This is a genomic window from Mesorhizobium sp. B3-1-7, assembly GCF_006439385.1.
Classification (GTDB): domain Bacteria; phylum Pseudomonadota; class Alphaproteobacteria; order Rhizobiales; family Rhizobiaceae; genus Mesorhizobium.
This window is the reverse complement of the sequence record NZ_VFTL01000007.1, coordinates 166,742-216,719: the sequence shown is the minus strand read 5'-3', so window position 1 is coordinate 216,719 and position 49,978 is coordinate 166,742. Positions and strand designations below refer to the sequence as shown.

General features: G+C 63.3%; 47 protein-coding genes (1 of these 47 only partly in view). 23 read left to right on the top strand and 24 right to left on the bottom strand.

All coding sequences use genetic code 11. The features are described from left to right. Positions 1-133 precede the first annotated feature (133 nt). The 7 genes from FJ417_RS08610 to mnmE form a co-directional block, all read right to left on the bottom strand. On the bottom strand, positions 134-922 hold the full coding sequence (locus tag FJ417_RS08610) for a DUF2182 domain-containing protein (protein WP_140783144.1): 789 nt from the start codon (positions 920-922) through the stop codon (positions 134-136). 31 nt (positions 923-953) lie between these two features. After that, the gene (locus FJ417_RS08605) at positions 954-1,580 is read right to left on the bottom strand and encodes a DUF1326 domain-containing protein (RefSeq protein WP_140659576.1); all 627 of its coding nucleotides are present in this window, start codon (positions 1,578-1,580) and stop codon (positions 954-956) included. Positions 1,581-2,388: 808 nt separating this feature from the next. Next, positions 2,389-3,282: a ParB/RepB/Spo0J family partition protein gene (locus tag FJ417_RS08600; protein WP_140783143.1), complete on the bottom strand. Its 894-nt coding sequence runs from the start codon at positions 3,280-3,282 to the stop codon at positions 2,389-2,391. A gap of 66 nt (positions 3,283-3,348) precedes the next feature. Next, positions 3,349-4,146 (bottom strand): ParA family protein, encoded by a 798-nt coding sequence (locus FJ417_RS08595; RefSeq protein ID WP_140783142.1) that lies wholly within the window; start codon positions 4,144-4,146, stop codon positions 3,349-3,351. Between the two features lie 17 nt (positions 4,147-4,163). Further along, positions 4,164-4,799: a 16S rRNA (guanine(527)-N(7))-methyltransferase RsmG gene (rsmG, locus tag FJ417_RS08590; RefSeq protein WP_140783141.1), complete on the bottom strand. Its 636-nt coding sequence runs from the start codon at positions 4,797-4,799 to the stop codon at positions 4,164-4,166. Next, positions 4,796-6,670 (bottom strand): tRNA uridine-5-carboxymethylaminomethyl(34) synthesis enzyme MnmG, encoded by a 1,875-nt coding sequence (gene mnmG, locus FJ417_RS08585; RefSeq protein ID WP_140783140.1) that lies wholly within the window; start codon positions 6,668-6,670, stop codon positions 4,796-4,798. Before mnmG ends, rsmG begins: the two co-directional genes overlap by 4 nt. A 162-nt stretch (positions 6,671-6,832) precedes the next feature. Continuing rightward, the gene (mnmE, locus tag FJ417_RS08580; RefSeq protein WP_140783139.1) at positions 6,833-8,140 is read right to left on the bottom strand and encodes a tRNA uridine-5-carboxymethylaminomethyl(34) synthesis GTPase MnmE; all 1,308 of its coding nucleotides are present in this window, start codon (positions 8,138-8,140) and stop codon (positions 6,833-6,835) included. Between the two features lie 110 nt (positions 8,141-8,250). Here mnmE and FJ417_RS08575 point away from each other — a divergent pair, with 110 nt between their 5' ends. Next, positions 8,251-10,287, top strand: a complete 2,037-nt coding sequence (locus FJ417_RS08575) for a thioredoxin domain-containing protein (protein ID WP_246687417.1) — start codon at positions 8,251-8,253, stop codon at positions 10,285-10,287. 209 nt (positions 10,288-10,496) lie between these two features. Here FJ417_RS08575 and rho read toward each other — a convergent pair whose 3' ends face one another. The 3 genes from rho to hemE form a co-directional block, all read right to left on the bottom strand. Next, a complete protein-coding gene (gene rho, locus FJ417_RS08570; RefSeq protein ID WP_140783138.1) occupies positions 10,497-11,762 on the bottom strand; it encodes a transcription termination factor Rho in 1,266 nt (421 codons plus the stop codon). 234 nt (positions 11,763-11,996) lie between these two features. Beyond that, positions 11,997-12,542 (bottom strand): protoporphyrinogen oxidase HemJ, encoded by a 546-nt coding sequence (gene hemJ / locus FJ417_RS08565; protein WP_140783137.1) that lies wholly within the window; start codon positions 12,540-12,542, stop codon positions 11,997-11,999. After that, entirely contained in the window at positions 12,539-13,567 is a 1,029-nt protein-coding gene (hemE, locus tag FJ417_RS08560) for a uroporphyrinogen decarboxylase (protein WP_140783136.1), read from the bottom strand. The genes hemJ and hemE overlap by 4 nt, the downstream gene beginning before the upstream one ends. A gap of 403 nt (positions 13,568-13,970) precedes the next feature. Between hemE and FJ417_RS08555 the strand changes: the two genes are divergently transcribed. The 5 genes from FJ417_RS08555 (at position 13,971) to dnaQ (ending at position 17,917) form a co-directional block, all read left to right on the top strand. After that, entirely contained in the window at positions 13,971-14,792 is an 822-nt protein-coding gene (locus FJ417_RS08555) for a pyruvate, water dikinase regulatory protein (RefSeq protein WP_140783135.1), read from the top strand. A 304-nt stretch (positions 14,793-15,096) separates the two neighbouring features. Further along, positions 15,097-15,696 carry a Maf-like protein gene (locus tag FJ417_RS08550; protein WP_140783134.1) on the top strand — a complete coding sequence of 200 codons (600 nt, stop codon included), beginning with the start codon at positions 15,097-15,099 and terminating at the stop codon, positions 15,694-15,696. Continuing rightward, complete coding sequence (locus tag FJ417_RS08545; RefSeq protein WP_140783133.1) at positions 15,689-16,522, top strand: shikimate dehydrogenase; 834 nt, start codon at positions 15,689-15,691, stop codon at positions 16,520-16,522. Before FJ417_RS08550 ends, FJ417_RS08545 begins: the two co-directional genes overlap by 8 nt. A gap of 5 nt (positions 16,523-16,527) precedes the next feature. Further along, positions 16,528-17,133, top strand: a complete 606-nt coding sequence (coaE, locus tag FJ417_RS08540; protein ID WP_140783159.1) for a dephospho-CoA kinase — start codon at positions 16,528-16,530, stop codon at positions 17,131-17,133. Next, positions 17,060-17,917 carry a DNA polymerase III subunit epsilon gene (gene dnaQ / locus FJ417_RS08535; protein WP_281405918.1) on the top strand — a complete coding sequence of 286 codons (858 nt, stop codon included), beginning with the start codon at positions 17,060-17,062 and terminating at the stop codon, positions 17,915-17,917. The genes coaE and dnaQ overlap by 74 nt, the downstream gene beginning before the upstream one ends. Before the next feature lie 307 nt (positions 17,918-18,224). Here the strand turns inward: dnaQ and secB are convergent, their stop codons facing one another. Together secB and FJ417_RS08525 are read right to left on the bottom strand one after the other, a co-directional pair. Next, positions 18,225-18,740 carry a protein-export chaperone SecB gene (gene secB, locus FJ417_RS08530; RefSeq protein WP_140783131.1) on the bottom strand — a complete coding sequence of 172 codons (516 nt, stop codon included), beginning with the start codon at positions 18,738-18,740 and terminating at the stop codon, positions 18,225-18,227. A 276-nt stretch (positions 18,741-19,016) separates the two neighbouring features. Then, a complete protein-coding gene (locus FJ417_RS08525; RefSeq protein ID WP_140783130.1) occupies positions 19,017-19,511 on the bottom strand; it encodes an FxsA family protein in 495 nt (164 codons plus the stop codon). Between the two features lie 201 nt (positions 19,512-19,712). Here FJ417_RS08525 and FJ417_RS08520 point away from each other — a divergent pair, with 201 nt between their 5' ends. From FJ417_RS08520 to FJ417_RS08505, 4 genes are read left to right on the top strand one after another with little or no spacing between them, the layout of a single operon-like run. Continuing rightward, positions 19,713-20,420 (top strand): Tim44/TimA family putative adaptor protein, encoded by a 708-nt coding sequence (locus FJ417_RS08520; RefSeq protein WP_140659563.1) that lies wholly within the window; start codon positions 19,713-19,715, stop codon positions 20,418-20,420. A 23-nt stretch (positions 20,421-20,443) separates the two neighbouring features. Beyond that, positions 20,444-21,550, top strand: coding sequence for a murein transglycosylase A (locus tag FJ417_RS08515; protein WP_140783129.1), 1,107 nt, complete (start codon positions 20,444-20,446; stop codon positions 21,548-21,550). Further along, a complete protein-coding gene (locus FJ417_RS08510; RefSeq protein ID WP_140783128.1) occupies positions 21,547-22,071 on the top strand; it encodes a Smr/MutS family protein in 525 nt (174 codons plus the stop codon). Before FJ417_RS08515 ends, FJ417_RS08510 begins: the two co-directional genes overlap by 4 nt. A gap of 10 nt (positions 22,072-22,081) precedes the next feature. Further along, complete coding sequence (locus FJ417_RS08505; protein WP_140707408.1) at positions 22,082-22,444, top strand: helix-turn-helix transcriptional regulator; 363 nt, start codon at positions 22,082-22,084, stop codon at positions 22,442-22,444. Between the two features lie 182 nt (positions 22,445-22,626). Here FJ417_RS08505 and FJ417_RS08500 read toward each other — a convergent pair whose 3' ends face one another. From FJ417_RS08500 to FJ417_RS08480, 5 genes are all read right to left on the bottom strand, one after another. Continuing rightward, positions 22,627-23,724 (bottom strand): transposase, encoded by a 1,098-nt coding sequence (locus FJ417_RS08500; protein ID WP_181183183.1) that lies wholly within the window; start codon positions 23,722-23,724, stop codon positions 22,627-22,629. A 161-nt stretch (positions 23,725-23,885) separates the two neighbouring features. Further along, the gene (gene msrA, locus FJ417_RS08495) at positions 23,886-24,626 is read right to left on the bottom strand and encodes a peptide-methionine (S)-S-oxide reductase MsrA (protein WP_140783126.1); all 741 of its coding nucleotides are present in this window, start codon (positions 24,624-24,626) and stop codon (positions 23,886-23,888) included. An 85-nt stretch (positions 24,627-24,711) separates the two neighbouring features. Continuing rightward, a complete protein-coding gene (locus FJ417_RS08490) occupies positions 24,712-25,491 on the bottom strand; it encodes an alpha/beta hydrolase (protein WP_140645991.1) in 780 nt (259 codons plus the stop codon). A gap of 159 nt (positions 25,492-25,650) precedes the next feature. Further along, complete coding sequence (locus tag FJ417_RS08485) at positions 25,651-25,926, bottom strand: hypothetical protein (RefSeq protein WP_140783158.1); 276 nt, start codon at positions 25,924-25,926, stop codon at positions 25,651-25,653. An 86-nt stretch (positions 25,927-26,012) separates the two neighbouring features. Next, on the bottom strand, positions 26,013-26,705 hold the full coding sequence (locus tag FJ417_RS08480) for a DUF1223 domain-containing protein (RefSeq protein ID WP_140783125.1): 693 nt from the start codon (positions 26,703-26,705) through the stop codon (positions 26,013-26,015). 400 nt (positions 26,706-27,105) lie between these two features. Here FJ417_RS08480 and lepA point away from each other — a divergent pair, with 400 nt between their 5' ends. Next, a complete protein-coding gene (gene lepA, locus FJ417_RS08470) occupies positions 27,106-28,911 on the top strand; it encodes a translation elongation factor 4 (RefSeq protein WP_140783124.1) in 1,806 nt (601 codons plus the stop codon). 14 nt (positions 28,912-28,925) lie between these two features. Here the strand turns inward: lepA and FJ417_RS08465 are convergent, their stop codons facing one another. Next, positions 28,926-30,002 (bottom strand): adenylate/guanylate cyclase domain-containing response regulator, encoded by a 1,077-nt coding sequence (locus tag FJ417_RS08465; RefSeq protein WP_140783123.1) that lies wholly within the window; start codon positions 30,000-30,002, stop codon positions 28,926-28,928. Positions 30,003-30,043: 41 nt separating this feature from the next. Then, entirely contained in the window at positions 30,044-31,813 is a 1,770-nt protein-coding gene (locus FJ417_RS08460; RefSeq protein ID WP_140783122.1) for an ATP-binding protein, read from the bottom strand. A gap of 277 nt (positions 31,814-32,090) precedes the next feature. Between FJ417_RS08460 and FJ417_RS33060 the strand changes: the two genes are divergently transcribed. The 8 genes from FJ417_RS33060 (at position 32,091) to FJ417_RS08420 (ending at position 40,502) form a co-directional block, all read left to right on the top strand. Then, positions 32,091-32,603, top strand: a complete 513-nt coding sequence (locus tag FJ417_RS33060) for a hypothetical protein (protein ID WP_181183182.1) — start codon at positions 32,091-32,093, stop codon at positions 32,601-32,603. Further along, positions 32,600-33,124 (top strand): hypothetical protein, encoded by a 525-nt coding sequence (locus FJ417_RS08450; protein ID WP_210240641.1) that lies wholly within the window; start codon positions 32,600-32,602, stop codon positions 33,122-33,124. The genes FJ417_RS33060 and FJ417_RS08450 overlap by 4 nt, the downstream gene beginning before the upstream one ends. 310 nt (positions 33,125-33,434) lie before the next feature. Then, positions 33,435-33,782 carry a hypothetical protein gene (locus tag FJ417_RS08445; RefSeq protein WP_140783120.1) on the top strand — a complete coding sequence of 116 codons (348 nt, stop codon included), beginning with the start codon at positions 33,435-33,437 and terminating at the stop codon, positions 33,780-33,782. 430 nt (positions 33,783-34,212) lie between these two features. Next, entirely contained in the window at positions 34,213-34,584 is a 372-nt protein-coding gene (locus FJ417_RS08440) for a hypothetical protein (protein ID WP_140660009.1), read from the top strand. A gap of 134 nt (positions 34,585-34,718) precedes the next feature. Continuing rightward, positions 34,719-35,345, top strand: coding sequence for a CDGSH iron-sulfur domain-containing protein (locus FJ417_RS08435; protein ID WP_140642044.1), 627 nt, complete (start codon positions 34,719-34,721; stop codon positions 35,343-35,345). A gap of 100 nt (positions 35,346-35,445) precedes the next feature. After that, complete coding sequence (locus FJ417_RS08430; protein ID WP_140642042.1) at positions 35,446-35,820, top strand: endonuclease domain-containing protein; 375 nt, start codon at positions 35,446-35,448, stop codon at positions 35,818-35,820. Between the two features lie 162 nt (positions 35,821-35,982). Then, positions 35,983-38,004 (top strand): hydantoinase/oxoprolinase family protein, encoded by a 2,022-nt coding sequence (locus FJ417_RS08425; RefSeq protein ID WP_140783119.1) that lies wholly within the window; start codon positions 35,983-35,985, stop codon positions 38,002-38,004. A gap of 317 nt (positions 38,005-38,321) precedes the next feature. Next, a complete protein-coding gene (locus FJ417_RS08420; protein ID WP_140783118.1) occupies positions 38,322-40,502 on the top strand; it encodes a malate synthase G in 2,181 nt (726 codons plus the stop codon). Positions 40,503-40,542: 40 nt separating this feature from the next. Here the strand turns inward: FJ417_RS08420 and FJ417_RS08415 are convergent, their stop codons facing one another. After that, the gene (locus tag FJ417_RS08415; protein WP_246687416.1) at positions 40,543-41,058 is read right to left on the bottom strand and encodes a GNAT family N-acetyltransferase; all 516 of its coding nucleotides are present in this window, start codon (positions 41,056-41,058) and stop codon (positions 40,543-40,545) included. 173 nt (positions 41,059-41,231) lie between these two features. Between FJ417_RS08415 and FJ417_RS08410 the strand changes: the two genes are divergently transcribed. From FJ417_RS08410 to FJ417_RS08400, 3 genes are all read left to right on the top strand, one after another. After that, positions 41,232-41,810 carry a DUF308 domain-containing protein gene (locus FJ417_RS08410; protein ID WP_140783155.1) on the top strand — a complete coding sequence of 193 codons (579 nt, stop codon included), beginning with the start codon at positions 41,232-41,234 and terminating at the stop codon, positions 41,808-41,810. A gap of 30 nt (positions 41,811-41,840) precedes the next feature. Beyond that, positions 41,841-42,428 (top strand): TetR/AcrR family transcriptional regulator, encoded by a 588-nt coding sequence (locus FJ417_RS08405; RefSeq protein WP_140783154.1) that lies wholly within the window; start codon positions 41,841-41,843, stop codon positions 42,426-42,428. A gap of 255 nt (positions 42,429-42,683) precedes the next feature. Continuing rightward, complete coding sequence (locus tag FJ417_RS08400; RefSeq protein WP_140642032.1) at positions 42,684-43,340, top strand: outer membrane protein; 657 nt, start codon at positions 42,684-42,686, stop codon at positions 43,338-43,340. 129 nt (positions 43,341-43,469) lie between these two features. On the opposite strand, the gene FJ417_RS08395 is transcribed toward FJ417_RS08400, so the two are convergent. The 3 genes from FJ417_RS08395 to FJ417_RS08385 all read right to left on the bottom strand — a co-directional run bounded on the left by FJ417_RS08395 (position 43,470) and on the right by FJ417_RS08385 (position 47,755). Next, a complete protein-coding gene (locus FJ417_RS08395) occupies positions 43,470-44,999 on the bottom strand; it encodes a YifB family Mg chelatase-like AAA ATPase (RefSeq protein WP_140783117.1) in 1,530 nt (509 codons plus the stop codon). Positions 45,000-45,166: 167 nt separating this feature from the next. Beyond that, complete coding sequence (locus tag FJ417_RS08390; protein WP_140783116.1) at positions 45,167-46,822, bottom strand: ABC transporter substrate-binding protein; 1,656 nt, start codon at positions 46,820-46,822, stop codon at positions 45,167-45,169. Then, positions 46,823-47,755, bottom strand: coding sequence for a nucleoside hydrolase (locus FJ417_RS08385; RefSeq protein ID WP_246687419.1), 933 nt, complete (start codon positions 47,753-47,755; stop codon positions 46,823-46,825). It lies immediately after the preceding gene. Positions 47,756-47,986: 231 nt separating this feature from the next. Between FJ417_RS08385 and FJ417_RS08380 the strand changes: the two genes are divergently transcribed. Further along, entirely contained in the window at positions 47,987-48,982 is a 996-nt protein-coding gene (locus FJ417_RS08380) for a LacI family DNA-binding transcriptional regulator (RefSeq protein ID WP_181175535.1), read from the top strand. Positions 48,983-49,140: 158 nt separating this feature from the next. Here FJ417_RS08380 and FJ417_RS08375 read toward each other — a convergent pair whose 3' ends face one another. Then, positions 49,141-49,978, bottom strand: partial view of a glycosyltransferase family 4 protein gene (locus FJ417_RS08375; RefSeq protein ID WP_140783114.1) — the 3' portion only. The gene runs 275 nt beyond the window's last position; only the last 838 of its 1,113 coding nucleotides appear in the window; the start codon falls outside the window, past its right edge; it ends in the stop codon at positions 49,141-49,143.

The following is a 49,978-nucleotide window of genomic DNA, read 5'->3' as shown; positions in this document are numbered from 1 at the left end:
GCTGGTGAATGTCCTGAACTGTCGCGGCGCTCAGGTGTCACGGCATGGATTCTAGGGTCTGCGCGCGTCGCTTCGCTTATTGCTTCGCCCTAGAATGACGAAGGATACGTCCTGCCCTGTCGTTGCTCAATTCTCAATTCATCATCATCGCGTCCATCGGCTGGAAGGTCGGCAGCGCCTGTGGAAAGACCAGCACCGCCGCGCCGTAAAGGAGCAGAGCGAGTCCCGACAGCTTGGCTATCCGCTCTCCTGACTGGAGGGTCTTTTCCGCAAAGATCAGCAAGGTGACCACGGCCATTGCGGCGACATTCATGATCCCGAGCGGAAAGAGGGCGAGAAACAGGAGCCAGCAGCAGCCAAGACAAAACGCCCCATGCTCGATGCCCATGCGTGCCGCGCCCCAACGACCGTCGCGCCATGAGGTCAGGATGAAACCGATGGGCGTGCGGCATTTGGCCAGGCAAAGATCCTTCAATGGGGAGAGCTGATAGGCACCCGCAACGATCAGCAGCACGCCGCCGATGCGCGCGGCCGTCGCGGCGGACATTCCCATCTGCCCGCCAAGCATCTCCGCGCCGGCCGCACCGGCAAAGGCGAGAACGCCAATCGCGCTCCAAACCAGCATGTAGCCGGCCACGAACACCCAGGTGGAGACGAAGGTTTCGCCGCGCCCCCGCTTGGCCGCTTGAACCTGGTGAAACGTCAGGATCATCGGGGCGGCCGTCGGAAACATCATGGCAATCATCATGACGATCCAGACGGCAAGAAAGAGCGGCGCTGTCATGCCCATGGTGGGCGAGTAGATTTCCATGCGCATGTCCGCGTCCATGCCGATCTGCTGTCGGATGAGCACAGTCCACGACGCCGCGGCGCTCGCAATCAGCAGCGCGAGAACGATGTTTCGCTGCAGTGTCAGCGTCATGGGCGAGCCCGTCCGGCCATGCGGTCAAGGACTATTGCTGGCCGGACCAATTGATCGGAGCGTAGTGCGCGTTTCGCCGCGAATTATCCCAACTCATGCCATGGTCGCTGAACGTATTGCCTTCCGCGCCCATCGCCAGGCCTAGCCAGTCTGGATTGACGGGATGGCCGGTGGCCGCCCACATCTCACCGTCCTCGCGCATTGTCGGCAACGGTTCGACCGCCAGTTGCATCACGCCGGCAACCTCCACCGACCGCTTCTTGCCGTCGACCTGGTATTTGATCGGCGCCTTCTTCGCTCCGAGATTGGTGCTGATCATCGGCGCGAAGGCAGCCATCGGCCCACCCGCGGCGCCGGTGAAGATGGCGCCTAGCGCCTCTGTTTGCCGGTCATCGGCCCGTTCGTCGATATAGGCCGCCGCCGTCCAATTGCCCTCCGCCATCGGACCTGGCGTGTGAGCAACCATCGCGACATTGAGCCCGTCCAGTCGAACGTCGCCGAAACTGCCCTTGTCGATATGAAAGACCAGGGCAACGTCGCAAACGCCTTTCGTCGGCTTCGACGTCAGCTGCGCCTGGGTGGACAGCAGACAGGGACATACGACATCGCAGCTGCAGTTCTCGAAGTAACTTCCAGACAATTGCCAACTGACCGCCATTTGCACCTCCCATTTGCGTCAGGCGCGTCGGGCATGTCGCTTTGGCGAGGCGGTGCCGTTTCACGAACACGATCGGAACGGCAGAGAGCCCTCATCGCGACTGATCGGCACGCCGGGGCATAATTTAAGTTCGAGCTAATGGAAGGTACGCCGTTGCCCCGGACTGTCAAGCGGCAGGCACTCGAGCGCTGGAACGTCGGGTCGCTCGGCCGCGTGCGGCTGCAGACAGCGGTGCTGCCGACGCGCAAACGGCAGACCTGTCCGATGCACTGGCGCGACAGGCTGTGTTTCGCGATTGTGCTGCAAAACGCTTGTGATTGGCGAAACCGACGCGCCGGCTGATCTCCCCTCGTGGGCCTTTATGGGGAGGTCCAGGAGGACAGAGGGGCGCGAAGGAACGCCGACCATCTCCGTCGTCATTCCAGGGCGGAGCAAGGAGCGGAGCGACGCGCGCAGACCCTGGAATCCATTCCGTGACGCTAAGGCATTGCAACGTTTACAGAATTTTGTACCGCTGAGCCCTTCGGCGTCGGTCACGGAATGGATCCTCGGGTCAAGCCCGAGGATGACGACGCGTGGGTTGCGGCTAGAGAAGCGCTGACACGCTGGCCGGACAGCGTCCCTCTTGTCCTGCCGGGCAACTCCCCCTCAAGTCGGAGATCTGCCGCCACCATCGCCTTCAATGATCGGCGCGCAACAAAAAAGGGCCGGCGCATCGCCCAAGCCCTGTTTATCACCGATATATCACGCATATCCAGCCTTAAGCCAAAATCTCAGGTTCCGGCAAATACCGTTACGCCGCAGCCGCCTACCGCTCGTCCTTCAGCCGCCGGCACAACTCGTCGAGCTGGTCCAGCGAGCGATAGTTGACCCTGAGCGTGCCGCCCTTGCCCTTGTGCTCGATGCTGACGATCATGCCGATCGTATCGGTCATCAGCTTCTCGAGCGCCAGCGTGTCGGGGTCCTTGTCCGACGCGCTTGCCGCGGGCTTGGTCTTGGCCGGTGTCGGGCCGGCGGGCGTCTGCGCCAGCGCTTCCGCCTGGCGCACCGAAAGCCCTTCCTTGACGATGCGCTTGGCGAGCCCGGCCGGGTCCTCCGCGGTCACCAGCGTGCGGGCATGACCGGCCGAGAGATCGCCGTCGACCAGCATGCTATGGATGACGGGGGGCAGCTTCAGAAGCCGTAGTGTGTTGGCGACATGGCTGCGGCTCTTGCCGATCACCTGGCCGAGATCGGCCTGGGTGTAGCCGTGCTCATCGATCAGCTGCTGATAGCCTTGCGCCTCCTCGACCGGATTGAGGTCGGCGCGCTGCACGTTCTCGATGATCGCCAGCTCCAGCGCGGTGCGGTCGTTGACGTCGCGCACGATCAGCGGGATCTCGGTCAGGCCGGCGCGCTGCGCCGCCCGCCAGCGCCGCTCGCCGGCGATGATCTCGTAGCGGCCGGGCTGCGAAGGCGAGGGGCGCGCCACCACCGGCTGCACCACACCATGCTCGCGGATCGATTGCGCGAGGTCGGTGAGCTCGGCATCGCCGAAATACCGGCGCGGGTTCTTCGGGTTCGGGCTGACGAATTCGATCGGCACCTTGCCGTCCGCCGCGACCGCCGCGCTTGGCTTTTCCGGCGCCGCCGGGCGGTCGATTTCGCCGATCAGCGCCGCGAGGCCACGGCCCAGTCTTTTTCTTGATTGGTCTTCGCTCATTGGTTTGTCCAGATCGTTTCGGAATCGAATTGGCTAATTAACCAAAGCTGCCGCCGCGCCTACGGCTCAGGCGGCGCGCAGCTTGCGCTCGCGGCGGATCACCTCGGAGGCGAGCTGCAGATAAGCCTGGCTGCCCGAGCATTTCAGGTCATAGAGGATCGCCGGCTTGCCATAGGACGGCGCTTCGGAAACGCGCACATTGCGCGGAATGATCGTCTCATAGACCTTGTCGCCCATATGGGTGCGCACATCCTGCACCACCTGGTTGGCGAGGTTGTTGCGCCCGTCATACATGGTGAGCACGATGCCCTGGATGGTGAGATCCGGGTTGATGCTGTTGCGCACCTGCTCGACCGTCTCCAGCAATTGGCTCAGACCTTCGAGCGCGAAGAACTCGCATTGCAGCGGCACGAGAACAGAATCGGCCGCGGCCATTGAATTCAAAGTCAAAAGATTGAGCGAGGGCGGGCAGTCGATCAGCACATAGCCGAACGGCGCCGCGCGCTCGGCGGCGGTGCGCAGCGCGTTGCGCAGCCTGAGCACACGGTCGGGCGCCGAGGCGATCTCCATCTCGATGCCGAGCAGGTCCAGCGTCGAGGGCACGATGGACAGACCCGGCACCGCCGTCGGCACGGCGGCTGCTTCCAGATCGAGCTCGCCCGTCAGCACGTCATAGGACGAGACGGTGCGGTCCTTGCGGTCGATGCCGAGGCCGGTGCTGGCATTGCCCTGCGGGTCAAGATCGACGATCAGCACGCGCTCGCCGATCGCGGCCAGCGCCGTGGCCAGGTTGATGGCCGTCGTCGTCTTGCCGACGCCGCCTTTCTGGTTGGCAACAGTGATGATACGCGGTGCTGTGCTCATGGGCCTATGCCAGTAATTCATTGCTGTTTCGCCGGGCGCAATTCGGTGATTTCAAGGATGACGCCGTGTGGGTCGGTCATGCTCGAATGTTCTACCAGATCGAAGCCCCAGCGGTGAGTGCTTTCTTCCACCTCAGATCGGTAATCCCGGCCTTTATGGAAGAGCGCGCGTGACCCTTTGGTCAGCCACGGCGCAGCCAGGTCGAGCAGATCCGGAAGGGCGGCCAGCGCTCTGGCGGTTACGATTTCCGGTGCGGAAACAAGCGCATAGCTGTCATCGATGCGCTTTGCCAGGACCCGTGCGGGCAAATTGAACTGACCGATGACCGATTGCAGAAACGAAGCCTTCTTGCGGTTGCTCTCGACCAGGTCGATCGACGCGCCGGCCCGCTCGGCCAGCAGAAAGCCGAGCACCAATCCCGGAAACCCGCCGCCCGAACCAAGGTCGACCCAGCGCGTGGCAGTGGGTGCGATTCGCGCGAGTTGGGCGCTATCCAGGATGTGGCGGCGCCAGACATCGTCGAGCGTCGACGGCGCCGCCAGATTGATGCTGCGGTTCCATTTCAGGAACAGCTCTTCGAAGGCCCGAAGGCGCTCGAATGTTTCACGTGAAACCGGACCCGCCGCCTTTTGCAGATCATCCCAAGCGCTCACGCCACGTCCCTTCGCGCGGCGGACTCGGCGTTGCGGACATGAGCCACGATGATGGCCAGCGCAGCGGGCGTCATGCCTTCCATCCGCTGAGCATCGGCGATCGAACGCGGCTGGCGGGTCTTCATCTTCTGCTTCAGCTCGTTTGAAAGTCCGGGAACATCGGAAAAGTCGATAGTCTCGGGGATGAGTCGCGATTCCTCATGCCTGATCTGCGCGACATCGGCGTGCTGCCGATCAAGGTAAACCGAATATTTCGCTTCCGTTTCGAGTCGCTCCGCCGTCTTGGCGTCAAGCGCGGCAAAGCGCGGCTCGACACGCGTCAGCCACGCCATGTCGACGCCCGGATGCGCCAAAAGCGCATAGGCCGAGCGGCGCACGCCGTCCTTGTTGATCTCCAGCCCATGCCGCGCCGCTTCGTTCGGCGTCAGCGTCACCGACTTTGCCAGCGCGCGGGCCTGATCGAGTTTCAGCGCGATCTCGCCGAACCGCTGCATCCGCGGCGAGGCCACGATCCCGAGCTTGTCGGCCAGCGGCGTCAGCCGCTCATCGGCATTGTCGGCGCGCAGCGACAGCCGGAACTCCGCCCGCGAGGTGAACATCCGGTAAGGCTCGGCGATGCCGCGGCTGCTCAGGTCGTCGACCATCACGCCGATATAGGCCTCGGTGCGGCTGAGCACGACCGGCTCGCTTGCCGAAGCCTTGCGCGCCGCGTTGATGCCGGCGAGCAGACCTTGCGCGCCGGCCTCTTCGTAACCCGTCGTGCCGTTGATCTGCCCGGCCAGGAACAGGCCGGCCAGGCGCTTCGTCTCCAGCGTCGTCTTCAGTTCGCGCGGATCGACATGGTCGTATTCGATGGCATAGCCCGGCTGCAGCATCGTCGCCTTTTCCAACCCGGGAATGGTCTTTAGGATGTCGAGCTGCACATCCTCCGGCAGCGAGGTCGAGATGCCGTTCGGGTAGACGGTGTCGTCGTCGAGGCCTTCCGGCTCGAGGAAGATCTGATGACCCTCGCGGTCGCCGAACTTGACGATCTTGTCCTCGATCGAGGGACAATAGCGCGGCCCGACGCCTTCGATCGAGCCGGAATACATCGCCGAGCGGCCGAGATTGGCCCGGATCAGGTCATGCGTCGCCGGCACGGTCCGTGTGATGCCGCAATGGATCTGCGGATTGACGATTGCGTCCGTCATCAGCGAGAACGGCACCGGATCCTCGTCCGCCGCCTGGCTTTCCAGCGACGCCCAATCGATGGTGCGGCCGTCGAGGCGAGGGGGCGTGCCGGTCTTCAGGCGCCCGAGCTTGAAGCCCGCACGCGCCATGGTGGCCGAAAGCCCATGGCTTGCCTGTTCGTTCATGCGGCCGGCGACGATCTTCCTCTCGCCGATATGGATCAGCCCGCGCAGGAACGTGCCGGTGGTCAGCACGACCGCGCCACAGGCCAAGCGCCGATCACCCGAAACCAGCACGGCCGCCACGTGCCCGTCTTCGATTGCGAGATCGAGAACCTCGCCCTCGACCACGTCGAGATTGGCCTGTTCGCCGATCGCGGCCTGCATGGCAAGTCGATAGAGCTTGCGGTCGGCCTGGGTGCGCGGACCGCGCACGGCCGGCCCCTTGCGGCGGTTGAGCAGGCGGAACTGGATGCCGGCGGCATCCGCGATGCGGCCCATCAGCCCGTCCATGGCGTCGATCTCGCGCACGAGATGGCCCTTGCCGAGGCCGCCGATCGCCGGATTGCAGGACATGACGCCGATCGTATCGAAGCGCAGCGTCACCAGCGCGGTCCTGGCGCCGGCGCGCGCGGCAGCGCTCGCCGCCTCGCAGCCGGCATGGCCGCCGCCCACCACCACCACATCATAGTGATCGGTCATTTTTCCAAGAATCCGCTTTCAGAGATTGCCCGACACATGTCCCCGTCATCACGCGCTGTCAAGGACGAAGGCCCGACTCGTTTCACGTGAAACACATATCCGAAGCCGGAATGTTTCACGTGAGTCATCGCCGCACGGGTCCCGCGTCGTGTTTCACGTGAATCATTTACCGATGCAGAACTGCGAAAAGATGACGTCGAGCAGATCCTCGACATCGACCGAGCCGATGATCCGGCCGAGCCGATCGGCCGCCAGCCGCAACTCCTCGGCCCGCAATTCCTGGCTGTGTCCGGCCAACGCCGCTCGCAAGAAGCCCGTCGTCTCCTTGAGCAGCTCGACATGCCGCAGCCTCGACGGGAGGACTTCACTCGCGTCCCCGGCTGCCTTGGCGGCACGGGCTCCGATCTCGTCGAGAAGAGCGCCGAGCCCTGTGCCGTCCCTGGAAGAGATCGCCAGATCATATGCGCCAGCGCCGGCACCGGCGATATCGGACTTCGTCCCGACACGCAGCAGTGGAGCCCCGCTCGCAACGTCGCCGACGGAAACAGGGTCAGCCATGTCCTCCAACAGCAGGATCAGGTCTGTCTCCCCGGCCCTGGCCCTGGCACGCTCGATGCCGATTGATTCGACCTTGCCCGCGGCGTCCCGCAGGCCGGCCGTGTCGACAATCCGCACCTTCAGCCCGTTGAGGTCCATGGCGACCTCGAGCAAATCGCGAGTCGTACCCGGTTCGTCGGTGACGATCGCTGCGTCGCGCCTGGCCAGCGCGTTGAACAGGCTGGACTTGCCGGCATTCGGCGCACCGAGGATCACAACCTCGAACCCGTCGCGGATGATCTCGGCTGCCTTGAAGCCTTCAACATGCCGATCGATCTCACCGATCATTGCCGACACGTCGGACCAGACCGCATCCGAAACGGAACCCGGCACGTCTTCTTCGTCGGCGAAGTCTATTTCCGCCTCGATCATGGCGCGCGCATGGATCAGCCGGCGGCGCCAGCTCGAATAGAGCTCGCTCTGCGTGCCTTCCGCGTTGCGCAAGGCGAAGCGGCGCTGCGCTTCCGTCTCGGCATTGACCAGATCGGCGAGCGCCTCGGTCTCGACAAGGTCGAACTTGCCGTTGAGAAAAGCGCGCCGGGTGAATTCGCCAGGCTCGGCATGCCTCACGCCTTCGAAGCCCGTGATCGTCTCCAGCATCTTGGCCGCGACGGCGCGGCTGCCATGGACCTGGAATTCGGCAACATCCTCTCCGGTGAAGCTGCCGGGAGCTGGAAAGAACAGGACGAGCCCGTGATCGATGACCGAGCCGTCCGCGGCCTTGAGCTTGCGCAACGTGGTAAACCGGTCCTTAACGGCGCCCGCAATCGTTTCGACCACGAATCGAGTCTTCGGGCCGGAAATACGGATGACGGCAAGGCCGGCAGGCAGGCGGCCGCTGGACAGCGCTACGATCGAATCCTTCGAAGCCATTGGGGAAACCATTTGCCGGACCTGCCGAACCGCCTAGATTAAAGGTAGAGCATGTCGGCCGAAGACCGCCTCATGGTTTTCGGCATCATGCTTTGCCGCATCAAACCCAAATGCCGAGCCCGCCCATCGTGACCTTGCCCGCGCGAAACCTGCTTGCCGAAGAGGCCAGCCCCTATCTGCAGCAGCACAGCGACAATCCCGTGCATTGGCGCGGCTGGTCGCCCGCTGCCCTTGCCGAAGCCAAGGAACTCGGGCGGCCGATCCTGCTCTCCATCGGCTACGCCGCCTGCCACTGGTGCCATGTCATGGCGCATGAAAGCTTCGAGAACGACGCCGTGGCGGCCGTCATGAACCGGCTCTACGTGAATATCAAGGTCGATCGCGAGGAACGGCCGGACATCGACCAGATCTATATGGCCGCCCTCCATGCCATGGGCGAGCAGGGCGGCTGGCCGCTGACCATGTTCCTGACGCCCGACGGCAAGCCTTTCTGGGGCGGCACCTATTTCCCGCGCGAGGCGCGTTACGGAAGGCCGGGCTTCATCCAGGTGCTGGAGGCGGTCGACAAGGCCTGGCGCGAAAAACGGCAGAGCCTCGCCGAAAGCGCCGACGGGCTGACCGCCCATGTCGAGCAGCGCCTTGCCGGCGCAACGGGCAAGGCCGTGCTCGACCGCGATACGCTGGCCGACCTCGCCGGCCGCATCGACGGCATGATCGACCGCGAACTCGGCGGCTTGAAGGGCGCGCCAAAGTTCCCCAACGCGCCGTTCATGCACGCGCTTTGGCTGTCCTGGCTGCGGGACGGCCAAGCGGAACATCGCGATGCCGTGCAGCTGAGCCTCGAAAAAATGCTCGCCGGCGGCATCTACGATCATGTCGGCGGCGGCCTCAGCCGTTATTCGACCGACGCCGAATGGCTGGTGCCGCATTTCGAGAAGATGCTTTACGACAACGCCCAGCTCATTCACCTGTGCAACTGGGCCCATGCCGCCACCGGGAACGACTTGTTCCGCGTACGAATCGAAGAAACCGTCAGCTGGCTGCTGCGCGAGATGTTGGTCGAAGGCGGTGCCTTCGCGGCCAGCCTCGATGCCGACAGCGACGGCGAGGAGGGGCTTTTTTACACTTGGAACCGCGAGGAGGTCGAAGCCGCGCTCGGCGACGATGCGTCGACCTTCTTGCGGTATTTCGAGCTGGCCGCCCCGCATGGCTGGGAAGGCAAGCCGATCATTCGCCAGACCCAAGCACAGCAAAATCAGGGCATCGCCGACTACGCTCAGCTTACTCCTCTGAAAGCGAAGCTGCTGGCCGTCCGCGAACAGCGGATCAGGCCTGGCCGAGACGGCAAGGCGCTCACCGACTGGAACGGGCTGATGATCGCGGCCCTCGCCGAGGCGGGCCGCTCACTTGGGCGCCGTGAGTGGATCGATGCCGCAGCCAAGGCTTTCGCCCATATCGTCGAGGCCAGCCAGGATGGCCGCCTGCCGCATTCCATGCTCGGCGCGAAGAAGCTTTTCCCGGCGCTGTCCAGCGACTATGCCGCCATGACCAACGCGGCGATCGCACTGTTCGAGGCGACCGGCGACCCGGCCTATTCGGATCGCGCCAGGCAGTTCATCGGCGAGCTCGACCGCTGGCACCTGGACGACGAAAAGACCGGCTACTGGCTGACGGCGTCGGACAGCGGCGACGTTCCGATCCGCATCCGCGGCGATGTCGACGAAGCGATACCTTCCGCCACCAGCCAGATCGTCGAGGCGCTGGTGCGGCTGTCGTCACTCATTGGCGACCTCGATCTCTGGGAAAAGGCCTGGACGGCCGCCGAGCACGCCATGGGCCGCGCGTCCCAGCTGGCCTATGGCCAAGCCGGTATCGTCAACGCCTGCGCCCTGGCGCTTGAACCGTTGAAGCTCGTCATTATAGACAAGCCAGAGTCTTCAAGTCTTGTTCCGGTTGCGAATCGGAATCCCGATCCACGCCGGGTGGACATCGTCGTGCCGATCGGAACGGAAGCGAATCGACCGCTATTGCCGGGCGGCGTGCTGCCGCCGACGGACAAGGCAGGCGCCTGGTTCTGCAGCGGACACGTGTGTCTGCCGGTGCTGACGGATGCGGGTGAGTTGGAGAAGTTGCTGCGGCGAAGCTAAAAAGCCAGCGAGGCCGAGTTTCTTCGTCATCCTCGGGCTTGACCGAGGATCCATGCCGTGACGCTCGCATAAAGCAGCGGCGCAGAATTCTGCACCGCTGCAAAGCTCAAAAGGAACGGCATGGATTCTAGGGTCTGCGCGCGTCGCTTCGCTCCTTGCTCCGCCCTAGAATGACGAAGAAAAGGGGCGGACTACCGCGCCCACCCCAATCACGTGTTCATCGAATCGAAGAAGTCGGCGTTGGTCTTGGTCTGCTTGAGCTTGTCGATGAGGAACTCGATCGCGTCGGTCGTGCCCATCGGCGCGAGGATGCGGCGCAGCACGAAGATCTTCTGCAGGTCCGCGCGCGGCACCAGCAGGTCCTCCTTGCGGGTGCCCGACTTGAGGATATCCATCGCCGGGTAGATGCGCTTGTCGGCCACCTTGCGGTCGAGCTGGATTTCGCAGTTGCCGGTGCCCTTGAACTCTTCGAAGATGACTTCATCCATACGGCTGCCCGTATCGATCAGCGCGGTGGCGATGATGGTCAGCGAGCCGCCTTCCTCGATGTTGCGAGCGGCGCCGAAGAAGCGCTTGGGGCGCTGCAGCGCGTTGGCGTCGACACCGCCGGTCAGCACCTTGCCGGATGACGGCACGACGGTGTTGTAGGCGCGGCCGAGACGCGTGATCGAATCGAGCAGAATGACCACGTCGCGGCCATGCTCGACCAGGCGCTTGGCCTTCTCGATCACCATTTCGGCGACCTGCACGTGGCGCGCCGCCGGCTCGTCGAAGGTCGATGAGATGACCTCGCCCTTAACCGAGCGCTGCATGTCGGTCACTTCCTCCGGACGCTCGTCGATCAAAAGCACGATCAGATAGCATTCCGGATGGTTGGCGGTGATCGAATGGGCGATGTTCTGCATCAGCACAGTCTTGCCGGTGCGCGGCTGCGCGTTGATCAGAGCGCGCTGGCCCTTGCCGATCGGCGCGACCAGGTCGATCACGCGCGGCGAGATGTCCTTGGAGGTCGAATTGTCGATCTCCATCTTCAGCCGCTTGGTCGGATAGAGCGGCGTCAGATTGTCGAAGTGGATCTTGTGACGGATCTTTTCGGGATCGTCGAAATTGATGGTGTTGACCTTGAGCAGCGCGAAATAGCGCTCGCCCTCTTTCGGGCTGCGGATCGGCCCTTCGACCGTATCGCCGGTCTTGAGCGAAAAGCGCCTGATCTGCGACGGCGAGATGTAGATGTCGTCGGGACCCGGCAGGTAGTTTGCGTTGGCGGAGCGCAGGAAGCCGAAACCGTCCTGCAGCACCTCGACCACGCCGTCGCCGATGATCTCGATGTCCTGGGCGGCGAGCTTCTTCAGGATCGCGAACATCAGCTCCTGCTTGCGCATGACGCTGGCGTTCTCCACCTCGAGCGTCTCGGCATAAGCGATCAGCTCTGGCGGCTTCTTGTTCTTGAACTCTGCGAGTTTCATTTCTTGCATTAGATAGACTCTGGGTAGGCTTTGGGGAGGAAAATCGGCTGAATACGACAAATGCCGGGCGCGGCCGAAAGCGAGTGAAAGGGGCGGCGCATGACGGGAAGGAAGACCCGTCTTTTATCGTCGGTCGCCTGAAAGAGCAAGCCGCCTTTTGCTGGGCTTCTGCTGGATTGAAGTAAGCCTCGAGCATGATCCCGAAAAGTGGAAACCGGTTTTCGGAAAGATCATGCTCCCGATCTAAAACGGCTTCACGACGACCAGGATGACGATGACGATCATCACCAATGTGGGGATCTCGTTGACGATCCGCCAGTGCCGCGCCGGTTTTTCGTTCTTGTCCTCGGCGAATTTCCGGACCGCGGCGGCGAGATAGCCATGCAGACCCGACAGGACGAGCACCAGCGCGATCTTGGCGTGCAGCCAGCCGCCCTGGAAGCCAAAGCCCTTCCAGGCCAGCCAAAGCCCGAACACCCAGGTCACGATCATCGCCGGGTTGATGATCCCCCGCAGCAGCCGGCGTTCCATCACCTTGAAGGTCTCGGACTGCACCGAGCCTTTCTCGGCATCGACGTGATAGACGAAGAGCCGCGGCAGATAGAGCATGCCGGCCATCCAGGCGATGACGGCGATTACGTGGATCGCCTTGGCCCAGGGGTAGAAGCCGTCGCCCGCCACGAAATAGAGCAGCGCGCTCAGCACGACGAGCACGACAATGCCGATCGCCATGCGCTTCATCGCCTGGCCAGTGCTGTTCCCCCTGCTCGCGCTGTCCTCATTGCTCATCGGCGGCTCCTCACCATTTTCACCATCGCCTCGACATGCGCCACCGGCGTCTCCGGCGTGATGCCGTGGCCGAGATTGAAGATCAGCGGCCCACCACCCAAAGTTCTCAGAATCGCATCGACGCCGTCGGCCAGCGCCTTGCCGCCGGCGACCAGGCGCAGCGGATCGAGATTGCCTTGCACCGCTCCGTCGCCTTGCAGGTCCTTCGCCATCGACAGCGGCACGGTCCAGTCGAGGCCGAGACCGGCAATACCGGTCTTCCTCCTGTAGTCGCGATAGCGCTCGCCGGCGCCCTTCGGAAAACCGATCACTGGCACGTTCGGGTGAGCCGCCTTCATCTGCCGGACGATCTCGGCCACCGGTTCGACGCAGAAGGCCTCGAAGGATGGTTCGTCCAGCACGCCCGACCACGAATCGAAAATCTGCACCGCATCGGCGCCGGCTTCGATCTGGCGAATGAGATAGGCGGCCGAGTGGTCGGTCAGAATCTTCAGAAGCCGTGCGAAGGCCTCGGGCTCGCGATAGGCGAAAAGCCGGGCAGGGCCCTGGTCGGGCGTGCCGTGCCCGGCAATCATATAGGTCGCCACCGTCCAGGGCGCGCCGCAGAAGCCGAGCAGCGTCGTCTCGTCGGGCAGTTTTACGCGCAACCGGCGCACCGTCTCGTAGACCGGTTCGAGATTCACGTGAAACATACTGCCGTTCAGCGCGGGAATCTCCGATGCCGAGATCGGCTTCAGGATCGGGCCGCGGCCCTCTTCGAAGCGGACATCCCGCCCCAGGGCGTTGGGCACGACGAGAATGTCGGAGAACAGGATCGAGGCATCGAAGCCGAAGCGTTCGATCGGCTGCAGCGTCACCTCGACGGCAAGGTCCGGGTCGTAGCAGAGATCGAGGAAGGATCCCGCCCGCTTCCTGGTCTCCCGGTATTCGGGAAGATAGCGGCCCGCCTGACGCATCATCCAGAGCGGCGGCGGTGCAACCGTCTCGCCCTTGAGGACGTCCAGCATGATCCGTTTCGCAGCCATTTGGCGCTGTCCCCTCCGGGTGTCTCTTAAATCAAATATCTATTTTAAAAGAGTCTTCTGATTCTAAGAGTCTGTTGGTTGTGATGGTTGCGACCTGTCCAGCCTGCGGCTCGAAAAGGCCAGTCAGCATATTGTCGCGTACTCGCTTTCGCAATTTGGAGGGATCTGGGGACGAAGCGGATTCAGGCTTTCGAGTCAAAAGCTTGGCCTTTCGGGTCTGGACTTTCCGCTGTGGACGAAATCGGCCAAGAAAAATTGATCCCCAGTTTTGTCCCCAGCGCCGCGACAAAGCCTACAGCGGGTCGAATTGTGGACAAGCGGCCATCTGATACAGTCGCTTCCCGACCCAAGGCCTGCCCATCCAGCCTTGTCCACAATTGCCCACAGCCTGGACCCATCCCCTGTGAACAAACCTCAGAGCTTCTTCCACCTGCATCTGATCTCCGACGCCACCGGCGAGACGCTGCTCGCGGCTGGCCGCGCGGCGTCCGCGCAATACAAGGATGCGCGCGCCATCGAGCATATCTATCCGCTGATCCGCACGGAAAAGCAGATCGCCAAGGTCTTCGAGGATATCGAGGAAGAGCCCGGCATCATTCTCTATACGGTGGTCGACCAGAAGCTGGCGCGCTCGATCGACGAGCGCTGCGCGGCGATGGGCTTGCCTTGCGTATCGGTGCTGGAGCCGGTGCTGACGGTCTTCCAGTCCTACCTCGGCACGCCGGCCGGCCGCCGCGTCGGCGCCCAGCACGTGCTCGACGCCGAATATTTCCGCCGCATCGATGCCTTGAACTTCACCATGGAGCATGATGACGGCCAGCTGCCGGCCAATATGGACGATGCCGATATCGTGCTGATCGGCATATCGCGGACCTCGAAGACGCCGACCAGCATCTATCTTGCCAATCGCGGCATCAAGACCGCCAACATCCCGATCGTGCTCGGCGTGCCGCTTCCCGAAAGCCTGATCGCCGCCAAGACGCCCTTGGTCGTCGGCCTGGTCGCCACGGCCGAACGCATCTCGCATGTGAGGCAAAACCGCATCCTCGGCAACAGCGCCGCCTTCGTGCCGACCGCCTATGTCGACCGCGCCGCCATCAACGAGGAGCTTGCCTATGCCCGCCAGCTCTGCACGCGGCATGGCTGGCCGATGATCGATGTCAGCCGCCGCTCCATCGAGGAAACCGCGGCCGCCATCGTTGCCCTGCGGGGAAAGACGCGCTAACTGGGATTTGTCGAGACGCCGGCCGCTTCGTCATCCTAGGGCGGAGCAAGGAGCAAAGCGACGCGGCGTAGACCCTAGGATCCATGCCGAGACGTCGAAGTGTTGCGACGGTGTAGAATTCTGCTCCGCTGCGCCTCTCGGCTGAGGTTATGGCATGGATCCTAGGGTCTTCGCGACGGAGCTTCGCACCTGCTTCGCCTAGGATGACGAAGTTCGTAAGGCTTTGGCCATTCTCCAAAGTTTGTGCTGGACCCCAGACAAACGATGGGTCAACAGCGTCAGGGAGCTAGTTGGGCGAAAAATCATGGCCGAGAAAATCATCCTCGCTTCGGGCAGTCCCTACCGCAAGGCGATGCTCGTCAATGCCGGCCTCGACATCGAGGCGGTGCCGGCAAATGTCGACGAGCGCGCGCTCGAGGCTCCGCTGAAGGACAGCGGCGCTTCGCCCGAGGATGTCGCGTCGATTCTGGCCGAGGCCAAGGCGACCGAGGTCAGCGAGCGCAAGCCAGGCGCCCTGGTGCTCGGCTGCGACCAGACCCTGTCGCTGGGCGACGAGATCTTTCACAAGCCCGCCGACATGGAAAGCGCGCGGCGTCATCTCCTAACGTTGTCGGGCAAGACGCATCAATTGAACAGCGCCGCCGTGCTTTGCCGCGACGGCGAGGTGCTGTGGCGCCATGTCGGCGTCGCCAGCCTCACCATGCGCAAGCTCGATCCCGCCTTCATCGGCCGGCATCTGGCGCTGGTCGGCGTCAAGGCGCTGTCCAGCGTCGGCGCCTACCAGGTCGAGGGCGAAGGCATCCAGCTGTTCGAGAAGATCGAGGGCGATTATTTCACCATTGTCGGCCTGCCGCTTTTGCCGGTGCTGAAGGAGCTGCGCGCATTGGGAGCCATCGATGGCTGAGAAAAGGGCCTTCGTCGCGGGACATCCGATCGCGCATTCGCGCTCGCCGAAGATCCACGGCCATTGGCTGGCGCACTACGGCATCGACGGCAGCTATGAAGCGATCGACGTGGCGCGGGATGATTTCGCGTCCTTTCTGAAGGCGCTTGCCGACAATGGTTTTCGCGGCGGCAATGTCACCATCCCGCACAAGGAGGCGGCCTTCGCCGGCGTCGCCCGCCGCGATCACGCGGCCGACGCGATCGGCGCGGTCAACACACTATGGTTCGAGGATGGCATTCTGTGTGGCGGCAACACCGACGGCTACGGCTTTGCCGCCAACCTCGACCAGTATGCGCCCGGCTGGGCGGCCAATGGCCCGGCCGTGGTGCTCGGCGCCGGCGGGGCTTCGCGCGCGGTCATCCATGCGCTGAAGGAGCGCGCGGTGAAGGATATCCGCATCGTCAACCGGACGCTCGCGAGAGCCGAGGAACTCGGGCGCCATTTTGGCGCCGGGATCTCGGCGCATGGCGCCGATGCGCTCGGCGAGCTGCTTGCCGATGCCGGCCTGCTCATCAACACCACTTCGCTCGGCATGCATGGCAATGAAACCTTGGCCGCCGATCCGGGCGCGTTGCCGGACCACGCCATCGTCACCGACATTGTCTATGTGCCGCTGGAGACGCCTTTGCTCGCCGCCGCCAGGGCGCGTGGCCTGAAGACCGTCGATGGTCTCGGCATGCTTCTGCATCAGGCGGTGCCCGGTTTCGAACGCTGGTTCGGCCGGAAACCCGACGTTACGTCCGAGCTGCGAAGCATGATCGTCGCCGACATCGAGGGCCATTGAAACCCATGATCGTGCTCGGCCTCACCGGATCGATCGGCATGGGAAAGTCGGCGACGGCGAAAATGTTCGCCGAGGCCGGCGTGCCGGTGCATGATTCCGACGAGACCGTGCATCGCCTCTATTCCGGCAAGGCGGCCTCCCTTGTCGAGGCGGCCTTCCCGGGCACGACGCAGGCAGGCGTGGTCGATCGCGTCAAGCTCGCCGGAAAAGTGCTCGCCGATCCCGCCGCGCTGAAGAAGCTCGAGGCAATCGTCCATCCGCTGGTGCGCGCCGATGCCGACGCGTTCCTGGCCAAACACCGCGCCGCCGGCGCGCCGCTCGCCGTGCTCGACATCCCGCTTTTGTTCGAGACCGGCGGCCGCAACCGCGTCGAAAAGGTCGTGGTCGTCACCGCCTCGCCCGAAATCCAGCGTGAACGCGTGCTCGCCAGGCCGGGCATGAGCGAGGAGAAGTTTTCGTCGATCCTCGCCAAGCAGGTGCCCGACGCCGAAAAGCGCCGCCAGGCCGATTTCATCATCGACACCGGCCACGGCTTCGATGCCGCGCGAAAGGCGGTCGAGGCGATCGTCGCCGAACTGGCAGGGGATAAGAAGGAGGCACCACCCTCCTGACTCTTGCTGTCAGCAGCCGCCATTGCCATTTTTCGCCGAAGCACGATGCTGCCCGTGCCAAGGACAACTGATTCGAATGCGTGAGATCATCTTCGATACGGAAACCACCGGCCTCGATTTGCGCGACGACCGCATCATCGAGCTCGGGGGCGTCGAGCTGGTCAACCGCTTTCCGACCGGCCGCACCTTCCACAAATTCATCAATCCGCAAGGGCGCGCGATCCATGCCGAGGCGCAGGCCGTGCATGGCATCAGCGCCGCCGACCTTGTCGGCAAGCCGACCTTCGCCGAAATCGCGCAGGAATGGCTGGACTTCACCGACGGCGCCAAGCTGATCGCGCACAACGCCACCTTCGATATCGGCTTCCTCAATATCGAGTTCAGCCGGCTCGACCAGGCGGCCATCGATCCCGGCCGCATCGTCGACACGCTGGCGCTTGCGCGCCGCAAGCATCCGATGGGGCCGAACTCGCTCGATGCGCTCTGCCGTCGTTACGGCATCGACAACACCCGCCGCACCAAGCACGGCGCGCTGCTCGACTCCGAACTGCTGGCCGAGGTCTATATCGAGCTGATCGGCGGCAAGCAGGCGGCGCTGGTGCTGGAAGCCGTGGCGGTGCACATGAACGGCGCCGGCGAGGTGGCCGATATCGACATCTCGATCGGCGCCCGGCCGATCGTCCTGCCGTCGCGGTTGAGCGAAGCGGATCGTGCGGCGCATGCCGGGCTGGTTTCAACGCTGGGTGAAAAGGCGCTGTGGCTGAAAGTAGCGACAGCGGGCTGAGCGGGCGCGCTGGCGCCGACGTTGGAAATTGGCCGAAACCCCCGTGACGTCGTCATACTCGGGCTTGACCCGAGTATCCATGCCGTGACCTCGGCCGTAAGGTGCAACGGTGCAGAATTCTGTACCGCCGCAACGCCTTGGCGTAACATGGATTCCAGGGTCTGCGCGCGTCGCTCCGCTCCTTGCTCCGCCCTGGAATGACGCGGCGACGGCCAATCGCGAAGGTTGGCAACTGCTCGCTGGGCCTGATCAACAAAAAAGCCCGGCGCGAAGCCGGGCTCTCGATACGGTGTGGCGGTGCGCCTTTTCAGCTCACCTGGATCTTGCTCGCCGCCGCCTGATCCTCGGCGACGCGCTGCTGGAACATCTGCGCGAAATCGATCGGGTCGAGCATCAGCGGCGGGAAGCCGCCATTGCGGGTGGCGTCGGCGATGATCTGGCGGGCGAACGGGAACAAAAGCCGCGGGCATTCGATGAACAGCAGCGGCAGCATATGCTCCTGCGGGAAGCCGTTTATGGCGAAGACGCCGCCATAGACCAGCTCGACATTGAACAGCACTTCCTGGTCGAAGGAGGCCTTGGCGTTCAGCGTCAAATTGACGTCGAACTGCTTGTCCGAGAGCGGATTGGCGTTGACGTTGACATTGATGGCGATGCCCGGAGCCTTGTCGCGGCCGCGCAGCGAATTCGGCGCGCCGGGGCTCTCGAAGGACAGGTCCTTCACATATTGCGCAAGCACATTGAGCGAGGGCTGATTCTGGGCTCCGTTGCCGTTGCCGTTGCCGTTGGCGGCGCCGGTCGCCGCGTCATCGTTGCTGGCCATTAGCCTTTAAGTCCTTTTGCCTGGGCAGCATTGCTGACCGGATTGAAATCGCGGGTTCGCTACCATGGTCGGCCGGACAAAACAAGTTTTGCCGCCCTTATCGGCAGGGGGAACAGGAAAGCGCAAACGCTGGGGGTTGGCTGAAGCTCGTCAACCTCGTCATTCCAGGGCGAAGCAGCCGCGAAGCGGGGTCGCGTGGATGACGATCGCGATGGGCGCTCCGGCCAATCTCCAAGGCATCCTGCCTGCCAATGCGAACCACCGGCCTGAATCCGACTAGTCGTTCTTCAGCCGCCGCCAGGCTGAATTGTGGTCCGGCCGGTTCGGATAGTCGTCGCGCGAATAGTCTGTGTCGTCGAGGTCGATGACAGTGTCGCGCCGGCGGGCCGAAAAGCCGCTGCTGAAGCTGGTCGCCATGACGATGCGGTTCTTGAGCGCGCGCCAGGCGAAGTCGCGCACCGGCGGCAGCAACAGAAGAATGGCGAAGATGTCGGTGATGAAGCCCGGGATGATCAGCAGGATCGCCGCCAGCACGATCATAGCGCCATGCGCGAGCTGGCGGCTGGGGTCGCGCCCGGCATCCATCTCCGTCCGCACCCGCGCCATGACGCCAAAACCCTGGTGCCGCAGCAGCAGGCTGCCCGCGACGGTGGACAGGATGACCAGCCCGACCGTCGCCAAAGCGCCGATCTCGCGGCCGACAACGACGAAGCCGGCGATCTCCAGCAGCGGCAGCAGGAGCAGGAACAGCGGGATGAACGAAATGCGCAAGTCTCGACGGATCGCTTTCTTCTTTTGCGGCGCTGGCGGACAATCGCCGCTGGCCTTGGCGCCCTTAGATAGGTATGGCTGCCTTTGATTTGAATGATTGCGCCTGCCGTTCTATATGCTTTGAGTGTTGAACGCTATGCGACCGCGGTCCCCCAGGGGTTACGCCGGTCCGGCACGGACAGGGATCGGTTGGCGGAAAATATGGGTTTCTTCGACTTCGGCACGATTTTCTTCCTGATTGCGGCGGTTGTGATCTTTTTCCAGCTGCGCAACGTGCTTGGACGTCGCACCGGAAACGAGCGTCCGCCCTTCGATCCCTATTCGGCGAGCCGCACGCGCGAGGCCGATGCGGCGCAGAAGCCTGAAAATGTGGTGTCGCTGCCGCGCAAGCGCGCGCCGGGCGAAACCGCGCCCGAGACCTATGCCGATATCGACGCCTTCGCCAAACCCGACACCGATCTCAACAAGGGCCTGCGCTCCATCAAGGACAACGATGCGTCCTTCGAGCCGAAGGGGTTCGTCGACGGCGCCAAGATGGCCTACGAGATGATCGTCATGGCCTATGCCGATGGCGACCGTAAGACGCTGAAGAACCTGTTGTCGCGCGAAGTCTATGACGGTTTCGTCGCCGCGATCGGCGAACGCGAGGCCAAATCCGAAAAGATCCAGTCTTCCTTCGTCGGCATCGACAAGGCCGACATCGTCGCAGCCGAAATGAAGGGTTCGGAAGCGCATATCACGCTGCGCATCGTCTCCGAGCTGATCTCGGCGACCCGCGACAAGGCCGGCGCCGTCATCGACGGCGACCCGGAAACCGTGGCCGAGGTCAAGGATGTCTGGACCTTCGCCCGCGACACCCGCTCGCGCGACCCGAACTGGAAGCTCGTCGCCACCGAAGAAGAAGATTGAGATCAAGCGGCGGGGCCCCAGTCGTGCCGCTCTCTCCCACTTTCAGCGAAAAATCCTTTACCGACCTTCCGGGCTGGGGCGAGGATGATCATCTTGCGGCCTTCGCCGCCTTCCGCCGCTCGGCCTTCCACGCGCCGATAAAACCTTACCGCACCGGATCGCTCGGCGTCGATTTCAATGCTTTTGCCGAGGCCTATGCCGAGGCGCGCGCCGTTTCGGCGCCGAGCAGGTCCGAGGCGCGGTCGTTCTTCGAACGGCATTTCGTTCCCGCTCTGGTCGTACCCGACAATGGCGGCGCCGGCCTTGTCACTGGTTTTTACGAACCCGAGGTCGAGGCCTCGCCGGTCAGGACCGAGCGGTTCACCGTGCCGCTGCTGTCCCGCCCCGCCGACCTGATCGACATCAACGACGGCAACCGGCCGGCCGGCATGGATAGCTATCTGGCCTTCGCCCGCCGGACGGATGCTGCTCCGGTCGAATATTTCGACCGCGGCGAAATCGAGCGCGGCGCGCTCTCCGGCCAGAACCTCGAGATCGCCTGGCTCGCCGAAAAGGTCGATGCCTTCTTCATCCATGTGCAGGGCGCAGCTAGATTGAAGATGGCCGACGGCAGGCTAGCCCGCGTCACTTACGCCGCCAAGTCCGGCCAGCGCTTTTCTGGCCCCGGCAAGACGTTGAGCGATCTCGGCGAGATCCCGGTGGAAAAGGTGACGATGCAGTCGATCCGCGCCTGGTTCAAGGCGCATCCCGACCGCGTCGACGAGATCCTGTGGCGGAACCGCTCCTACATCTTCTTCCGCGAAGCCGACGTCGACGATGCCGCGCTTGGGCCCATCGCCGCCGCCAAGGTGCCGCTGACGCCCGGGCGTTCGGTGGCGGTCGACCGCCTGCTGCACACATTCGGCACACCTTTCTATATCGACGCGCCGTCGCTCACGGCCTTCGACCAAAAACCGTTCCGGCGGCTGATGATTGCGCAGGACACCGGCTCGGCCATCACCGGCCCGGCCCGCGGCGATCTCTTCGCCGGCTCGGGCGACGCCGCCGGCGAGATCGCCGGCGTGGTGCGCAACGCCGCCGACTTCTACGCGCTGGTGCCCCGCGGCCTGTTCGATGGAGCGCGCCGGTGAGCCGCCGCGACGATCATCTCAGCGACGACGACCGCATCCTGTGGAACCTGGTGGCGCGTTCGGCGCGGCCGCTGAAAGGCAAGGCCGCCGTCGAGATCCCCGACATCGTCGAGCCGAAACCGGCGCCGGCCGCCGTTCCGGTCAACGGCGTTCCGGCCGCTGCCGCAAAACCCAAGCCGCAGCATGTCTCGCACGCGCTCGACGACCAGACGCTGCACAAGCTGAAAAAAGGCCGGCTGCCGATCGAAGGCCGCGTCGACCTGCACGGCATGACGCAGGACGAGGCCTATTCGCTGCTGCTCACCTTCCTCAACCGGGCGCATGCCGGCGGCATCCGTTACGTGCTGATCATCACCGGCAAGGGCTCGTCCTCCGGCGGCGACGGCATCCTGCGCCGCGCCGTTCCGGCCTGGCTGTCGACGCCGGCCTTCCGGCATCTTGTGTCCAGCCACGATCACGCCGCCCGCAACCATGGCGGCTCGGGCGCGCTCTATGTGCGGCTGCGGCGGATACGCGCATGAGCGGGCCAACATGACCCCGTTCGGCGAGAAACTCAGGGCGCTGCGCGCCGAACGCGGCGTCAGCCAGAAGGCGATGGCCGAGGCCATCGGCGTCAGCGCCGCCTATCTGTCGGCGCTCGAGCACGGCCGCCGCGGCGCGCCGACCTGGACGCTGATCCAGAAGATCATCGGCTATTTCAACATCATCTGGGACGACGCCGAGGAACTTGCCCGCCTCGCCGAAAGCTCGCACCCAAGGGTCAGGATCGACACGTCCGGCCTGTCGCCGGCGGCCACCGAGTTGGCCAACCTTTTGGCCGAGAGCATCGAGAGGCTCGATGAAGCGGAACTGCGGAAGATCACGGCATTGGTCCGAGCTGCGCTGAGGGGATAGTTTGCCCGCATAAAACGGGATGCCGCTAGCCGAAGCCGCCCGAACTTCGTCATCCACGGGCGAAGCGGACGCGGAGACCCGAGGATCCATTCCGTGACCTCGCGCGAAGGGTAAAGGCGGCGCAGAACAGAGGTTTTTCTGCACCGCCGCGACGCTCTTAGGTCACGGAATGGCAACTGTGTTCACGCGAATGCGGTTTTGTCGCGAATGATGGCGTTGAGGACGACCAGGAGCTTCCTTGCGACGGCGATGATGGCGAGCTTCTTGGAGCCGGAGCGGGCAGCAAGTGCGCTGTAGAAGGTCTTGAAGCGCTCACAGGTTCGAATGGCCGTGAGGGCTGCCATGTAGAGAGCGCGGCGCACGCGTGATCGCCCGCCCTGGATCTGGCTCCTGCGGTTGAGCTTGCCGCTTTTGTTGTCGAACGGGGCAAGGCCGACCAGTGCCGCGATTGCCTTGGGTGAGCGCTGGCCGAGCTCGGGCAGGAGCGCCAGCAGGGAGAATGCGCCGACCTTGGAGACACCGGGCACGGAGACCATGAGCGAATAATCGCGGGCGGTGTCCTCGGCTTGACGAATGGCTTCGGCAATCTGGCCCTCGATCGCCTTGATGCGCGTGTCGAGGTAGGCGATCGTTTCTTCCAGATCGGCAATGACGATCTCATTGAAGGCCTCGGCGAGGTGCTTCTTCGCCGTTGCCCGCATCTCGACCAGTTGATCGCGGTAGCGGGCAAGCGATTGAAGCCGCTCGACTTCTTCGCGCGGCGCCGGCTCGGCCTCAGGATTATAGCGACGGCCGTAGTCGCTCAGCATCCTGGCGTCGAGAGGATCGGTCTTGGCCCGCCGTCTCGTCGACTTCGCATAGTGGTGGGTATGCGCTGGGTTGTGCCGCGAGAACGGCACGCCGGCCTTGGCCAGCGCATGGCGCAGAAGCCGGTCATGGACGCCTGTCGCCTCCATGACGACGAAGTCCCGACTGGGATCAAGGCCCGCCACATACGCCGCGATCGCGTCGGCCTGGTTGTCGATGCGCCGAAGACGGCCACTTGTCTCATCAAAAAAATCGAGCCACTGCTTGGAGATGTCGCAGCCGACATAGTTCTGGGCTATCATGTCCACGCCTCTTCCTGTGGTGCGGGGTCTGCTTGGAACAGCCCCGTGCAACTGTTCAGGTTGATGGTTCACCGGTGGGAAGGGACCGGGCCATGCCACGGCCTGTCCGAAAGGACGACCAGGATTCATTCGGTCTCCTTCCCACCTCAAACCATACACCAGAACCAACACACAGGATCCTCGGGTCTGCGCGCGTCGCTTCGCTCCTTGCTCCGCCCGTGGATGACGATCGCGATGGGCGTTTCGGCCAATCGCCAAGGCATGCCATCCGCCCCACGCGGACATTTACCCGACGATCGAAATCCCTGCGCTACGGAACCGGCCGGCCGTCCTCAGCTCTTGCTGGAGGCCAGCACCAGCACCGGCTTCTCGCTGTAAAGCTTAGGGAACAGCGCCTTCAGATTCCCGATCTTGGGCATGTCGTTGTAGACGATATAGGGATAGGTCGGGTTCAGCGTCAGGAAGTCCTGATGGTAATCCTCGGCCGGGTAGAAGGTCTTGCCGGTTTCGAGCGTGGTGACGATCGGCTTGCCGAACACCTTGGCCTTGTCGAGCTGGGCGATGTAGCTCTCGGCGACCTTCTTCTGCTCGTTGTTCTCGGCGAAGATCGTCGAACGGTACTGCGTGCCTGAATCCGGCCCCTGGTAGTTCAACTGCGTTGGATTGTGCGCGACCGAGAAATACACCTGCAGCAGCTGGCCGTAGGTGACTTTCGCCGGGTCGTAGGTGATCTCGACGGATTCGGCGTGGCCCGTGCGGCCGGTGCCGACCACTTCATAGACGGCGTTTTCGGCGCTGCCGCCGGTATAGCCGGATACTGCCTTGCTCACGCCCTTGACGTGCTGGAACACGCCCTGCACGCCCCAGAAGCAGCCGCCGGCGAAGATCGCCTTCTCGGTGCCGCTCGCCGCCTTTTCGTCCATCGCCGGCGGCGGGATCACCACCGCGTCCTCGGCCGAGCGGGCCGGGCTTTGCCAGAAGGTCGCGGCAGCCGCCGTCAGGATGATCGCCGCGAACGCGCTCTTGACGAAATTCGCCGGTCGGCTCCCGGCCGTTTTCCGAATGTCGGTCATGTCAAATCTCCCATGCCTGTTGGTACGACTATACGATATATGGTGCCGCCGGCGGCGCACATTGCCGTGCGCCGGTCAAATCCAATCATCCGACATGCCGGGCGGCAGCCTCGATGAGGTTGGCGATCTCATGCGGATGAGAAATCAGCGACAAATGGCTTGCCTTCACTTCTATGGTCTTTGCGTTCATGCGCTTGGCCATGAAGCGCTCGAGATCCGGGTTGATCGTGCGATCCTCGGTCGAGACGGCGTACCAGCTTGGCTTCGAGCGCCAAGCCGCTTGCGTCGTCTTCCCGGAGAATAGCTTGTCCGAGATCGGTGCCTGCACGGCATAAAGGATGCGCGCCTTCTCGCTAGGAAGATCGCCGGCGAAATCGCGCAGGAAAGCCTCTTCTCCGAGCTTGCCATAGCCTCCGGACCAGACAAGGCCGGCGGAGGCGGGCGGCGCCGCAAAAGTCTTGGCGAGCGCCGTGTAGTCTTCGCCGGCATCCGGTGCACGCGCCGCGACATAGACCAGCGACGTAACCTTCGAATCCACGCCTGCTTCGGTGATGATCATGCCGGCAAAGGAGTGCGCGACAAGGATCGTCGGTCCATCCTGGAGCGCGATCGCGCGGCGCGTTGCCTCGACGCCCGCCTCCAGGGTGGTCAGCGGGTGTTGGACGGCGGTTGCGTTGAAGCCGGCCTTCTGAAGAACTCCGATCACCTCCGACCAGCACGAGCCATCTGCATAGGCGCCGTGGACCAGGATGACATTGCGAACCTTGGAGCCCGTTTGCGCTCGCGCCTTGTCGGCGCCGGCCAACAGCGTCGTTGCCATTCCAGCGGCGAGTGCGGCGGAGAAAGTACGTCTGTTCAACATGATGGTGGGCTCCTTGCGAGGGTCGCAAACTTGGCAATTCCAGAAAAGCGTGCAGCGGCTTTCCGTCCGGAATTGTGTACAAAACAACTGGCTCTCGCGCCGCGAGAGAACAACCTTGGCGCGCCCTCGTCTGCCGACGCGCCGAGGCTGCAAAGACCGGACCTATTGAGCCGGAGCCATGGCGTCCGCCGGCTTCATGGCATCCGTGGCCGGCTTCATCGCGTCGGTGGTAGCCGGCTTCATCGCCTCGGTGCTCATCGCGTCGGGCTTCATGGCGTCAGCCGGCTTCATCGCGTCCGTCGCCGGCTTCATGGCGTCGGTCGCCATCGCGTTGGCGGGCTTCATCGCGTTGGTCGCGTCGTCGGCGCGGGCGCCGGCGACGAAGACGGCAGCGGAAAGCGCGAGGGCGAGCGCCGGCAGGGTCAGATACTTGGTCATGATAGTCTCCTTGGGTTTTGGCGCGCGGAAGCGGGCCGGGTTATGCGTTGCCGCTGTCATGCGGCCCCGCGCGTAGGGGAAAAAGATCAGTTGGCGGCCGCGGCCAGGATCGGGCCGCCGCCTGGCGCCTGCACCAGCACCGCGGTGTTCAAGCCGCCGGTGGCCGCCGGCAGCGGCAGCGTGGTGGCCTTGCCGTTCCAGCTGCCGAGTTTCGTCAGCGCATGCACGACATTGGCGTGCGGCAGCGTTCGGCCGGTATTCTCGCCACGCGCCACCGGCACCTCGACGACGCCTCTCGTGTAGCGCACCAGCCAGATGTCGGCGCCGCCGCCCGGCGCCTTGCCGGCGCCGATGCTGACCTTGGCCTGCCCAAGCGAAAGCTCCGGACCCTGGGTGTGGCCGCCTTTGGCGATCAGGCTCTGGATCTCGCCCGGCGCCGCGCCCACGCCGTCGCGTCTGCCGTTCACCACCACTTGCGGCGTGAACGGTCCGTCCCGGCCGAGCGACGGCTCGTAGGTCACCTGGCGATCGGTGAATTCCTTGCGGCCGAACGTGTCCTTCCAGCCGAGATAGTCCCAGTAGGTGACGTTGAACGACAGCGCCAGCACGCCCGGCTGGTCCTTGACCTTGATCAGGTTGGCGTTGGCCGGCGGGCAGGACGAGCAGCCCTGGCTGGTGAACAGCTCGACCACGGTCAGCGGCTGTGCCGAAGCGGCGCCGAGCGTGGCGGCAAGCATCGCCCCGGCGAGCAGGCCGGTCCTTGTCTTCAATCCGATCATGGGGAAGCAGTCTCCGTTGCGGCGGGTCATGCTCCCATTTCGCGACGGCGCAGGGCTTCGTTACAGCTTCACCGGTTTGTGATTGGGGTGCCTCAGTGCGGAACGTTGGAGGGACAGCACCCCCCTCTGCCCTGCCGGGCATCTCCCCCGCAAGGGGGGAGATCAGATGTCGCGCAGGCCTTCGCCAATCTCCCAGGTCGAAAGGGAGATGCCGGCGGCGGAACAGCCAATCTCCCCCCTTGCGGGGGAGATGGCCGGCAGGCCAGAGGGGGCTGTGAAGGATCGCGACGCTTGGATCCATCTCAGATGCGCGCCGATCCACCTTCCCGCATGGGGGAGAAGGAGAAGGAAAAACCCCCACCGCTTGCCCCTCAACCCGGCCCCTGCTAAAGCGCGCCGCATGACGACGCCCCTCGACCACATCCGCAATTTCTCCATCGTCGCCCATATCGACCATGGCAAATCCACGCTTGCCGACCGGCTGATCCAGCTCACCGGCACGCTGGAGGAGCGCGACATGAAGGAGCAGGTGCTGGACTCGATGGATATCGAGCGCGAGCGCGGCATCACCATCAAGGCCCAGACGGTGAGGCTGAACTACCGCGCCAGGAACGGCGAGGACTATGTCCTGAACCTCATCGACACCCCCGGCCATGTCGACTTCGCCTATGAAGTGTCGCGTTCGCTCGCCGCCTGCGAGGGCTCGCTGCTGGTGGTCGACGCCAGCCAAGGCGTCGAGGCGCAGACGCTGGCCAACGTCTACCAGGCCATCGACAACAACCACGAGATCGTCGTGGTGCTGAACAAGGTCGACCTGCCGGCGGCCGAGCCCGAGCGCATCCGCGAGCAGGTCGAGGAGGTGATCGGCCTCGACGCTTCCAACGCGGTGCTGATCTCGGCCAAGACCGGCCTTGGCGTGCCCGACGTGCTGGAGGCGATCGTCCACCAGCTGCCACCGCCGCGCGAGGGCGACATCGCAGCGCCACTGAAGGCCATGCTGGTCGACAGCTGGTACGACGCCTATCTCGGCGTCATCGTGCTGGTGCGCATCATCGACGGCGTGATGAAGAAGGGCCAGACCATCCGCATGATGGGCACCGGCGCGAAATACCTCGTCGAGCGCACCGGCGTCTTCAAGCCGGCCCGCGTCAATGTCGACGAGCTCGGCCCCGGCGAGTTCGGATTCTTCACCGGCTCGATCAAGGAAGTGGCCGACACCCGCGTCGGCGACACCATCACCGAGGACCGCCGCCCGACGCAAAAAGCCCTGCCCGGCTTCAAGCCGGCGCAGCCGGTGGTGTTTTGCGGCCTGTTCCCGGTCGACGCCGCCGATTTCGAGGACCTGCGCGCCGCCGTCGGCAAATTGCGCCTCAACGACGCGAGCTTCTCATACGAGATGGAAACCAGCGCCGCGCTCGGCTTCGGCTATCGCTGTGGTTTCCTTGGCTTGCTGCATCTGGAGATCATCCAGGAGCGGCTGGAGCGCGAGTTCAACCTCGATCTCATCGCCACGGCGCCCAGCGTCGTCTACCGCCTGAACCTCAATGACGGCTCGGTCAAGGAACTGCACAACCCGGCCGACATGCCCGACGTGGTCAAGATCGCCTCGATCGAGGAGCCATGGATCCGCGCCACCATCCTCACCCCCGACGACTATCTCGGTGGCATCCTAAAACTCTGCCAGGACAGGCGCGGCATCCAGGCCGATCTCTCCTATGTGGGAAAACGCGCCATGCTGACCTACGACCTGCCGCTCAACGAGGTGGTCTTCGACTTCTACGACCGGCTGAAGTCGATCTCCAAGGGCTACGCCTCCTTCGACTATCACCTGACCGACTATCGCGAGGGCGACCTAGTCAAGATGTCGATCCTGGTCAACGAGGAGCCGGTCGACGCGCTATCCATGCTGGTGCACCGAACGGCGGCGGAAAAGCGCGGCCGCGCCATGTGCGAGAAGCTGAAGGAGCTGATCCCGCACCACCTGTTCAAGATCCCGATCCAGGCCGCGATCGGCGGCAAGGTCATCGCCCGCGAAACCATCTCGGCGCTGCGCAAGGACGTCACCGCCAAATGCTACGGCGGCGACGTGACCCGCAAGCGCAAGCTGCTCGACAAGCAGAAAGAGGGCAAGAAGCGGATGAGGCAGTTTGGCAAGGTGGATATTCCCCAGGAGGCGTTTATCCAGGCGCTTAAGATGGGCGATTGAGGCGTCGCGTGCATTTAGGCCAATGCAAAAATCTTGAAAGTTCCTGGGATATTTTTGATATCGCTCATCTCGTCGACCTCGGTGAATTTGAACTTGTCTCTTGCTCTGGCCTCCGCGGGTTGAGAGAGCAATATTTGTCCTGACTTTGCTCGTCCTTGTATACGCGCCGAGAAATTGACCTGCGGTCCGAGTGCCGTAAACTGATCTCGGAAACTGGTACCAACAATTCCAACCAAGGCATCGCCGGTGTGAATGCCACAACCTAGTCCTATATCAATTTTGTCCGGGACGTAGAGTTTCCACTCTTCATTCCACTTGGCTAAGATCTTATCAAATCTATCGCGAAGCTCGATCGCGGTCTTCACCGCCTCATTCACGCCGCACTTGTTGTCGGCCTTTGGCTGGTCCATGAACCCGAAGAGCGCCATGATTCCGTCGCCCATAAACTTATCAAGTACGCCGTCATTTTCAAAAATCACCTGCGCGCCAATCTCGAAATACTCCCGCAAGAAGCCAGATATCAATGTCGGGTGAGCCTTCAATGAGTCGCAGAGTCTAGAAAAGCCTCGAATGTCCCAGAAGACTATTGTGACGGTTCTGGATGCCATCTCCAGAACTTTCGGATCCGCATCTATTGCGGCAAAAACTCTTGGATCAAAGTACTTCTGAAGAAAGTTTACTTTCTGTGACCACTTTCTATATTGTATAGCTGCGCGAGCTTTAATGTTTATCTCGCGCACTGCCGCCTTTCCGCGAATGTTTTTCTCCACAACATCGAAGGCGCCGTATTCAAAAGCCGCATACCTATCTAGGCTCTTTTCCTTGGCGGTGAATAATATCGACATTATAAGAGGATCAATTTTTCTGGCAAGCTGAAGTACGTTCATGCCACTCTCTTCAGAGTCCATAACCAAATCGGTGAGTACCAGGTCAACCGGCTTTCCATTCTTATTGCACTCGGACAGGTATTCGACACACTCTTTCTCGTTATGCGTAGTGTGAATCACCCAGTCTGGATTTTCGTCGCCAAGGGCAAGCTTAAGAAGCTCCAGGTTTTCATTTTCGTCGTCCACAATCACAATGCTAGCCATCGGAACCCCTCCCTTGCCCTGAGCTACCAAAAATCGCCCATTTAACCCTGCTTGGCGGGCACCAACGGCAAATAGAGTTCGAAATCGGCTCCCGCGCCTGGTTTGCCCGTTTCGATCACTCCGCCGCCATGCCCCTCAATAATTCGCCGAACAAGCGCCAATCCGAGACCTGTCCCATGCTCATAATCGGTAAAAAAAGCCTCGAAGATCTTGGATTTGTTCGCCGTGGGGATACCCTGTCCATTGTCTCGAAAATTCACCCTCACGTAGTGGCTCTTTGTATCGAGAAAGTCAGGTCGTTCTTTGGCATTCAGGATATGCGCCACAATTTCGATTTTCTTCTCGCGCCTTTTCATCCATCTCAGCGCGTTCGTCACTAATTCGTCAAAGCATTCAGCGAGTCGTTCTGGATCGCCGAGAACCTCAACTTTGTCATCGCATACGATTTGATATTTAACGTTGTGATCGGACAGCGTTTTTACGCAATCTTGGAGTATGGGCCTCAAGCGACAAGGCACGATCTCTATCTTCTGGGCTCGAGCCAGAGACTTAAACTGGTCTACGAAAGACTTAGCCTTTTCGACTGATCTGCCTATCTTGTCGACCACACCTAAGGCGTCATCGGTCTTGCCTTCCGATATTCGCTTTCGTAGAGGCGCTAAACCGGTCTCTATGGCAAATATAGGATTGCCTATTTTATGCGCTGCGGAGAATGAAATCTCCTTCCAAACAGAGTCCCGCTCGGCGCGAAGTCGCAAATCTCGCTCAGATTTCAAGTCCATATTGAGCCGGCGCTGTTGAGCCAGGAGAACACTATTTTCGTTATATAAGTCTTGAAAGCTCTTCCGTGTTTCAGACCTCAATCGAGATTCGTCAGAGAAATATTTGTACGCGATCTGTGGAAAGCGTTGAACAATCGAAGTAAGATAACTCCGATCCCAAATGCGGACTCGTATGCTTGCTCTTGCATCGCGCTTTCGCGGGCCTCTGAGCTCAAATCTCTCTTGAAGTAACAAGAGCTCTCTATCGTCGCGAAGGCGGTCGGTCGATATTAGAAGGACGGTTATCAAAGAATTCTGATAGGCAGAAAGATTGCGCTCAGGTGAGTCAGAGTACCGGAATATCTGATGCATAAAGTAGTCAGGATCAGAGATCGCGATCTCCAGAAATGCCTCGATTGGCCTATGCCGACCAAAAGACACAAGCCACAGCTCATTAAATTCGAAACCATCAGGATCTTTACGTGGCAGCTGGGCAATTAGATCTATCTCGTGGGGCAACTTGCTCCAATTGATACGCCTGTATCCCATCTGCGCAAGAAGTTCTTGGCATAAATTTTCAGTGTCTCGATCTGAGAGTTTATCCCAATCCATATAGAAGGGGATAGGGAATAGGCTTGGGTTAGTAGAGTTAATATGGGTAGGTGAGCGTCGAAAGTTAGTTGCGGCACGCTGCAAACTTTTGACAAAACGATCAAGATCGAAACGATCGTATCGTATTATCGGTATGCTGGAAAACAGGGAGGAATTCGTTCGAATCGCGTCTTGGGAATCGGCGATGCCAATAATGCCTTTACCCATTGATTGGGCTTGTCCTAGTTCGAAGAAGATTGTGGAGTCATCCTCCGATAGGTCTGCTACGACTAAATCCGCTTGAGAGATGGAGAGGGCGTTGGCCGCCGCCTCGGTCATATTGACATGCTGGCTTGGGGTATCGATCAGCGGTGCATTAATTTCGTAACCCGCTTTCCGTAAAGCAAAAGTTGCAGCATCTCTAACCTCTATTGAGCGCCGGCTTTGCGGAATCGCCAAGTAGCATCTAAGCTTCGCTCGATGTGATTGATCGCCCAAGTTATGTCCCAAGCCGACTGAGTTGTTCTGCGCAATGTATCAACGCGGCAAAGGAATGAATAGCGGGTTCTGCGGTTCCTTGTCGACCTCGTAGCGTCATCAGGCTATCGGCGTCGGCGAGCGAGGGGCGCTTCTGGGCGCCGCCAGATGGGCAAAGCAGTTGAGTCGCCGGGCACTGGACTCCTCTTTAAGCGCGACCCACCCCGTTGTATCCTCTCCCGGCTTGGGGAGACATCACATGCGCTCCACTCTCGATCTCGTCGCCGCGATCGGCCTCGCCATCGGCGGCGCTTTTGGCTTGGCGGGCACTTTCGTTGCGAGCGACGCGCTGCGCGAGACGGTCTGGACCATCGACGGCGTCGGCATCGTCGTCGCCACCGCACTACTCACGATGAAATACCAGCGGCTGGGCAATGACCTCGTCGCGGCCGGCTTTCTCACCTTCCTTGCCGGCGAAAGCCTGCTTCTGGCCGGCAATGCGGCGGGGCTGCAGGCCTCCGTGCCGTCCTATGCCGGCGGCATTGCGCTGTGGGCGACCGGGCTGGTGATGGTCAGCGCGCAAGCCACATTCGCGCTGTGGATGCGGCTCACGGCGTCCGTCGCCGCCGTGCTGTTCGCCGTCTCGGTCCTCATGGTCCTGTGGGGCGCGCCGCTTGTGCCCACCTCCGCGCCGCTGCCAGCGATTGGCTATCCGTTCCTGGTGCTCACCTTCATCGGCTGGATCTGGACTTTGCTGAAACCGGAGCGTTGAGTGCGAAGGCGATGGCCGCGCCGCTCGAAATCCGCAACAGCCTGTCGGGAAAAATCCTGCCCGCCATTGGGCCGTTCCTGCTTGGCGGCATTTTCGGTTTCGGCGCGCTGCAGGGCGTGGCCTCGGGCGCGAACAGCGGGCATGTGCTGTGGATCGCGCTGCTCGGCGCCGCCTGCCTGGGGCTCGGCGTATTCATCGCGCGCGGCGCCTTCGACACTTCGGTCAAGGTGGTGCTGAACAGCCAGGGTTTCCGCGATGCCCGCGCGGGCGACGTGCTGGTGCCGTGGAGCAAGGTGCGGAGCGTGCGGCTTGCCGCCGGCGGCAAGGGCGCGGCGATGCTCAATTTCGAGCTCACCGAGGAGCCGCCCGACGCAATCCGATATTCCTCCGCCAACGCCTTCGGCCTGATGCCCTTCGGCCGGAACATCGTGCATATGGAGATCTCCTCGCTCGACGTGCGCGGGGAGGAGATGGTGGATGCCGTGAAGAGATTCGCGCCGCATGTGGTGGTGAGGAGGTAGCGATCGCCTGCGTTTTAGAAGGAGCGGGGCGCCGAAGCTGCTGATCTCCCCCCTCGTGGGGGAGATGGCCGGCAGGCCAGAGGGGGGCGCTGTCCCGCCGGCATCTCAAAGGGTAAGCTTTCGCGGCCAGGTTCTCTTTGATTGACACAAACGCCGCGTTCCTTCGCGCCCCCCTCTGCCCTGCCGGGCTTTCGTTGCTCGGAAAGCCAAGCAATTGGCTTCCCATCCGCTACGCGGACCGCTCCTCAACCCCCACAAGGGGGGAGATTACGCACTTCACCCGTGCTCTACTCGCTCGGGGGACCTCGCCATGATTCGCGCTCTGCTCGCCGCCTTACTTCTCACCTCGCCGGCCTTCGCCGCCGACATGTCGGTGTTCGTGCGCAACCAGCGTTCGGACGGCGTCGCGGTGGAACTGTTCGGCCGCGACAGCGGCAAAGTCTGGCCGGGCGACGACAAGGTTTTCCTCATCCGGCCGAAGGCGCGGAAATCCGTGCCGATCTCCTGCGAGCCGGGCGAGCACATCTGCTGGGGCGCCTGGGTGAACGGCGACGATTCCGTCACCGCCGGCGTCGGCCCCGACAACGACCAGCCCTGCGACACCTGCTGCTTCATCTGCACCGAGCATTCGACCGAGACGGTGGACCTGGCCGAGTAGCGGGGCGTTGAGCTGCCAATCTCCCCCCAAGAGGGGGAGATGCCCGGCAGGGCAGAGGGGGGCGCGAAGGATCGCGACGCTGCAAGAACAAGGTTCCTCGCCCCGCGGAGTGGGGAGAGGTGGCTCGGCGAAGCCGAGACGGAGAGGGGGAGCGCCCTACGAAGGCGCCCTCTTCGTCCGCTTCGCGGCCACCTCGCCCCCGCTTTCGGCGGGAGCGAGGAACCCAAGCATAGACACGTCGGCGGGACAGCGCCCCCCTCTGGCCTGCCGGCCATCTACCCCTCTTGGGGGGAGATCAGCCAATCGCCACAGCCTCAACAATCCCCCCCAATTCCGTCAGCCATTTTCGCTGCCGCCCCTTGGCATACGCGCCGGCCATGTCATCATCCAACCATCGGCCGTGGGGGCCGATTCGTCATCGAGGGTTTTCATGTCTTTGCTATCTGCGCGCCGCTTTGCCGCCGCGTTTTCGCTTGCCGTCCTGTTTTCGCCTGCCGCTCATGCCGGCGACGTCACCTTCCAGATCAAGAACAGCCATCCCAATGCCATGCGGCTCGAGCTCTACAGCCAGGACCGCGACTATGTCTGGCCTGGCAACGGCAAGGATTTCTACCTCGACGACGGCGAGACCAAAGAGCTGCCGATCTCCTGCAACGAGGGCGAATCCATCTGCTACGGCGCCTGGGTCGACGGCGACGAGGCGACCTATTGGGGCGTCGGCCCCGGCAACAAGGAAAAATGCGAAGACTGCTGCTACACCTGCAGCGGCGGCGAGACCGAGGAGATCGATCTGGAGGAGTAGGGTGGCGCCTTCTTCTCCTTCTCCCACAGGGGCCGACAGGGGAGAAGGAGCAGGCTGTGCATCCGGCCAGCTTGACGCCCCTCTCGCCCCCGCCCTAGCCTCGTCTCCACCCACCAACAGGAGGCCCCACCCAAATGGCAGGCACGGTCGAAGGCGAGAAGATCGACGTTTCTTTCAGCGGCAAGCGCTGCATCCATTCGCGCAATTGCGTGCTCGGCAACCCGCATGTCTTCGTGCCCAACGCGCCGGGCGAATGGATCCATCCGGAAGCGGCCAGCGTCGAGCAGGTCGTGGCGCTGGCGCAGAACTGCCCGTCGGGCGCCATCACCTACACCAGAAAGGATGGCGGACCGCAGGAGAAGCCGCCGGTGGTCAACACGGTGCGGTTGAGGGAAAACGGCCCGCTGGCGGTGCATGCCGAGATCGTGCTGGGTGACGAAACCGTCTTTCGCGCCACGCTCTGCCGTTGCGGCCTCTCCCAGAACAAGCCGTTCTGCGACAACAGCCACATCAAGGCCGGCTTCACCGCCACCGGCGAGCCGCCGCTGAAGGAAGCGCAGGTGCTGGAAGCGCGGGACGGTCCGCTGACCGTGACGCCCACGGTCAACGGACCGCTCAAGGTCGAAGGCAATGCCGAGATCGTCACCGGCACGGGACATACGATCGCCCGAACCACCAAGGTGTTTCTCTGCCGCTGCGGGCATTCGGCCAACAAGCCGTTCTGCGACGGGTCGCATAAGCGGGTGGGGTTTGTGGGGTAGGCGTCGAAGCTGCCAATCTCCCCCCTCGTGGGGGAGATGTCCGGCAGGACAGAGGGGGGCGCCGTAGAGCGCGAACCTTAACAATCACCGAGCGATGCAAATGCCCCATACGCCGCTGTCACCAAAACACCGTGCCAACGCCAGATCAATGCGCAAGGTGATGACAGGAGCCGAATTGAAGCTTTGGAACGAGCTTCGCGCCCATCGGTTGATGGGCCTAGGCTTCCGGCGCCAGTTCCCGATCGCCGGATATATCGTAGACTTCGCTTGCCCGCAGAAGAAGCTCGTCGTCGAGGTCGACGGGTCTCAGCACGGAGAAGCCGATGCCGTCGCAGGCGATGAGGCACGGACTGCGAGGCTGGAGAAAGATGGCTGGACCGTTCTGCGGTTCTGGAACGAAGATGTCATTCGCGACATCGATAATGTTTGCCAGCATATCGTGATCGTGACCGGGCTTGGAAGTCCATCCGAATAGCGCGGTCAGGTCAGCGGGACAGCGCGCCCCTCTGGCCTGCCGGCCATCTCCCCCACAAGGGGGGAGATTAGCTCTTCCCCCCTGGCCCATCCCTCCCACCTTTATCCGCCAGCCCGTATCGGCTAAGGGCTTCGCCACAAAGCCACGCCCCGGACCATTTCCATGACCGCCAAGCCTCACCCCCTCTTCCTCGGCATCGACACGGGCGGCACCTACACCGACGCCGTGCTGTGGTCGGAGGGAGGCGGACCCAAGGGAAAAGTCCTGGCCAAGGCCAAGTCGCTGACCACGCGGCACGACCTCGCCGTCGGCATTTCCGGCGCGGTGGATGCGGTGCTTCAGGAATCCGCCACCGATCCGGCCGCCATCAAGCTGGTCTCGATGTCGACCACTCTGGCCACCAACGCGCTGGTCGAGGGCCAGGGCGGGCGCGTGGCGCTGGTCATGATCGGCTTTTCCGAGGCCGACCTTGCGCGCGACGGGTTGAAGACGGCGCTCGGCACCGACCCGGTGGTGTTCTGCCCCGGCGGCCATGACGTGCATGGCAATGCGGCGAAACTCGACCTGTCCGGCCTTGAGGCGGCGCTCCCCGAGCTTGGCGGCTCGGTGTCGGGCTTTGCCGTCTGCGCCTATTTTGCCACCCGCAACCCGGCGCATGAGCTCGCGGCCCGCGACCTGATACGCGACAAGACCGGCCTGCCGGTCACCGCCAGCCACGAGTTGTCGGCCAAGCTCGGCGGCCCGCGCCGGGCGCTGACCACCTTGCTCAACGCCCGACTGATCTCGATGATCGACCGGCTGGTCGCTGCGACCGAAGGTTTTCTTGGCCATCGCGGCATCGCAGCACCCCTGATGGTGGTGCGCGGCGACGGCGCGCTGGTCTCGGCGGCCTTTGCCCGCCAGCGGCCGATCGAGACGATCCTGTCCGGCCCGGCCGCCAGCCTTGTCGGCGCTCGCCACATGACGGGGCTGGACGACGCCATGGTCTCGGATATCGGCGGCACCACGACCGACGTCGCCGTGCTCGACGGCGGCCGTCCGCGGCTCGATCCGGAAGGCGCCACCGTCGGTGGCTTCCGCACCATGGTCGAGGCGGTCGCGATGCGCACCTTCGGCCTCGGCGGTGATTCCGAAGTCACGCTGGAAGACGGCGCGCTCGACCCGAAAATCCTGCTTGGCCCGCGCCGCCTGGTGCCGCTGGCGCTTTCCGGCATGGTGCATGGCGAGGCGGTGACGTCGGAGCTGGAGCGCCAGCTGCGCGCGCCGAACCCCGGCCGCATGGACGGGCGCTTCGCCATGCGCACCGGCGTGCCGGACCGGCTCGCCGCCGGCCTCACCGCGCCGGAAGCGAAGCTGTACGAGACGATCGGTTCCGTGCCGCTCGCGCTCGACAGGCTTTTGTCGTCGAATGCCCAGAACGCCACGCTGAACCGGCTGGTCGCACGGGGGCTCGTGCATATCTCGGGCTTCACGCCGTCCGATGCCGCCCATGTCGTGGGAAAACAGGCCAATTGGGACGCCGCCGCCGCCCGCCTCGGTGCCGAGCTCTTCGCCCGCCGCCGCGACGGCCGCGGCCAGACCATCGCCGCGACGCCGGAAGCCATCGCCGAGCGCGTGCTGGTGACGCTGACCCGCTGGTCGGCCGAATACATCCTTGAAACCGCCTTCGCCGAGGACGGGCTGGACGGCGCCGCCACCGTCGCGCACGCGCTGGTGCAGCGCGCGGTCGATGCCCATCCCGGCATCGCCCGCTTCACCGTCGCGCTCGACCGCCCGGTCATCGGCCTCGGCGCGTCGGCGCCTCTGCACTATGCCGGCTTGGCCGTGCTCGTCGGCAATGGCTGCATCGTGCCGGAAGACACCGACGTCGCCAACGCGCTCGGCGCCGTGGTCGGCCAGGTGCGCGTCTCGGCCGAAGCCCGCGTCAGCCAGCCCAAGGAAGGCCTATTCCGCCTCGCCTCGGGCCAGACGGTGCGCGACTTCACGGAGGAGGAGAAGGCGATCGCGGCGGCTGAGGCCGATGTGCGGGCATTGGCGGCCGAGCGCGCGAAGGACGCCGGCACCGACAGCGCCGAGATCGAACTCGCTACCGAGTTCAAGGTCTCGACCATCGAAGGCCAGCGGATGTTCATCGAGGCGCATGTGGTGGCCGTGGCGTCGGGACGGCCGCGGATTGCGGTGTAGGGAGAGCGTAATCTACCCCCTTGTGGGGGAGATGGCCGGCAGGCCAGAGGGGGGCGCTGTCCCGCCAGCGTCTCCGTTCTTCCGCCTCTCCGACAGCCAGTCTGGGTGACATTTGCACGGTATAGAAAGTGACAAGATTGGCGTTCCTTCGCGCCCCCCTCTGCCCTGCCGGGCATCTCCCCCACGAGGGGGGAGATTAGCAGCTTCGCCGCCCCGCCAAATCCTCCCTACATCCTAAGCCGAATTGACCCCGCAACCCCAAACATGCCAAAGGCCCCCGCTAACAAGGCCAAAGCCTACTATCTGGAGACGTGCAGATGACCGACCGCATCGAGATCGCCGGGTTGCGGATTGCCCGGGAGCTCCATGACTTCGTGGCCGAGGAGGCGGCAGTCGGCACCGGCATCGACCCGGAGAAATTCTGGACCGGCTTTTCAAAGATCGTCCACGACCTCGCGCCGAAGAACCGGGCGCTGCTGGCAAAACGCGACGCCATGCAGGAAAAGCTCGACGGCTGGTATCGCGCCAATGGCGCGCCGATCGACATGGAGGCCTACAAAGGCTTCCTGAAGGAGATCGGCTATCTGGTGCCGGAAGGCCCGGCCTTCAGCGTCTCGACCGTCAATGTCGATCCCGAGATCGCCGTCGTCGCCGGACCGCAGCTGGTCGTGCCGGTGATGAACGCGCGCTATGCGCTCAACGCCGCCAATGCCCGCTGGGGCTCGCTCTATGACGCGCTCTACGGCACCGACGCAATTCCCGAGACCGGCGGCGCCGAGAAGGGCAAGGGTTTCAACCCGGCGCGCGGCGCCAAGGTGATTGCCTGGGCCAGGGATTTCCTCGACCAGTCGGTGCCGCTGACCACAGGCAAATGGGCGGGCGTCAACGGGCTCTCGGTCGTCAATGGCGCGCTGAAGCTCGGCGAGGGCGCCGGCGCCACGACGCTCGCCGACCCGAAACAGTTCGCCGGCTATCGCGGCGATGCCGAGAATCCCGAAGCCGTGCTTCTGGTGAAGAACGGCCTGCATATCGAGATTGCAATCGACCGCGCCAACCAGATCGGCAGGACCGATCCCGCGGGCATCGCCGACGTCATCCTGGAATCGGCCTTGACCACCATCCAGGACTGCGAGGATTCCGTCGCCGCCGTGGATGCGCAGGACAAGGTCGTCGTCTACCGCAACTGGCTCGGCCTGATGAAGGGCGACCTTGCCGAAGAGATCAGCAAGGGCGGCAAGACGTTTACCCGCAAGCTCAACCCCGACCGCCGCTACACGGCGCCGAATGGCGGCCAGCTCTTGCTGCCGGGGCGCTCGCTGATGCTGGTGCGCAATGTCGGCCACCTGATGACCAATCCGGCGATCGCGGACCACGAGGGCCACGAAGTGCCGGAAGGCATCGTGGACGCCGCGATCACCGCGCTGATCGCCTTGCACGATGTCGGCGACAACGGCCGTCGCGCCAATTCCCGCGCCGGCTCGATGTATATGGTGAAGCCGAAAATGCACGGGCCCGACGAGGTCGCCTTCGCCGTCGAGATCTTCGACCGGGTCGAGGCGCTGCTCGGCATGGCCAGGAACACCATCAAGATGGGCATTATGGACGAGGAGCGGCGCACCACGATCAACCTCAAGGAAGCGATCCGCGCCGCGAAGGAGCGCGTCGTGTTCATCAACACCGGCTTCCTCGACCGCACCGGCGACGAGATCCACACCTCGATGGAAGCCGGCCCGATGATCCGCAAGGGCGACATGAAGCAGGCCGCCTGGATTTCCGCCTATGAGGCGTGGAATGTCGACACGGGCCTGGAATGCGGCCTCGCCGGCCACGCCCAGATCGGCAAGGGCATGTGGGCGATGCCGGATCTGATGGCGGCGATGCTGGTCGAGAAGATCGCGCATCCCAAGGCCGGCGCCAACACCGCCTGGGTGCCGTCGCCGACGGCCGCGACCCTGCATGCCACGCACTATCACAAGGTCGACGTGCACGCCGTGCAGGCGGCGCTGAAGAGCCGGCCGAAGGCCAGGCTCGACGACATCCTGTCGGTGCCGGTCGCGGTGCGGCCGAACTGGACGCCGGACGAGATACAGCGCGAGCTCGACAACAACGCGCAAGGCATTCTGGGCTATGTCGTGCGCTGGATCGACCAGGGTGTCGGCTGTTCGAAAGTGCCGGACATCAACGATGTCGGCCTGATGGAGGACCGCGCCACGCTGCGCATCTCCTCGCAGCACATCGCCAACTGGCTGCGCCACAAGGTCTGCTCGGAAATCCAGGTCCGCGATTCGCTGCAGCGCATGGCGGCGATCGTCGACCGCCAGAATGTCGGTGACCCGCTCTACCGGCCGATGGCGCCGGATTTCGACAATTCCATCGCCTTCCAGGCCGCCTGCGACCTGGTGTTCAAAGGGGCGAGCCAGCCCAACGGCTACACCGAGCCGGTGCTGCATAAGCGGCGGCTGGAGCTGAAGGCGCGCGACAGGCAGGATTCTGCTTGACTCTGCTGGCTTACCGCCGGCTGGTCGGCGGCTGCGGCCCTCACCCGCCTTTGATCGTGCGCGACAGGAAGACGTCCGTGTGCCTGACATGCGCGGGCGTGTCGCGAAACGGCGCGCAGGGCCTGAAGCCGAACGTCTCGTACACGGCAATCGCGCTTTCCATATAGAAAGTGGTGTGGATCAGCACCATGCGGGCCGGGCTCTTGTCGATCTCCGCCAGGACCGCGCCCATCAGCGCGCGACCTATGCCTTGTCCCCGGAAGGATGCATCGACGAAGAACTTGTGAAGTTCCGCCGTGCCATCGCCGAACGGACCGAAAGCGAGGCAGCCCGCCGGCACGTTGCCCGATCGCGCAATGAAGGCCATGGCATCCGGCACACCGAATTGCATTGCCAGTTTATGGCCGCTGGTGCCGGGCTGGAAGAGCGTCCTTATATCCTCCTCCGAGACACCATGGGGCGCGGACGCGTCGACATCCCACTGCGCTAGCCTGCCGCAGAGCATGGCCATGGTCTCGAAGTCTTCGGCGCTGCGCGCCGGCAGAACTGAAATCATCCTTCGCCCCCGCGCGGATCCGTTCCACCATACCACGCAGGTTTCCGGGATGCGAACGCATCGTCGAGATCTCAACGAGGCGGCAACCTCGCAAGTCGCTTGACGAATGTTTGGCTACCTACTAGTAGGTAGGTATCGACTTTCGAAGAAAGGTATCCGTCATGTCTGCACATATGAGCGGCCAGAACCGCGCCCCGTCCTCAAACGGCTGGCTCAAAAGCTACTACTATCTGCGGTTTGCCGTGTCGGCGGCCTGGGTCTTGGCGGTGGTCACCGTCGCGAAGGCAGTTCCGACGCTCGCCGCGGTCATGCTGGTTGCCTATCCCCTATGGGACGCGCTCGCGAACTATGTCGACGCGCAGCGCAGCGGCGGCTTGAGCCGCAACAGGTCGCAGTTGCTCAATTTCGCCGTCAGCATCCTCACCGCGATCGCGGTTGCTATCGTGCTTGGCCGCGGCATGAACGCGGTGCTCGCGGTCTACGGCGTCTGGGCCGTTGTCTCAGGCGCATTTCAACTCCTGACGGCGGTTCGTCGCTGGGAGACCAGCGGCGCGCAGTGGGCGATGATCCTGAGCGGCGCCCAGTCGGCGCTGGCCGGCCTCTTCTTCGTCAAGATGGCGGGCGGCGCGGAGGCCATCGGCATCGCCAATGTCGCGCCCTACGCCGCCTTCGGCGCCTTCTACTTCCTGGTGTCCGCCGTGTGGCTTTCCGTCAGCGATATGCTTCGCAAGTCGCGGCAGGTCGCGAGTTGAGCTTTCTTCCGTCGAACGTTAGGCATGTCTATGGATAAGCCCTCGAACACAGCCGATGACATCCTGGCCGCCGCGCGGAGCTTCATCGTCGCCGGCGGCTATAACGGGTTCAGCTACGCCGATATCGCCGAGGTCGTCGGTATCCGCAAAGCCAGCATCCATCATCATTTCCCCAGCAAGGTCGACCTCGTGCAGACCCTGGTCAGGCGCTACCTCGAGGATGCCGTGACGGGCATGACGGAGCTTGAGCGCAATGTGCCTGCGCCGCCGGAATTGCTGCGAACCTATGCCGGCTTCTGGGCGCAGTGCATCGAGGACGCGAGCAGGCCGATCTGCGTCTGCGCCTTGCTCGCCAGCGAGCTTCCCGCCCTTCCGCCGGAGGTTGCCGTGGAGGTCCGGGCGTATTTTCAGTTTCTCTCGGGGTGGCTGACCGGCGTCATCGAGCGCGGTGCCGCGCAGGGAGCATTGACGATCTCCGCCGCCCCGCGCGCGGAAGCGGAGGCCTTCATGGCGACCGTGCACGGGGCGATGATTTCCGCGCGGGCCTACGGCGATGTCCTGACCTTCGGCATGATCCTGGCACCGACGCTGCAGAAGCTGATCCCGGCGACCGATTGAGGAGGAGATCGGCCGGCATCCGCGCCCCTTTCCGGCGATAAGTTCACGCATGAAGCCGAGCGTCCCGTTGGCGTCCTTACCGGCATCAATTGCCGCTTCAGCACTTTGTCCGCCGATCAGAAAGTGTTCCGCCTTGGACGTTCGGCAATCCCCATTTCCCGCATTGAGTGACTGTTTTGCTACAGGTTTATTAGACAATTAAGATTAAGCTCTTTGCAGTGGCGGCGATAACGAGCGACGCTTGGGAGACAATCGATGCGTTCTATCCTTGGGACTTTCCTGGTTCTGGGCGTGGCCATGACTGGGGCCAATGCCGCTGACATCGTCCAACCCGTGGCCTCCATGGAAGTTCCCTATTCCTGGACCGGCCTTTATGTTGGTGCGAATGCGGGTGGGGCCTTCGGAAAGGTCGATGGCGATTTCATCGGCATTCCTGGGTCGGCAGACATCGGCAATTTCACCGGCGGCGCTTTGGTTGGCGCCAATTATCAGTACGGTCAGTGGGTTCTCGGTATCGAAGGCGATATCAACTACCTGGGTTTCAAGAAAGAATTCTCGCCGGGGGTTGGCGGCGGCGGCCTTGGCGCAGAAGCGAGCGTCGATGCCTTCGGAACGATCCGGGGCCGCGTCGGCTACGCCTTTGATCGCTGGCTTCCTTATGTCACGGCCGGCGTTGCGATGGGTGATGTGAAGATCGATGAGCACGTCTTCGGTGTAGCCAGGACCAAATTCCAGACAGGATATGCAGTCGGCGGCGGTGTTGAATACGCTTTCAGCAACAATTGGACCGCCCGTGCGGAATATCTCTATGTCGACCTCGGCAAGAAAGACTTCGGGTTTGACCCGATCGATCCGTATAACGTGAAGACGAACTTCAGTGTCGTTCGCGCTGCCTTAGCCTACAAATTCTGATTCCGGGCATCGCAATTTGCTCATGATGATGCCGGCGCGGCTGCACGCCAAATCGCGCCGCCGTCAGGAATTGCCTTGAACAAAAAATGACAGAGCTCTCCCCCGTTCCGGCGGCATCAGGTCGCTTCATCAAGCCGCCTGCGCCATCCGCTCCGCGCTCATCCGGTAGGAAATCGCTTCGGCCAGATGGATGCGGCCGACGGTTTCGCTGGCGTCGAGATCGGCCAGCGTGCGGGCGACCTTCAGCACGCGATGATAGGCGCGCGCCGAAAAGCCGAGCTTTTCGCTGGCGTCCTTGAGCAGCGTCAGGCCGGCGGTATCGGGCTTGGCGATCTCCTCGATGATCGAAGGCGGGCAATGCGCGTTGGTGGTGGCGCCGGCGCCGAGCTTCTCCAGCCGTTCGCGCTGCATGGCGCGGGCGCGTGCCACGCGCTGCGCCACCGCGGCACTTGTCTCGGCCTTGTCCGGCCGGATCAGGTCGCTCGCCGAGACCGCCGGCACCTCGATCCGAAGGTCGATGCGATCGAGCAGCGGGCCGGAAATGCGCGCCTGGTATTCGGTGCGGCAGCGGTCGCCGCGCAAGCAGCGATAGCCGGGCTCGCCCGACATGCCGCAACGACATGGGTTCATCGCCGCCACCAGCTGGATGCGGGCCGGATAGGTGACGCGGTGGTTGGCCCGCGCGATCATGCAGTCGCCTGTCTCCAGCGGCTGGCGCAGCGCATCGAGCGCTTGCGGCGTGAATTCCGGCAACTCGTCGAGGAACAGAACGCCGTGATGGGCGAGCGAGACCTCGCCCGGCCGCGCGCGCAGCCCGCCGCCCACCATCGCCGCCATCGAGGCGGAGTGATGCGGGGCTCGGAACGGCCGCCGGTCCGTCAGCTTGCCTTCGCCGAGCTCGCCGGCAACGGACGCGATCATCGACACTTCGAGCAGTTCCTTCGGCGCCAGCGGCGGCAGGATCGAAGGCAGGCGCTGCGCCAGCATCGACTTGCCCGAGCCAGGCGGTCCGACCATCAAGAGGTTGTGTCCGCCGGCGGCAGCCACCTCGAGCGCCCGCTTGGCACTCTCCTGGCCCTTGATGTCGGCGAGGTCCGGCAGGTCGCGCGCGGCGAGCTTTATGCCGGCCTCGGGCCGCGACAGCACCTGCGTGCCACGAAAATGGTTGGCGACAGCGATCAGGCTGCGCGGCGCCAGTATGTCGAAATCCTTGCCGGCCCAGGCCGCCTCCGGGCCGCAGGCGAAGGGGCAGATCAGGCCCTTGCCTTCGGCGTTGGCGCCGATCGCCGCCGGCAGCGCGCCCGCCACGCCGGCAATCGTGCCGTCGAGCGACAATTCGCCAAGCACCACATAGCCGGCAAGCATGTCGCCCGGGATGGCGCCGAGCGCCGCCATCAGGCCAAGCGCGATCGGCAGGTCGTAATGGCTGCCTTCCTTGGGAAGATCGGCCGGCGCGAGGTTCACCGTCACCTTCTTCGAAGGCATCGACAGGCCCGATGCGTGCAGCGCCGCTTGTACGCGCTCGCGGCTTTCGGCCACCGCCTTGTCCGGCAGGCCGACGATCTGCATGCCGACCTTGCCCGGCCCGACCATCACCTGGACATCGACCGGCACGGCCTCGATGCCCTGGAAAGCCACCGTGCGAACCCGCGCCACCATGTTTCCCGCCCCCGGATTCAGGCTCCTGCACGGCGCTGCGATCAGCCCGCCCAAGACCTCACGCCAGACAACCACAGATTTGTCGCTGAGGCAAGAACATTACAAGAACATCGATTCGGCCGCGGCAACGGTGCGTGGCCGAACCGGTATATTGTCGCCTCCCCAGCCTACCGGTCCAGCCACACCTTCTCGAAATGCTGCTCGAGATTGGGATGCGCCGGATTGTCCTTCACCGCCGCCACCGAATGGGTGAACAGCGAGCGCCAGTAAGGCTGGATGAGGATGCCGGAATCCTGGAGGATCTGTTCGACATCCTTCATGATCTCCTTGCGCCTTTCGACGTCCGGCACGGCAAGCGCCTCGTCGAGCTTCTCGTCGAACGCGGGATTCGCGTAGCCGGATTCGTTCCACGCCTCGCCGCTGCGATAGGCGAGCGCGAGGTTCTGGACGCCCAGCGGCCGCATGCCCCACGACGTCATCGAGAAGGGATATTTGGTCCAGTTGTTCCAGAAGGTCGAGCCCGGCAGCACGGTGCGCTTCACCTTGAAGCCAGCCTCGCGCAGCTGCGCGGCGATGGCGTCTCCGGTGCTGCGGTGCCAGTCCTCGTCGCCGGTGATCAGCTCGTGCTCGAAATCGAGCTGCCCGGCCTCCGCCATCAGCTTTTTGGCGCCTTCGAGGTCGCGCGCCTTCTTCGGCAGCGCGTAATATTCCGGATGCAGCGGGCTGACATGGTGGTTCTCGGCGACCGTGCCCTTGCCGCCATAGCCGAGCGTCAGCACGGCCTGATTGTCGGTCGCCATTTGCAGGGCGCGGCGCACGCGTATGTCGTCATAGGGCTTGTTGGTCACATTGGTGCGGGCAAGGATCGTCGCCGCCGTCACCACTTCCGACTTCACCAGCCCCAGGCCGTCCATGATCGCGACATAGTCGGCGGTGGTCTCGAAATTGGTGTCGATCTCGCCGGCTTCGAAGGCGCTCACCCAGGCGGCCGGATCGGTGCCGTAGTCGATGAACTCGATGCCGTTGAGATAGGCCTCGCCGCCCCACCACTTGCCGTTCTGGCGCCGCTTGACGACGGCCTTGGTGCCGACGTCGTAGGAGACCAGCTCGAACGCGCCGGTGCCGACCGGATGCGCGATGAGGTTGGCGCCGGCCTTCTCATAGCCGCGATGCACGATCAGCGCCGAATACTCCGTCATCGACGGGATGATCGAGATGTCGGACGAGGACAGTTTCAGCACCACCGTGTGGTCGTCGGTGCTGATGATGGCGCCGTCGCGCGCCTTGCCGGTCTTGGCGTCGATCAGCGCGGTCATGCGGCCGGCCATGGAATTGCCTTCGGCCGCCTTGTCGCACCAGCGCTCGAGGTTGAAGACCACGTCCTCGGCGGTGAAGTCGTCGCCATTGTTCCAGGTCACGCCGCGCCGCAGATTGAGCGTGTATTCGGTGGCGTCGTCATTGACCTTCCAGCTTTCGAGCAGCGAAGGCTTGAACGTGTAGTCGGTGTCGTAGCGCACCAGCGTGTCGAGGAACTGGCGCGCGATATTGGCCATTTCCGGCCAGTCATAGGCGCGCGGGTCCTTCTGCTCCTTGACGAAGGTGGAAACGCGCAGCACGCCGCCCTTCTTCGGCTCGGCGGCTCGCGCCGGCGTCGGCGCGGCGAGCCCGATCAGGCCATAGGCGGCCACCGCCGATGCGCCGAAAATGCTTGCCATCGCCAGGAACTCGCGCCGGTGAAGGCATCCGCCCCGGACCTCCGCCGCCAGGCCCTCGACCAGCGCATGATGGCGGTCGAATTCGCAATGCTCGCTATCCTGCCCCATTTATCTCCCAGCTCCGAAAAGATCGACGAACCAGTCCCAGAAGCCGTCGACGTCGATATCGACGGCCACCCGCGCGTTTGGCGGCCTCTTTGATACATTGTTGAAATCGGCGATGGTCATGCCGCGGGTGACCTCGCCGCCGGTTTCCAGATGCACGTAATAGCTTTCGAACCTGAACAGCGACGGTTTTACGATCGCGGCGAGCGCAATCACGTCATGCAGGTTCGGGTCGTCGGCGCCGAATTCGTCCTTGCGCCGCATCATGAAGTCCAGCACGCGCGCCACCACATCCGCTTGCGGACCTGATGCAGCCCTTATCCGGTCGAACACATGGCGCGGCAGCTCCGGCTTCAGCGTGACGTCGAGGCCGACCATCGTCAGCGCGCAGCCGGATTCGAAGACGATGCGTGCGGCTTCGGGATCGCAATAGAGATTGAACTCCGAGGCCAGGGTCATGTTGCCGCCGCGGATGGCGCCGCCCATGATGGTGATGCGTTTGATCAGCGACGGCAGCTCAGGGTGTTCGATCAGCGCGGTGGCGATGTTGGTCAGCGGCCCGACGGCGAGGATCTCGAGCCTGCCCGGGTGCTGCTTCGCCGCCTCGTGGATCAATTCCGTTACGCCGCCCCCGGTAAAGCCGCGCCGCGCGGCGGGCAGCACCACGTCGCCCAGTCCGGTCGTGCCGTGGCTGACGGCGGTGCACAATGGCCTGGCGAGCGGGCGAGAAGCGCCGACATGCACGGGCGCGTCGCAGCCGAGAAAATCGATCAGATCCAGCGTGTTCCTGGCCGTCTTCTCGATCTCGACATTGCCGCAGACGGCGCCGATCCCGACCAGCTCGATCCTGTCCGCGCAGAGCGTCGCCGCCGCGATGCAGACGGCATCGTCGGTGCCGGTGTCGACATCCATCACCAGCGGGATTCTGGAAGGCATGGTCACGTCGCGGTCTCTTGCGTTGCCGGGCTTGCACTGTGGGACAGCGGAACGGGCATTGGAAAGTCTCATATATCGAGGGAGTTAAACGTTTACCTACGGCAATGCCAGCCAGCTGTCAACACGATCGACCGGCCGGAGCCCCTGCTCGCCACCTGTGCCGGTCGACTTTGCCGACGTAAGAGGCTACGGGATCAGGACGACGGTGCTTGGCAAGCAATGCGAGGACATGTGGCGGCGACCATCAAGGATATTGCGAGAGGTGCCGGCGTATCCATCGCCACCGTCTCCAAGGTCCTCAACCGCAAGGACGCCTTCATCAGCGAGGAAACGCGCAGCCGCATCTGGTCGCTGGCGCGGGAGCTCAACTACACGCCCAACTCCATCGCCCGCTCGCTGGTCACCCGTCGCTCGCAGGTCCTCGGCATCATCGTTCCGGATATTCTCAACCCCTATTTCACCGAGCTGGTTCGCGCCTGCGACGACGCTGCCCGGCAGCGCGGCTATACAACGATCCTGTGCAACTCGGATGGCATTCCGGATAAGGAGGAGGCGCATCTCGCCTTCCTCGCCGGCCATGGCGTGGACGGCATCGTGCTGGCGGCGAGCGGCGTGATCCCGAATGCCGGCCTGCTGCGGGGCCTGAACATCCCGTTCGTGTCGATGGACCGCGAGGTCCCGGAGCTCGATTGCCTGGCGGCGACCGTCGATACCGACTATCGCAACGGCGCCTTCCAGTCGGCCGGCTACCTGATCGCTAAGGGCCACACCCGCATCGCCTTCCTGAGCGGTTCGGCGGAAAGCTCGAACACCAGGATCAGGCTCGCCGGCTTCGAGGAAGCGCACCGCCAGGCTGGCATCGCCGTCGATCGAAACCTCGTCCGCTGCGGCGAGTTCCAGCACAGTTTCGGGCGCCAGGCGACGCGGGAGCTGCTTGAAAGCACGCGGTTTTCGGCCATCTGCTGCATGAGCGACATGCTGGCCATCGGCGCCACGGTTGCGCTCCGCGAAAAGGGGCTTGTTGTCCCCGACGACTGCGCCGTCATGGGCTTCGACAACATCTATCTGGCGCCGCTGCTGGAACGCCCGCTGTCGACGATCGACCGCCGCATCTTCGAAGCAGGCACCATCGCCATCGACGCGCTGGTCGACTTCCTCGATGGCCCCGACCGCCGCCGCGCGGCGATCGTGATGGAGCCGAGCGTGGTCGTGCGCAAGACGGCGTAATTGGCGCAGTGGGACGACGCCCGGACAGCTACCTGGCCGGCCGCCCCCCTCGCTTCGCATCGCAATGGGTCGCCACCAGGCCGAGGACGATCGGCAGGTCGTAATGGCTGCGTTCCTTGGTGCAAAAGCGGAACATGGTTAAGACAAAATGAAAACGGCTATCGCCGCGTGCTCTCGACCCGTTGAAAAGGTGAGCAGTCCCTCCGGCAATCCGAGGCTAAGGCATCGACCGTACCTGAAAGCGATCGATCGATTGCGATGTGGGGTGGAAGCCACTCCATGACAGGAAATCGGAAAGGCCAAGGCATGGCGATCCGGCGCAAAGAGCCGCTTTCCAGAAAAATCTCATTTACAAGGTCTATGAACCGCCCGCGGTCTCGTTCAACTCGTTTCAAAGTTTGCGAACGAATATAAGCCCGGGGGATTCGTCGCTCCTTCAGCGCTAAGACAGCCTCCGCGATGGATCGAGGATCGGGTGGAACTGTAAGCGAATAATCGTCATCCAGATAAAGGTCTCGGCCACCATGGTTCGGGGTCGTGACAACAGGTAGCCCCGCGAGAAGATATTCTGTGCTGGCGAACATTGGTCCCTCCATTTCAGAGAGACAAATTCCCACGGCTGCACGATTTAGATGCATGTTCACGTGAGCCGGCGCCAATCGGACAGGCTTGCCGGTGCTGTCAAACTCATTGATAAACACGTGACCCGGCGCGAACTCCTTGTGCCGATTTATTCGCGCCCTTTCCGACTCCGTCGTAGATGACCCGACTAAATCACGATAAAAGACAAATGCGCAACGCTCGATGCCAAGAGACAAGTCGTGGCGTTTCCACGAAGCCAGTTGCGCATTGTAGATTGCATCAAATTCCACAGGGACGTTCTTGAGGGGCCTGAATATGTATTCGGAGGTTGTTGAAGTCTTGTTGTGCAGGACAGCCGCCTCACCGGACTGGTTCAAGAGGTCAGCCTCGGCTTGTGTGTTGCATAGGAAGATC

Bases quoted from the DNA above. Each gene is read 5' to 3' on its own strand.
- FJ417_RS08610 (WP_140783144.1), bottom strand. From the start codon at position 922: ATGACGCTGACACTGCAGCGAAACATCGTTCTCGCGCTGCTGATTGCG.
- FJ417_RS08605 (WP_140659576.1), bottom strand. From the start codon at position 1,580: ATGGCGGTCAGTTGGCAATTGTCTGGAAGTTACTTCGAGAACTGCAGC.
- FJ417_RS08600 (WP_140783143.1), bottom strand. From the start codon at position 3,282: ATGAGCGAAGACCAATCAAGAAAAAGACTGGGCCGTGGCCTCGCGGCG.
- FJ417_RS08595 (WP_140783142.1), bottom strand. From the start codon at position 4,146: ATGAGCACAGCACCGCGTATCATCACTGTTGCCAACCAGAAAGGCGGC.
- mnmG (WP_140783140.1), bottom strand. From the start codon at position 6,670: ATGACCGATCACTATGATGTGGTGGTGGTGGGCGGCGGCCATGCCGGC.
- mnmE (WP_140783139.1), bottom strand. From the start codon at position 8,140: ATGGCTTCGAAGGATTCGATCGTAGCGCTGTCCAGCGGCCGCCTGCCT.
- FJ417_RS08575 (WP_246687417.1), top strand. From the start codon at position 8,251: ATGCCGAGCCCGCCCATCGTGACCTTGCCCGCGCGAAACCTGCTTGCC.
- rho (WP_140783138.1), bottom strand. From the start codon at position 11,762: ATGCAAGAAATGAAACTCGCAGAGTTCAAGAACAAGAAGCCGCCAGAG.
- hemJ (WP_140783137.1), bottom strand. From the start codon at position 12,542: ATGAGCAATGAGGACAGCGCGAGCAGGGGGAACAGCACTGGCCAGGCG.
- hemE (WP_140783136.1), bottom strand. From the start codon at position 13,567: ATGGCTGCGAAACGGATCATGCTGGACGTCCTCAAGGGCGAGACGGTT.
- FJ417_RS08550 (WP_140783134.1), top strand. From the start codon at position 15,097: ATGGCCGAGAAAATCATCCTCGCTTCGGGCAGTCCCTACCGCAAGGCG.
- FJ417_RS08545 (WP_140783133.1), top strand. From the start codon at position 15,689: ATGGCTGAGAAAAGGGCCTTCGTCGCGGGACATCCGATCGCGCATTCG.
- coaE (WP_140783159.1), top strand. From the start codon at position 16,528: ATGATCGTGCTCGGCCTCACCGGATCGATCGGCATGGGAAAGTCGGCG.
- dnaQ (WP_281405918.1), top strand. From the start codon at position 17,060: ATGCCGCGCGAAAGGCGGTCGAGGCGATCGTCGCCGAACTGGCAGGGG.
- secB (WP_140783131.1), bottom strand. From the start codon at position 18,740: ATGGCCAGCAACGATGACGCGGCGACCGGCGCCGCCAACGGCAACGGC.
- FJ417_RS08520 (WP_140659563.1), top strand. From the start codon at position 19,713: ATGGGTTTCTTCGACTTCGGCACGATTTTCTTCCTGATTGCGGCGGTT.
- FJ417_RS08505 (WP_140707408.1), top strand. From the start codon at position 22,082: ATGACCCCGTTCGGCGAGAAACTCAGGGCGCTGCGCGCCGAACGCGGC.
- msrA (WP_140783126.1), bottom strand. From the start codon at position 24,626: ATGACCGACATTCGGAAAACGGCCGGGAGCCGACCGGCGAATTTCGTC.
- FJ417_RS08485 (WP_140783158.1), bottom strand. From the start codon at position 25,926: ATGACCAAGTATCTGACCCTGCCGGCGCTCGCCCTCGCGCTTTCCGCT.
- FJ417_RS08480 (WP_140783125.1), bottom strand. From the start codon at position 26,705: ATGATCGGATTGAAGACAAGGACCGGCCTGCTCGCCGGGGCGATGCTT.
- lepA (WP_140783124.1), top strand. From the start codon at position 27,106: ATGACGACGCCCCTCGACCACATCCGCAATTTCTCCATCGTCGCCCAT.
- FJ417_RS08465 (WP_140783123.1), bottom strand. From the start codon at position 30,002: ATGGCTAGCATTGTGATTGTGGACGACGAAAATGAAAACCTGGAGCTT.
- FJ417_RS33060 (WP_181183182.1), top strand. From the start codon at position 32,091: ATGCGCTCCACTCTCGATCTCGTCGCCGCGATCGGCCTCGCCATCGGC.
- FJ417_RS08445 (WP_140783120.1), top strand. From the start codon at position 33,435: ATGATTCGCGCTCTGCTCGCCGCCTTACTTCTCACCTCGCCGGCCTTC.
- FJ417_RS08440 (WP_140660009.1), top strand. From the start codon at position 34,213: ATGTCTTTGCTATCTGCGCGCCGCTTTGCCGCCGCGTTTTCGCTTGCC.
- FJ417_RS08435 (WP_140642044.1), top strand. From the start codon at position 34,719: ATGGCAGGCACGGTCGAAGGCGAGAAGATCGACGTTTCTTTCAGCGGC.
- FJ417_RS08430 (WP_140642042.1), top strand. From the start codon at position 35,446: ATGCCCCATACGCCGCTGTCACCAAAACACCGTGCCAACGCCAGATCA.
- FJ417_RS08425 (WP_140783119.1), top strand. From the start codon at position 35,983: ATGACCGCCAAGCCTCACCCCCTCTTCCTCGGCATCGACACGGGCGGC.
- FJ417_RS08420 (WP_140783118.1), top strand. From the start codon at position 38,322: ATGACCGACCGCATCGAGATCGCCGGGTTGCGGATTGCCCGGGAGCTC.
- FJ417_RS08415 (WP_246687416.1), bottom strand. From the start codon at position 41,058: ATGATTTCAGTTCTGCCGGCGCGCAGCGCCGAAGACTTCGAGACCATG.
- FJ417_RS08410 (WP_140783155.1), top strand. From the start codon at position 41,232: ATGAGCGGCCAGAACCGCGCCCCGTCCTCAAACGGCTGGCTCAAAAGC.
- FJ417_RS08405 (WP_140783154.1), top strand. From the start codon at position 41,841: ATGGATAAGCCCTCGAACACAGCCGATGACATCCTGGCCGCCGCGCGG.
- FJ417_RS08400 (WP_140642032.1), top strand. From the start codon at position 42,684: ATGCGTTCTATCCTTGGGACTTTCCTGGTTCTGGGCGTGGCCATGACT.
- FJ417_RS08395 (WP_140783117.1), bottom strand. From the start codon at position 44,999: ATGGTGGCGCGGGTTCGCACGGTGGCTTTCCAGGGCATCGAGGCCGTG.
- FJ417_RS08390 (WP_140783116.1), bottom strand. From the start codon at position 46,822: ATGGGGCAGGATAGCGAGCATTGCGAATTCGACCGCCATCATGCGCTG.
- FJ417_RS08385 (WP_246687419.1), bottom strand. From the start codon at position 47,755: ATGCCTTCCAGAATCCCGCTGGTGATGGATGTCGACACCGGCACCGAC.